This window comes from Xanthobacter flavus, assembly GCF_017875275.1.
Lineage (GTDB): Bacteria > Pseudomonadota > Alphaproteobacteria > Rhizobiales > Xanthobacteraceae > Xanthobacter > Xanthobacter flavus_A.
This window is the reverse complement of the sequence record NZ_JAGGML010000001.1, coordinates 2370027-2426434: the sequence shown is the minus strand read 5'-3', so window position 1 is coordinate 2426434 and position 56408 is coordinate 2370027. Positions and strand designations below refer to the sequence as shown.

General features: G+C 68.2%; 53 protein-coding genes (1 of these 53 only partly in view). 27 read left to right on the top strand and 26 right to left on the bottom strand.

Annotated features, from left to right (window positions below; translation table 11 throughout):
* Positions 1–70 precede the first annotated feature (70 nt).
* From J2126_RS11705 to J2126_RS11695, 3 genes are all read left to right on the top strand, one after another.
* Entirely contained in the window at positions 71–640 is a 570-nt protein-coding gene (locus J2126_RS11705) for an O-acetyl-ADP-ribose deacetylase (RefSeq protein ID WP_245327283.1), read from the top strand.
* Entirely contained in the window at positions 600–1424 is an 825-nt protein-coding gene (locus J2126_RS11700) for an RluA family pseudouridine synthase (protein ID WP_209487053.1), read from the top strand. The genes J2126_RS11705 and J2126_RS11700 overlap by 41 nt, the downstream gene beginning before the upstream one ends.
* Before the next feature lie 91 nt (positions 1425–1515).
* Positions 1516–4137 (top strand): TIGR02302 family protein, encoded by a 2622-nt coding sequence (locus tag J2126_RS11695; protein WP_209487051.1) that lies wholly within the window; start codon positions 1516–1518, stop codon positions 4135–4137.
* A 19-nt stretch (positions 4138–4156) separates the two neighbouring features.
* On the opposite strand, the gene J2126_RS11690 is transcribed toward J2126_RS11695, so the two are convergent.
* Entirely contained in the window at positions 4157–4600 is a 444-nt protein-coding gene (locus tag J2126_RS11690) for an NfeD family protein (RefSeq protein WP_209487049.1), read from the bottom strand.
* Positions 4601–4606: 6 nt separating this feature from the next.
* On the bottom strand, positions 4607–5599 hold the full coding sequence (locus tag J2126_RS11685) for an SPFH domain-containing protein (protein WP_209487047.1): 993 nt from the start codon (positions 5597–5599) through the stop codon (positions 4607–4609).
* A 332-nt stretch (positions 5600–5931) separates the two neighbouring features.
* Here J2126_RS11685 and J2126_RS11680 point away from each other — a divergent pair, with 332 nt between their 5' ends.
* The 7 genes from J2126_RS11680 (at position 5932) to mraY (ending at position 14145) form a co-directional block, all read left to right on the top strand.
* The gene (locus J2126_RS11680; protein ID WP_209487041.1) at positions 5932–6405 is read left to right on the top strand and encodes a division/cell wall cluster transcriptional repressor MraZ; all 474 of its coding nucleotides are present in this window, start codon (positions 5932–5934) and stop codon (positions 6403–6405) included.
* The gene (gene rsmH / locus J2126_RS11675; protein ID WP_209487039.1) at positions 6402–7439 is read left to right on the top strand and encodes a 16S rRNA (cytosine(1402)-N(4))-methyltransferase RsmH; all 1038 of its coding nucleotides are present in this window, start codon (positions 6402–6404) and stop codon (positions 7437–7439) included. Before J2126_RS11680 ends, rsmH begins: the two co-directional genes overlap by 4 nt.
* A gap of 5 nt (positions 7440–7444) precedes the next feature.
* The gene (ftsL, locus tag J2126_RS25615) at positions 7445–8050 is read left to right on the top strand and encodes a cell division protein FtsL (RefSeq protein WP_209487037.1); all 606 of its coding nucleotides are present in this window, start codon (positions 7445–7447) and stop codon (positions 8048–8050) included.
* An 11-nt stretch (positions 8051–8061) separates the two neighbouring features.
* A complete protein-coding gene (locus J2126_RS11665) occupies positions 8062–10008 on the top strand; it encodes a peptidoglycan D,D-transpeptidase FtsI family protein (protein ID WP_245327282.1) in 1947 nt (648 codons plus the stop codon).
* 90 nt (positions 10009–10098) lie between these two features.
* A complete protein-coding gene (locus J2126_RS11660; protein WP_245327281.1) occupies positions 10099–11595 on the top strand; it encodes a UDP-N-acetylmuramoyl-L-alanyl-D-glutamate--2,6-diaminopimelate ligase in 1497 nt (498 codons plus the stop codon).
* Positions 11592–13052 carry a UDP-N-acetylmuramoylalanyl-D-glutamyl-2,6-diaminopimelate--D-alanyl-D-alanine ligase gene (locus tag J2126_RS11655; protein ID WP_209487035.1) on the top strand — a complete coding sequence of 487 codons (1461 nt, stop codon included), beginning with the start codon at positions 11592–11594 and terminating at the stop codon, positions 13050–13052. Before J2126_RS11660 ends, J2126_RS11655 begins: the two co-directional genes overlap by 4 nt.
* A gap of 7 nt (positions 13053–13059) precedes the next feature.
* Positions 13060–14145, top strand: coding sequence for a phospho-N-acetylmuramoyl-pentapeptide-transferase (gene mraY, locus J2126_RS11650; RefSeq protein WP_209487033.1), 1086 nt, complete (start codon positions 13060–13062; stop codon positions 14143–14145).
* Positions 14146–14176: 31 nt separating this feature from the next.
* Here mraY and J2126_RS11645 read toward each other — a convergent pair whose 3' ends face one another.
* The 3 genes from J2126_RS11645 to J2126_RS11635 form a co-directional block, all read right to left on the bottom strand.
* Entirely contained in the window at positions 14177–14986 is an 810-nt protein-coding gene (locus J2126_RS11645) for a hypothetical protein (protein WP_209487031.1), read from the bottom strand.
* Positions 14983–15786, bottom strand: coding sequence for a DUF4261 domain-containing protein (locus J2126_RS11640; protein WP_209487030.1), 804 nt, complete (start codon positions 15784–15786; stop codon positions 14983–14985). The genes J2126_RS11645 and J2126_RS11640 overlap by 4 nt, the downstream gene beginning before the upstream one ends.
* Before the next feature lie 126 nt (positions 15787–15912).
* Positions 15913–16134 (bottom strand): YgaP family membrane protein, encoded by a 222-nt coding sequence (locus J2126_RS11635; protein ID WP_209487028.1) that lies wholly within the window; start codon positions 16132–16134, stop codon positions 15913–15915.
* Between the two features lie 202 nt (positions 16135–16336).
* Here J2126_RS11635 and murD point away from each other — a divergent pair, with 202 nt between their 5' ends.
* The 6 genes from murD to J2126_RS11605 all read left to right on the top strand — a co-directional run bounded on the left by murD (position 16337) and on the right by J2126_RS11605 (position 24785).
* Positions 16337–17908 (top strand): UDP-N-acetylmuramoyl-L-alanine--D-glutamate ligase, encoded by a 1572-nt coding sequence (gene murD, locus J2126_RS11630; RefSeq protein WP_209487026.1) that lies wholly within the window; start codon positions 16337–16339, stop codon positions 17906–17908.
* A gap of 111 nt (positions 17909–18019) precedes the next feature.
* The gene (locus J2126_RS11625; RefSeq protein ID WP_209487024.1) at positions 18020–18913 is read left to right on the top strand and encodes a TIGR01459 family HAD-type hydrolase; all 894 of its coding nucleotides are present in this window, start codon (positions 18020–18022) and stop codon (positions 18911–18913) included.
* Positions 18914–19032: 119 nt separating this feature from the next.
* Positions 19033–19986, top strand: a complete 954-nt coding sequence (locus J2126_RS11620) for a bifunctional riboflavin kinase/FAD synthetase (RefSeq protein ID WP_209487022.1) — start codon at positions 19033–19035, stop codon at positions 19984–19986.
* Between the two features lie 56 nt (positions 19987–20042).
* Positions 20043–21293, top strand: a complete 1251-nt coding sequence (locus tag J2126_RS11615; protein ID WP_209487020.1) for an aminotransferase class I/II-fold pyridoxal phosphate-dependent enzyme — start codon at positions 20043–20045, stop codon at positions 21291–21293.
* Between the two features lie 14 nt (positions 21294–21307).
* On the top strand, positions 21308–23785 hold the full coding sequence (locus J2126_RS11610; protein ID WP_432445316.1) for a DNA translocase FtsK: 2478 nt from the start codon (positions 21308–21310) through the stop codon (positions 23783–23785).
* A gap of 196 nt (positions 23786–23981) precedes the next feature.
* Entirely contained in the window at positions 23982–24785 is an 804-nt protein-coding gene (locus J2126_RS11605) for an outer-membrane lipoprotein carrier protein LolA (protein ID WP_245327280.1), read from the top strand.
* 28 nt (positions 24786–24813) lie between these two features.
* On the opposite strand, the gene recR is transcribed toward J2126_RS11605, so the two are convergent.
* Positions 24814–25419 (bottom strand): recombination mediator RecR, encoded by a 606-nt coding sequence (recR, locus tag J2126_RS11600; RefSeq protein ID WP_209487018.1) that lies wholly within the window; start codon positions 25417–25419, stop codon positions 24814–24816.
* Between the two features lie 693 nt (positions 25420–26112).
* Between recR and J2126_RS11595 the strand changes: the two genes are divergently transcribed.
* Complete coding sequence (locus J2126_RS11595; RefSeq protein WP_209487016.1) at positions 26113–26577, top strand: MucR family transcriptional regulator; 465 nt, start codon at positions 26113–26115, stop codon at positions 26575–26577.
* A gap of 103 nt (positions 26578–26680) precedes the next feature.
* Here J2126_RS11595 and J2126_RS11590 read toward each other — a convergent pair whose 3' ends face one another.
* The 5 genes from J2126_RS11590 to mnmE form a co-directional block, all read right to left on the bottom strand.
* Positions 26681–27574 carry a ParB/RepB/Spo0J family partition protein gene (locus tag J2126_RS11590; RefSeq protein WP_209487006.1) on the bottom strand — a complete coding sequence of 298 codons (894 nt, stop codon included), beginning with the start codon at positions 27572–27574 and terminating at the stop codon, positions 26681–26683.
* Positions 27575–27600: 26 nt separating this feature from the next.
* A complete protein-coding gene (locus J2126_RS11585; protein ID WP_209487004.1) occupies positions 27601–28455 on the bottom strand; it encodes a ParA family protein in 855 nt (284 codons plus the stop codon).
* 103 nt (positions 28456–28558) lie between these two features.
* On the bottom strand, positions 28559–29215 hold the full coding sequence (gene rsmG, locus J2126_RS11580; protein WP_209487002.1) for a 16S rRNA (guanine(527)-N(7))-methyltransferase RsmG: 657 nt from the start codon (positions 29213–29215) through the stop codon (positions 28559–28561).
* Positions 29216–29258: 43 nt separating this feature from the next.
* On the bottom strand, positions 29259–31136 hold the full coding sequence (gene mnmG, locus J2126_RS11575; protein WP_209487000.1) for a tRNA uridine-5-carboxymethylaminomethyl(34) synthesis enzyme MnmG: 1878 nt from the start codon (positions 31134–31136) through the stop codon (positions 29259–29261).
* A gap of 100 nt (positions 31137–31236) precedes the next feature.
* Complete coding sequence (gene mnmE, locus J2126_RS11570) at positions 31237–32547, bottom strand: tRNA uridine-5-carboxymethylaminomethyl(34) synthesis GTPase MnmE (protein WP_209486999.1); 1311 nt, start codon at positions 32545–32547, stop codon at positions 31237–31239.
* A gap of 139 nt (positions 32548–32686) precedes the next feature.
* On the opposite strand from mnmE, the gene J2126_RS11565 reads away from it, so the two are divergent.
* Positions 32687–34699 (top strand): thioredoxin domain-containing protein, encoded by a 2013-nt coding sequence (locus J2126_RS11565; protein ID WP_209486997.1) that lies wholly within the window; start codon positions 32687–32689, stop codon positions 34697–34699.
* 201 nt (positions 34700–34900) lie between these two features.
* Here the strand turns inward: J2126_RS11565 and dnaQ are convergent, their stop codons facing one another.
* From dnaQ to J2126_RS11540, 5 genes are all read right to left on the bottom strand, one after another.
* Positions 34901–35623, bottom strand: coding sequence for a DNA polymerase III subunit epsilon (gene dnaQ, locus J2126_RS11560; protein WP_209486995.1), 723 nt, complete (start codon positions 35621–35623; stop codon positions 34901–34903).
* Positions 35624–35645: 22 nt separating this feature from the next.
* Positions 35646–36245 (bottom strand): dephospho-CoA kinase, encoded by a 600-nt coding sequence (coaE, locus tag J2126_RS11555; protein WP_209486993.1) that lies wholly within the window; start codon positions 36243–36245, stop codon positions 35646–35648.
* A 3-nt stretch (positions 36246–36248) separates the two neighbouring features.
* Complete coding sequence (locus tag J2126_RS11550; protein ID WP_209486992.1) at positions 36249–37097, bottom strand: shikimate dehydrogenase; 849 nt, start codon at positions 37095–37097, stop codon at positions 36249–36251.
* Entirely contained in the window at positions 37094–37693 is a 600-nt protein-coding gene (locus tag J2126_RS11545; RefSeq protein WP_209486990.1) for a Maf family protein, read from the bottom strand. Before J2126_RS11545 ends, J2126_RS11550 begins: the two co-directional genes overlap by 4 nt.
* A gap of 105 nt (positions 37694–37798) precedes the next feature.
* Entirely contained in the window at positions 37799–38653 is an 855-nt protein-coding gene (locus tag J2126_RS11540; protein WP_209486988.1) for a pyruvate, water dikinase regulatory protein, read from the bottom strand.
* A 337-nt stretch (positions 38654–38990) separates the two neighbouring features.
* On the opposite strand from J2126_RS11540, the gene hemE reads away from it, so the two are divergent.
* From hemE to J2126_RS11495, 9 genes are all read left to right on the top strand, one after another.
* Positions 38991–40037, top strand: a complete 1047-nt coding sequence (gene hemE / locus J2126_RS11535; RefSeq protein ID WP_209486986.1) for a uroporphyrinogen decarboxylase — start codon at positions 38991–38993, stop codon at positions 40035–40037.
* 29 nt (positions 40038–40066) lie between these two features.
* On the top strand, positions 40067–40489 hold the full coding sequence (gene hemJ, locus J2126_RS11530) for a protoporphyrinogen oxidase HemJ (protein WP_209490076.1): 423 nt from the start codon (positions 40067–40069) through the stop codon (positions 40487–40489).
* A 291-nt stretch (positions 40490–40780) separates the two neighbouring features.
* Complete coding sequence (rho, locus tag J2126_RS11525; protein ID WP_209486985.1) at positions 40781–42052, top strand: transcription termination factor Rho; 1272 nt, start codon at positions 40781–40783, stop codon at positions 42050–42052.
* 245 nt (positions 42053–42297) lie between these two features.
* Positions 42298–42858 carry a NifU family protein gene (locus J2126_RS11520; protein WP_209486980.1) on the top strand — a complete coding sequence of 187 codons (561 nt, stop codon included), beginning with the start codon at positions 42298–42300 and terminating at the stop codon, positions 42856–42858.
* A gap of 128 nt (positions 42859–42986) precedes the next feature.
* Positions 42987–43670, top strand: coding sequence for a tRNA (adenosine(37)-N6)-threonylcarbamoyltransferase complex dimerization subunit type 1 TsaB (tsaB, locus tag J2126_RS11515; RefSeq protein ID WP_209490074.1), 684 nt, complete (start codon positions 42987–42989; stop codon positions 43668–43670).
* A complete protein-coding gene (locus J2126_RS11510) occupies positions 43667–44143 on the top strand; it encodes a GNAT family N-acetyltransferase (RefSeq protein ID WP_209486978.1) in 477 nt (158 codons plus the stop codon). The genes tsaB and J2126_RS11510 overlap by 4 nt, the downstream gene beginning before the upstream one ends.
* A 153-nt stretch (positions 44144–44296) precedes the next feature.
* Positions 44297–44680, top strand: a complete 384-nt coding sequence (locus J2126_RS11505; protein ID WP_394028491.1) for a Fur family transcriptional regulator — start codon at positions 44297–44299, stop codon at positions 44678–44680.
* Entirely contained in the window at positions 44680–45642 is a 963-nt protein-coding gene (locus tag J2126_RS11500) for a lysophospholipid acyltransferase family protein (RefSeq protein WP_348634397.1), read from the top strand. The genes J2126_RS11505 and J2126_RS11500 overlap by 1 nt, the downstream gene beginning before the upstream one ends.
* Complete coding sequence (locus J2126_RS11495) at positions 45639–46505, top strand: SDR family oxidoreductase (protein WP_209486975.1); 867 nt, start codon at positions 45639–45641, stop codon at positions 46503–46505. Before J2126_RS11500 ends, J2126_RS11495 begins: the two co-directional genes overlap by 4 nt.
* A 6-nt stretch (positions 46506–46511) precedes the next feature.
* On the opposite strand, the gene trmB is transcribed toward J2126_RS11495, so the two are convergent.
* From trmB to J2126_RS11445, 10 genes are all read right to left on the bottom strand, one after another.
* On the bottom strand, positions 46512–47267 hold the full coding sequence (gene trmB / locus J2126_RS11490) for a tRNA (guanine(46)-N(7))-methyltransferase TrmB (protein WP_209486973.1): 756 nt from the start codon (positions 47265–47267) through the stop codon (positions 46512–46514).
* Between the two features lie 98 nt (positions 47268–47365).
* Positions 47366–48559 (bottom strand): methionine adenosyltransferase, encoded by a 1194-nt coding sequence (gene metK, locus J2126_RS11485; protein WP_209486972.1) that lies wholly within the window; start codon positions 48557–48559, stop codon positions 47366–47368.
* A gap of 107 nt (positions 48560–48666) precedes the next feature.
* Positions 48667–49074, bottom strand: coding sequence for a helix-turn-helix domain-containing protein (locus J2126_RS11480; RefSeq protein WP_209486970.1), 408 nt, complete (start codon positions 49072–49074; stop codon positions 48667–48669).
* Between the two features lie 99 nt (positions 49075–49173).
* Positions 49174–50748, bottom strand: coding sequence for an apolipoprotein N-acyltransferase (gene lnt, locus J2126_RS11475; RefSeq protein WP_209486969.1), 1575 nt, complete (start codon positions 50746–50748; stop codon positions 49174–49176).
* Positions 50749–50849: 101 nt separating this feature from the next.
* Positions 50850–51821 (bottom strand): hemolysin family protein, encoded by a 972-nt coding sequence (locus tag J2126_RS11470; protein WP_209486967.1) that lies wholly within the window; start codon positions 51819–51821, stop codon positions 50850–50852.
* A gap of 23 nt (positions 51822–51844) precedes the next feature.
* On the bottom strand, positions 51845–52366 hold the full coding sequence (gene ybeY, locus J2126_RS11465; RefSeq protein WP_209486965.1) for an rRNA maturation RNase YbeY: 522 nt from the start codon (positions 52364–52366) through the stop codon (positions 51845–51847).
* A 3-nt stretch (positions 52367–52369) separates the two neighbouring features.
* Positions 52370–53413, bottom strand: a complete 1044-nt coding sequence (locus tag J2126_RS11460; protein ID WP_209490070.1) for a PhoH family protein — start codon at positions 53411–53413, stop codon at positions 52370–52372.
* A gap of 86 nt (positions 53414–53499) precedes the next feature.
* Positions 53500–54888, bottom strand: coding sequence for a tRNA (N6-isopentenyl adenosine(37)-C2)-methylthiotransferase MiaB (gene miaB / locus J2126_RS11455; RefSeq protein ID WP_209486951.1), 1389 nt, complete (start codon positions 54886–54888; stop codon positions 53500–53502).
* Positions 54889–55025: 137 nt separating this feature from the next.
* Entirely contained in the window at positions 55026–56177 is a 1152-nt protein-coding gene (gene queG, locus J2126_RS11450) for a tRNA epoxyqueuosine(34) reductase QueG (RefSeq protein WP_209490068.1), read from the bottom strand.
* Positions 56174–56408: the 3' portion of a glutathione S-transferase family protein gene (locus tag J2126_RS11445; RefSeq protein WP_209486949.1), read on the bottom strand. Its footprint extends 455 nt past the window's final position; 235 of the gene's 690 nt are visible here — the last part of the coding sequence; its start codon lies beyond the right edge, outside the window; its stop codon occupies positions 56174–56176. Before J2126_RS11445 ends, queG begins: the two co-directional genes overlap by 4 nt.

The window sequence follows — 56408 nt, the reverse complement described above, 5'->3', positions numbered from 1 at the left end:
TCTTGTTTTCCGACCCCTTATGGCTACGCCACCGATTGTGAGGATTGTGAGACGCCAGGGAGCTTCGACCATGAGCCGATCAATGGCCCCCGATGGCGCGACACCCCGCGGCCCCGCGGCCTGCGAGGTGATCGTCGCCGATATCACCCGCCTTGCGACTGACGCCATCGTGAACGCTGCCAACGCCTCCCTGCTCGGCGGCGGCGGCGTGGACGGCGCCATCCATCGGGCAGCCGGGCCGGAGCTCGTCGCCCATTGCCGGACGCTGGGCGGTTGCCTCACCGGTGAGGCACGGCTCACCCCCGGCTTCCGGCTGCTGGCGCGCCATGTGATCCACACCGTCGGTCCGGTCTGGCGGGGCGGCGGCGCGGATGAGGATGCGCTGCTCGCTTCCTGCTACCGGGAAAGCCTCCGGCTGGCGGACGAAGCGGGCCTTGCCTCCCTCGCCTTCCCCGCCATCTCCACGGGCATCTATGGATTCCCGCCGGAGCGCGCCGCCCCACTGGCGGTCGGCGCCGTCCTCGACCATCTTGGTCGCCCCGGCAGCGTGACCCGCGTGGTCTTCTGCTGCTTCTCGCAAGGCTCCGCCGACCTCCATCATGACGCCCTCCGCGCCCACGGCATCCCAGCCCGCTCCTGATACCGGGCGGGATCTCCCCCTCCTCCACCGCGACGGGCTGATGCTCATCATCGACAAGCCCTACGGCCTGCCCGTCCACGCCGGGCCGAAGGGTGGGGAGACGCTGGCCGATCATCTCGACGCTTTGCGCTTCGGCCTGCCCCGCGCACCCGAGCTGGCCCACCGTCTGGACAAGGACACCTCCGGCTGTCTCGTGCTCGGCCGCCACACCAAGGCGCTGGCGCAGCTCGGAAAGCTGTTTGCCAGCGGGGCCGTGGGGAAGACTTATGTCGCCGTCACCCTCGGTGCCCCGGCGGCGGACTCCGGCCGCATCGACCAGCCCCTGGCCAAGCGCTCGCCGCATCGCGGCTGGTGGATGCAGGCGGTGCCCAAGGGCTCGCCCGGTGCACAGGAGGCCATCACGGATTTCCAGGTGCTGCACCGGGCCGGCGATCTTGCCGTGATCGCCCTGTCGCCGGTCACGGGGCGCACCCACCAGCTGCGCGCCCACCTCTCCCATCTCGGAACGCCCATCCTTGGCGATGCGATCTATGGCGGCGCCTCGCGCCTGCCGGGCGGGCCGAAGCTGCACCTGCATTCGCGCCGCGTGGTGGTGCCGCTCAAGGCGGGCGCGCCGCCGGTGGACGTGAGCGCCCCTTTGCCGCCGCATATGTGCGAGACGCTTTCCCTCCTCGGCCTCGATCCGGTTGCCGTGGGCGCCGCCGCCGATCAGGTCGCCTTCGCCAAGGTCGCCGGGCACATCCGGCCCGCGCGGGCCGATCACGAGACAGGTCACGGTGCGTGACCAATTTGTGAAGACGGTTCCGCAAGGGCAATCTGGCTCGGGACTTGCTGCGTGTTAAGCTGCCGGCGACGGGACAGGAAAGGGAGAGGGTGTGAGCGCATCTCGCGACGGAAAGCTCCCGCGCAGGCCCGAGGACCGCACCCCGGAAGACCACGCGCGCGAGCTTCTTGACCGCGCCATCGGCCGCGCTCGCTACGCTCTGTTCTGGGAACGGGCCTGGCCCGCCTTGGCCCGCGCCGGTGTGCCGCTGGCGCTGTTTCTCGCGGTTTCCTTCGCCGGCGTCTGGCTTTCGGCGCCGATCTGGGCGCGCATCGCCGGCGTCCTCCTGTTCGCGCTCGCCATCCTGTTCGCCGCCCGCCCGCTGCTGGCCCTGCGCTGGCCCAGCCGGGAGGAGGCGGTGGCCCGCCTGGACGCCAGGAGCGCCCTCGCCCACCGCCCCGCCACCGCCATTTCCGACAGCCTCGCCACCCGCCCGGACGATCCGGTCGGCGCGGCGCTGTGGCGCGCGCACCTCTCCCGCGCGCTCGCCGCCGCGCGGACGCTGAAGGCCGGCACGCCCGCCCCCGGGCTCGCCCGTCTCGATCCTCGCGCCTTCCGCGCGCTGGCGGTTCTGGCGCTGGCGGCCACGGTCTTCATGGCACCGGGGCAGCATCTGTCGCGCATCGGCGCGGCCTTCGACTGGAAGACCATCGTCCCGCCCCCGCCCTACCGGCTGGATGCCTGGATCGATCCGCCCGCTTATACCGGCCGCCCGCCCGTGGTGCTGCCGGGCCTGCGCTCGGACGACCCCACCTCTCTGAACGCCGCCGCCCTCCAGGTGCCGGCAGGCAGCACGCTGGTGGTGCGCGGCTCCGGCATCGACACGGCCGCCCTCAAGCTCGATGGCGGCATAACCGAGATGAAGCCCGAGGGCGATGCACCTGCGCCGGCCGGCGAGAAGCGCTACGTGATCCGCGAGGATTCCGATGTCAGCTTCCTCGGTCCCGACCAGCGCCGCCTCTCCTGGCACTTCAAGGTGCTGGCCGACCAGAAGCCAACCATCAGCTTCGCCAAGGATCCGCAGCCCGGCCAGCGCAACACTCTGGTGCTCGCCTACCGGATGGAGGATGATTACGGGGTGAAGGAAGCCGAGGCGCTGTTCGCGCCTTTGCCGCCCGAGCCCCCCCTCTTCCCGCGACCCGGTTCGTCACCGCGCAAGATGGCGCAGCCGCTGGTGCCTCCGCCCGAGTTCAAGCTGACCCTGCCGGCCGGCGGGCGCACCGGCGCGGCGCAGACCTCCAAGGATCTCGTGGCGCATCCCTGGGCCGGTGCCCGCGTGGAGGTTCATCTCAAGGCACGCGACGACGCCGGCAACGAGGGCGTGAGCGAGACGAAGACCGTCCGCCTGCCCGCCCGCGCCTTCTCGAAGCCCGTCGCCAAGGCGCTGATCGACGAACGCCGCCGCCTTGCCTTCGACGCCAGCAACCGGCGCCGGCTGGTCACGGTGCTGGAAGGCCTCACCATCGCGCCAGCGCAGTTCACCCCCGGTGCCGGCGAATATCTCGGCCTGCGCACGGCGCTCGCCCGGGCGAAGAACGCCCGCAACGACGACGATCTGCGATCGCTGGTGGACTATCTCTGGGAAGTCGCGGTCCTGATCGAGGACGGCACCCTCTCGGATGCCGAGCGCGAGCTGCGCGCCGCCCAGGAGGCGCTGCGCGAGGCGCTGGAGCGCGGCGCCAGCGACGAGGAGATCAAGCGCCTCACGCAGGATCTGCGCGCGGCCATGGAAAAGATGATGCGCCAGCTGGCCGAGGAGGCGCGCCGCGACAGCGGCACGGACGCCCGCCCGCTCGACCCCAACGCCCGCATCGTTCGCCCGCAGGACCTGCAGAAGATGCTGGACCGCATCGAGAATCTCGCCCGCTCCGGCAACAAGGACGCGGCCCGCGAACTGCTCGACCAGCTCCAGGCCATGATGGAGAACATGCGCCCCGGCAGCCGGCAGGCCGGCCGCCAGCAGCAGGGCCAGCAGCAGCAGAGCGAAATCGGCAAGATGATCCAGGAGCAGCAGCGCCTGCGCGACCGCACCTGGCGTCAGAACCGGGAAGGCCAGCAGGGGCAGCAAGGTCAACAGGGACAGGGCCAGCAGCCGGGCGAGAACGGCTTCTCGGAGTTGCAGCAGGGCCAGCAGGAGCTGCGCAAGCGCCTCGGCCGCATGCTCGACCAGATGCGCCGGATGCAAGAGGGCCAGGGGCAAGGCCAACAGGGACAAGGCCAGCAGGGTCAGGGGCAGCAAGGCCAGAACGGCGAAGGCGGTGAAGGCGACGCCATGGGCCGGGCCGGCGAGGCCATGGGCCGGGCGGAGCAGGCCATGCGCGAGGCGGAGGAAGCCCTCGGGCGCGGCGAGGGCCAGGGCGCGCTTGATGCCGAGGGCCGCGCCCTCCAGTCGCTCCGGCAGGGCGCGCAGGCCATGGCCGAGGCGCAGCGCGGCCAGCAGGAGGGTCAGGGTCCCGGAGGTCCCGGCGAGGAGAGCGCCCAGCGCACCGACCCCCTCGGCCGCCCGCTGCGCAGCCAGGACTATGGCGACGATTTCACCGTGAAGGTGCCGGACGAGGTGGACGCCCAGCGCGCCCGTCGCGTGCTGGAAGAGCTGCGCCGCCGGCTGGAACAGCCGGAGCGCCCGCAGATCGAGCTCGACTATCTCGAACGTCTGCTGCGCGGGCTGAACTGAGGCGAACGGTGGGGAGGCGTCAGCCCTCCACCGGCTCCACCTTCAGCGTCGCGCCGTCGGCGCCGGTCACGCGCACGTCTCGCCCTGCGGCGACATCGGGGCCTTCCACGCGCCACACCGTGTCGCCGATGCGCACCCGCCCGGTGCCACCCATGATGGGAGCATCGAGCGTGAACACCCGGCCGACGAATTCCTCTGCCCGCCGGTTGAGAAAGGGTCGGTCGGAGGCCTTGCCCGGCGCCGGGCTGATGCGCCGGCCGATGAGGACGGCGACCACCGCCAGCGCGGCGAACACCAGCACTTCCAATTGCCACGCGAGCGCAATCCCAAAGGCAATCGCGCCGGTGACCAGCGCAGCGAGCCCGAGCCACAGCAGGAACGCCCCCGGCGCCGCGATCTCCGCAACCAGCAGCACGCCGCCGAGGACGAACCAGGCCCAGGGGCCGAGTTGGGTGAGGAGCATCACGGCTCAGTCCTCCCGGGGCGGCAGGGTCGCGGGGCCGGTGGGCCGGCGGCCAGACGGACGCGGAGCGGATACGCCCTCCGCCCCGAAAGCGCCCTTGGCGATCTCGCCGATGCCGGCGAGGGAGGAGAGCAGCGCCGTGCCCTCATAGGGCATGAGCACCACCTTCTGGTTGGGCGCCGCGCCCATGGTCTCGAACGCCTTCACGTATTTCTCGGCGATGTAATAGTTGAGCGCGGCCGGATCGCCGCTCGCCACCGCGACGGACAGCATCTCCGTGGCCTTGGCATCGGCCTGCGCGAGCCGCTCGCGGGCTTCGGCGTCCCGGAACGCGGCCTCGCGGCGGCCCTCGGCCTGCAGGATCTGGCCCTGCTTCTGGCCCTCCGCCTTGAGAATCTCCGACTGGCGCTGGCCCTCGGCCTCGAGGATCACGGCGCGCTTCTCGCGTTCCGCCTTCATCTGGCGGCCCATGGCGTTCACGAGGTCGGCGGGCGGCACGATGTCCTTGATCTCGATGCGGGTCATCTTGATGCCCCACGGCGAGGCCGCTGCATCCACCACCGTCAGCAGGCGCACGTTGATCTCGTCGCGGTGGGACAAAAGCTGGTCGAGGTCCATGGAGCCCATGACCGTGCGGATGTTGGTCATGGTCAGCGCGAGGATGGCGGTGTCGAGCCGCGCGACCTCATAGGAGGCGCGGGCGGCGTCGAAGACCTGGAAGAACACCACGCCGTCCACCGTCACGGTGGCATTGTCCTTGGTGATGACCTCCTGGCTCGGAACGTCGATCACCTGCTCCATCACATTCACGCGGTTGCCGATGCGATCGATGAACGGAACGATGAGGTTGAGGCCGGGCATCAGCGTCTTGGTGTACCGGCGGAAGCGCTCCACCGTGTACTGGTAGCCCTGCGGCACCGTCTTCACGCCGGAGAAGACCACCGCCACGGCCAGCACCAGCAGCACCAGCACGAACAGGTTGGGACCGATCTCGATCATGGGGCGCCCCTTCGGCCGGCCCCCTGCGGCCGGTGGCGCATATGGCCATGGGCAAGGGGGCAGGGGCAAGGCGCGCGCAGGAGGGGCGGAACGCGACGGAACGGAAGGGGAAGACGGGACTCACTCCGATTCGCGCACGATTCGTTCGCGCGATGTTCCCCTTGAGCCGGGCGACCGTCCCGTTTCGGGACGGCTCTGCCCATGCCGTTTCGTTGACGGCCCATGCCAGCCCATGATAACCCATAAGCACCCATGAACAGGATGGACGGCCGTCGCCGTCATGCGGGCGGCCTTGAGCGGCGCCCGCCGCAACACGAGGGCACCCGGGCGCCATGGACCGCTTCGTGTCCACCTACACGATGCGCCTTGACGCCAAGGGCCGGGTCTCCATCCCCGCGCCCTACCGGACGGTACTGATGAAGGACGGCGCGGACGGCCTCTATTGCCATCCGAGCCTCGCGGAACCGGCGCTGGATGCCGGCGGCAACCGTCTGGTCGGCGAGATCGACGCGCTGATCGGCAGCTACCCGCCCTATTCCGAGGCGCGCGAGGAGCTGGCTGCCGCCCTCTATGGCACCAGCGAGACGCTGCGCATCGACCCGGAGGGCCGGGTGGTGCTGACGGAGACATTGAAGGCCCATGCGGCGATCACCGACCAGGTGGCGTTCGTCGGGCTAGGACACAAGTTCCGGATCTGGGAACCGGAGCGGCTGAAGGCACATCTCGCGGAGGCCACCCGACGGGTGCGCGAGCTGCGCCAGGCCATCGGCTCCCGAGCGGAGAACCCGAGGGGCGAACGGACATGACGACGGGCCACGGGGTCGGCCCCGCCGACGCCGCTGGCGGACCGGCCCGTCATCTGCCGGTAATGCTCCGCGAGGTTCTCGCGCACCTCGCGCCGAAGGACGCCGGCCATTATGTGGACGGCACCTTCGGCGCGGGAGGTTATACCTCCGCCATCCTCGCCGCGGCCGACTGCCAGGTGCTCGCCATCGACCGCGACCCCACGGCCATCGCCGCCGGGCAGACGCTGGTGGAAGCCTCCGGCAAGCGCCTCCTCCTCGTGCAGGACCGCTTCTCCCGGCTCGACGAGATCGCCGCCGAGCAGGATTTCGCCCCGCTCGACGGCGTGGTGCTGGACATCGGCGTCTCCTCCATGCAGCTCGACGAGGCGGAGCGCGGCTTCTCCTTCCGCCGCGACGGGCCTCTGGACATGCGCATGGGCGCGGACGGGCTCTCGGCCGCCGACCTCTGCGCCACGCTCGATGAAGTGCGCCTCGCCCATATCATCTGGACCTTCGGCGAAGAGCGGCATTCACGCGCCATCGCCAAGGCCATCGTGAAGGCGCGGGAGGAAGCGCCCATCACCCGCACGTCTCAGTTGGCGGAAATCGTGTCCCGCGTGGTGTGGGCGAAGCCCGGCGAGATGCATCCGGCCACCCGCACCTTCCAGGCCCTGCGGATCGCCGTGAACGAGGAATTGTCGGAGCTTGTGGAGGCGCTGGCCGCCGCCGAGCGGGCGCTCAGGCCGGGCGGGCGGCTGGTGGTCGTCACCTTCCATTCGCTGGAGGACAGGATCGTTAAGACTTTTCTGTCACACCGGTCAAAGGCACCGTCCGCCTCGCGCCACCAGCCGCAAGCGGAAGGGCCGGAGCCCTCCTTCCGCCTCGTGGCGAAGGGAGCGGTAGAGCCCGGTCCCGACGAAGTGGCAGGCAACCCGCGCTCCAGGTCCGCGAAACTTCGCGCGGCCGAGCGCACGGACGCCCCGGCGCATCCGGGCGGTGACCTGATGGGGCTGCTTCCGCCTCCATCACCGCAACGCCCAGGGCGGAGACGCTAGTCGAGATGTTTCGGGTCGCCAATGTCGTGATGGTCGTCGCGCTTCTGGTGACCGCCGCGGTGGTCTACCAGCTCAAGGTCTCGTCCACCGCCGAGGCCGAGCGGCTCGCCACCCTGCGCACCCAGATCCGCAAGGAGCGCGATTCGATCGCGCTGCTGCGCGCGGAATGGGCCCGCCGCACGTCGCCCATCTATATCCAGGGCCTCGCCGAGCGGCATCTCGACATGAAGCGGCTCGATGTCGATTCGATTTCCAGCCTCGACGATCTGCCCGCCAAGCCCGCCTCCGGCGGCGACGGCATCGGCGGCATGATCGAGGCACTGGTGGACGCACCTCTCGTCACGTCCTCGGCCAGCTCCAAGCCGCCAGCCTCCACCACCGCGCCCACCAGCTCCGGCGGCGCCACCGTTCCTGCGACATCGGCGCTGCGCCCGGCGAACGCGCCGGTGGCGAAGCCGGTACCGAGCGCGTCGGCGACGCCCCGGCCCCCAGCCGCGCCGCGGCCCCTGCCCCCCATGCAGCCGGCGCCGGTCGCCGCCGCACCGGCCCCGCCCCCGGAGCCGACCAATCCCCTCGAAAAGCTCTCCGGATTCCTGGCCGGTTTCCGCTGACGAGGTCCGAAATGGCTGATCTGTCTTCCATCTCCGCCCGCCTCGCCCGCATGTGGGCCGGCATCGTCGCCGCCGTCGGCCCCGCGCTGCGGGACGCCGATGCCTCCTGCGCGGTCCTGCTCGATCGCCTTGGTGCCGGCAGCAAGGCCGCCGGTCGCGCCACCGCGCGCGGCTCCGCGCGGGCCGCCGTCGCAAGCTGGAACGTGGTATGGCCGTTCGCGGTGCATCTCGGACACCTCGCCTGGCGCGGTGTCCGCCATGTGGTGCGGGGGCTGTTCGGGCTCGACCGGGGCGATCCAGATACCGTGGCGCGCGGACGCATCAAGCTGGTGATGTTCGCGTTCTGCTGCCTGTTCGTGGCCATCGCGGTTCAGCTCTCCCACCTCGCCATGACCGCGGACGGCGGCGGCGGGCGCGGGCGCGGCTCGGATGCGGTGGCCTCCGCCCGCCCGGACATCATCGACCGCAACGGCGATATCGTCGCCATCGACGTGAAGTCCCCGTCCCTGTTCGCCGAGCCGCGCCGCCTCATCGACCCCGACGAGGCGCTGGAAGGCCTGCTCAAGGTGCTGCCCGACCTCGATGTCGAGGAGGCGCGCAAGCGCCTGAATTCCGGCAAGGGCTTCGCCTGGCTGAAGCGCGAGATCACGCCGGCGCAGATGCGCGCCATCCACCGGCTCGGGATTCCCGGCATCGGCTTCCTCAAGGAAAACCGCCGCATCTATCCCGACGGTCCCATCATTTCCCACGTGATGGGCGGCGTGAACGTGGACAACCAGGGCATTTCCGGCATCGAGAAGTGGATCGACAGCCGGGGCCTCGCCGAGCTGCATCTCGCCGGCTTCGCCACCGACCGGCAGCAGGAGCCGGTCCAGCTCTCCATGGACGTGCGCGTGCAGCACGCCGTGCGCGACGAACTGGTGAAGGCCAAGACCAAGTTCCAGGCGCTGCACGCCATGGGGATGGTCACCGATGTGAATACCGGCGAGATCATCTCGATGGTGTCGATCCCGGACTTCGACCCCAACATGTCCGGCAACCCCAAGGACGACGCCTATCTCAACCGCCTCACCACCGGCGTCTATGAGATGGGCTCGACCTTCAAGGCGCTGTCGTTCGCCATGGCGCTGGATTCGGGCAAGATCGGCCTGAATTCGAGCTTCGATGCCCGCGGCGCGCTGCATTTCGGCAAGTTCGCCATCCACGACTACCACGCCGAGAACCGCGTGCTCACCGTGCCGGAAATCTTCCTCGTCTCGTCCAACGTGGGTACGGCGAAGATGGTGCTCTCCCTGGGCGTGGAGGCGCACAAGGCGTTCCTGAAGAAGATGGGCCAGCTCGACCGGCTCAAGACCGAGCTGCCGGAAAGCTCCGAGCCCATCGTGCCGAAGCGCTGGGGCGAGCTGAACTCGGCCACCATCGCCTTCGGCCACGGCCTCTCCGTCGCCCCGCTGCAGGCGGTGATGGCGGTGAATTCCATGGTCAACGGCGGCTTCCTCATTCCGCCCACCTTCATCAAGCGCACGCCGGAAGAAGCGCAGAAGGTGGCGGTGCGCGTGCTCAAGCCCGAGACCTCGGACAAGATGCGCTACGTCATGCGCCTCAATGCCGAGAAGGGCTCAGCCAAGAAGGCCGAGGTGCCCGGCTTCCTCGTCGGCGGCAAGACCGGCACCGCCGAGAAGGTGGTGAACGGGCGCTACGCCAAGAACAAGCTGCTCACGTCCTTCACCGCGGTCTTCCCCATGGACAAGCCGCGCTACCTCGTTCTGGTGATGCTGGACGAGCCCAAGGCGACGCCCGAGACCTACGGCTACGCCACCTCGGGATGGAACGCCGCGCCCACGGCGGGCAAGATCGTCGAGCGCATCGCGCCCATGCTCAACATCGCGCCGCGCCAGAACCTGCCTGACGCGGAGCAGCTGCTGCGCATGCCGCTCAAGGTCGCCGACCGCAATTAACGTCACCGGTGCGGGATCACGTTACCGCCACCGCAGCGGCAGCCCGCGCGGGGTGACAACCGGGGCGGGCGAATGCCAGAAAGGGGTCCGATGACCATGCATTCCCTCGGACAGCTCCTTCCCCTCGGACAGATTCTGGACGGCCACGCCCGCATCCTGACGCCGGACGGCGCGCAGGAGCCCATCACCGGCCTGTCCTCCGACAGCCGGCGCATCACGCCCGGCGATCTGTTCGTCGCCATCCCCGGCACCCATGCGGACGGCACGCGCTTCATCGCGGACGCCATCGCGCGCGGCGCCGCCGCCGTCCTGATGGAGCCGACCGCCCCCGCCCCGAGATTGCCGCCGCAGGTCGCCCTCGCCTTCACGCTGGATGCCCGGCGCTCGCTGTCGCTGGCCGCCGCACGCGTCTATCCGCGCCAGCCGCAGACCATCGCCGCCGTCACCGGCACCGCCGGCAAGACCTCCGTCGCCTTCTTCCTGCGGCAGATCTGGGAGCGGCTCGGCCATCGCGCGGCGTATCTCGGCACCATCGGCCTGGTGAAGCCGGACGGCGCCACCTATGGCAGCCTCACCACGCCCGACCCGGTGGAGCTGCACGCCACCCTCGACGCGCTCGCGGGCGAGGGCGTCACCCACATGGCGCTCGAAGCCTCCTCCCACGGCCTGGACCAGAAACGGCTCGACGGGGTTCGGCTCGCCGCTGGCGGCTTCACCAATCTCGGCCGCGACCATCTCGACTATCACCCGACGATGGACGCCTATTTCCGCGCCAAGCTCCGCCTCTTCACCGAGGTGATGCCGCAGGACGCCGCCGCTGTCGCCGTCACCTCCGCCCCCTTCGCCGCCACCGCGCTCGCGTGGGCTGAGACCCGCGGGCTCAGGCTCCTGCCCATCGGCGAGGGCCGGTCGGACGGCATCGACATCGCCGCCGCGACGGGTTCGCCCGCCGGACAGAAAGTGATGTTCGCGGACGGCTCCAGCGCAGTGGTGCCGCTGGTGGGGCGCTTCCAGCTGGACAATGCGCTGCTCGCGGCCGGCCTCGCCATCGCCTGCGGGGCGGACCGGGCGGAGGCCTTCGCCGCCCTCGCCCACCTCACGGGCGTTCCCGGCCGGCTGGAGCGTATCGGCGATGACTCGCGCCGGCCGGTGTTCGTGGACTATGCCCACAAGCCGGAAGCGCTCGCGACCGTTCTCGACACGCTGCGCGCCGCCATCCCCGGCCGGCTGGTGGTGGTGGTCGGCTGCGGGGGCGACCGCGACCGGGGCAAGCGTCCGATCATGGGCGCCATCGCCGCGATGAAGGCGGACGTGGTGATCGTCACCGACGACAACCCGCGCAGCGAAGAGCCGGCGGCGATTCGCGCGGAGGTATTGGAAGGCGCGCGCGGCGCCGGCCGGGGCGACGTGCGGGAGATCGGCGACCGGGCGGAGGCCATCCGGGCCGGCGTCGCGCTGCTGGAAGCCGGGGATGCACTGCTCGTTGCCGGCAAGGGTCACGAAACCGGCCAAATCATCGGCGACCGGACATATCCATTCTCGGACGCGGCGGAAGTCCTCGCCGCCCTCAAGGAGGTCGCGGCATGAGTGCGGACGCGGGTACGGCAGAACAGAAGGGCCGCATCCTCCACAGCGTCGCCGAGATGGTGGCGGCCATGGGGGCGGAGGTGCGCGGCGCGCCGCGCGATGCCACCGGCATCTCCATCGACAGCCGGTCGCTCGCCCGCGGCGACGTCTTCTTCGCCATCGCCGGTGAGAACAGCGACGGCCATGCCTATGTGATCAAGGCGCTGGAGGCCGGCGCCTCCGCCTGCGTGGTGGCGCGCGACAAGGCGGATCAGTTCCCGTCCGACGCCCCCCTCCTCGTGGTGGACGACGTGCTCGCCGCCTTGACCGACCTTGCCCGCGCCAGCCGCGCGCGTTCCAACGCCGGTATCGTTGCCGTGACGGGATCGGTGGGCAAGACCACCACCAAGGAGGCGCTGCGCATCGCCCTCGGCGCCGACGGCGAGACCCACGCCTCCGCCGCCTCCTACAACAATCACTGGGGCGTGCCCCTCTCCCTCGCCCGGCTGCCGCGCGAGGCGCGCTACGGCGTGTTCGAGATCGGCATGAACCATCCCGGCGAGATCACGCCACTGGTGCAGCTGGTGCGCCCGCAGGTGGCCATCATCACCACGGTGGAGGCGGTGCATATCGCGCACTTCTCCGGCATCGAGGAGATCGCCGACGCCAAGGCGGAGATCTTCCAGGGCGTGGAGCCGGGCGGTGCGGTGGTGCTGAATCTCGACAACCCGCTGTTTCCCCGCCTCAAGGCGGCCGCCGAGGCGCAGGGCATCGCCCGCATCGTCACCTTCGGCGAGACGGCCGGCGCCGACGTGCGGCTGAAGGAGGCGGCGCTGCAATCCTATTGCTCGGTGGGCGTCGCCGACGTGATGGGCACGCCGGTGACCTTCAAGGTCGGTATGCCCGGGCGCCATATCGTGCAGAACATGCTGGCGGTGCTCGCTGCGGCGAAGCTGGTGGGCGCCGACCTCGCTCTGGCCGGCCTCGCCCTCTCCCGCATGAAGGCGCCGGCCGGACGCGGCGTCGCGCTGCGCCTTCAGGTAAAGGGCGGGCAGGCGACGCTGCTGGATGAAAGCTACAACGCCAATCCCGCCTCCATGCGCGCCGCCCTCGACGTGCTCAGCCGCACCCCCGTCGGCCCGCGCGGCCGCCGCATCGCGGTGCTGGGCGACATGCTGGAGCTCGGCGACGACGGCGACGCCCACCATGCCGAATTGGCCGAGGCCGTGCGCGCGGCGAAGATCGATCAGGTCTTCTGCTGCGGGCCGCACATGCACGCGCTCTGGCAGGCCCTCCCCTCGGAGCGGCGGGGCGGCTACGCGATCCACGCCTCCCACCTCGAGCCCATGGTGGCCTCCGCCATCCGGGCCGGTGACACGTTGATGGTCAAGGGTTCCAACGGCAGCCGCATGGGACCGCTGGTCAAGAGCCTCGCCGAGCGCTTCCGCGCCGGGGAGGATGCGCTGCTCGAAGGATAGAATTCAGATGCTCCAGTGGCTTGCCGATCTCCACCAGTCCTTCACGGCCTTCAACGTCTTCCGCTACATCACCTTCCGCACCGGCGGCGCGGTGATGACGGCGCTGCTGTTCGTGTTCCTGTTCGGCCCGGCGATGATCTCCATGCTGCGGCTGAAGCAGGGCAAGGGCCAGCCCATCCGCACCGACGGGCCGCAGTCGCATCTGCTCACCAAGAAGGGCACGCCCACCATGGGCGGGCTGATGATCCTCGCCGGCATCGCGGTGGCGACGCTGCTGTGGGCGAACCTCTTCAATATCTACATCTGGGCCGTGCTGCTGGTGATGCTCGGCTTCGGCATGATCGGCTTCTATGACGACTACCTGAAGGTGACGAAGCAGACCCACAACGGCCTCTCCGGCAAGACGCGCCTCGCAATCGAGGCGGTGATCTCCGGCGTCGCCGTGGTCATCATCATGACCATGGGCAAGTCGGGCCTCTCCACCTCGGTAGCCTTCCCCTTCTTCAAGGACCTGCTGCTCAACCTCGGCGTCTTCTTCGCCATCTTCGGCATGTTCGTCATCGTCGCGGCCGGCAATGCGGTGAACCTCACCGATGGTCTCGACGGCCTCGCCATCGTTCCGGTGATGATCGCGGCCGGCACCTTCGGCCTCATCGCCTATCTCTCCGGCAACGTGCGCTTCGCCGACTATCTGCAGATCCATTACGTCGCCGGCGTCGGCGAGCTGGCGGTGGTCTGCGGCGCGGTGATGGGGGCCGGCCTCGGCTTCCTGTGGTTCAACGCCCCACCCGCCCAGGTCTTCATGGGCGACACCGGCTCGCTGGCGTTGGGTGGGCTCCTCGGCACGGTCGCGGTGGCCACCAAGCATGAGATCGTCCTCGCCGTGGTGGGCGGCCTGTTCGTGCTGGAGGCCGTCTCGGTGATCGTGCAGGTGGCCTCGTTCAAGCTCACCGGAAAGCGCGTGTTCAAGATGGCGCCCATCCACCACCATTTCGAGCAGCTCGGCTGGACCGAGCCGCAGGTGGTGATCCGCTTCTGGATCGTCGCCGTGGTGCTCGCGCTGGCGGGATTGGCGACGCTGAAGCTGCGGTGAGGGGCGGTATCGACGAACAAAAAGCCGCCGGTCAGTGTACCCCCGGCAGCGGACGGCCACCCGGGAAACGCGAGATCTCCAAGAAGCAGACCGTTTCGCCCTCTTCCCGACATGACGGGCGGTGGCTCATTTTTATCGAGGCCTGCAACACGTCGAGATTGACTTCTTGTGTCGCTCCGTCGGGCAAGACGTTCCCAGTTGCAAGCATGCGCGCAATGAGGATTGCCGCGGTTCCAACATCCATCCGGATTGTATCGCCGTCGGTGTGAAATTCGACGTCCATTAATCCAATAGTCGCCAGCCCGTAGGTCCGAACCATAAGCTGTCCACCTGGGCTGGAATAGGCAAATCTAGTCCACGCATAGATCGGAAAGGTCCCATTCTTGTAAAGTAGATCATAAACCTCCTCAAACATCGCCATGTTGACCACCGTATAGGGTAGCCAAGCAATTGCGTGCGTTGGAATTTTGCGCGTGAGAGCGTGTAGGACTTCCGTAAAAGCGAGGAGATTTGAGAGCTTGTCTTTTCCCAAATCGCGGCGGACAAGGACGCACGCCGTGTGATGGGGATAGGGAGCACCCTTGACGTGCCAGAGTACGTTGGTGTTGACAGACCAACGCAGCATTTCTTCGTCCATTGGCTCAGCGTCGAATCGGGCGCGATGCTCGACATCGTTGACGGTAAAGACAGCCTTTTTATCGTCACCGGACCCATACACCATTGCAAGGCTCGGATCGCCCGAGCGGATCACCTCCCGCGCCACATCTAAATGCTCAGCATCAATGAGTAGAAGGGCACGCAGCCCCCAACCTTCCGGCATCTTCGTTGCTGAGGAGGTCATGGGCGATCCATTACTCCGTCGACGCCATTGAAATCGAACAGATAGACAGTCCCACACCCCTCTCGGAAGGAAGGCGCGTGATGGACACGTATGGCCCTGTCATAGGTATTCATGTCTTCGGCAAAATCGATTGTGTCACCGTCAGACAGTACGGGGCCATTATCTAATACATATCCGATAAAATACTGAACTACATCAAGCGTAGGATCGGGCGCGAGCGGTGATGGATTGCACTCCACTTCCATGAAACCGAAATCTCGCATCCCGATGGTCGACGCAACAGTCCCGCGCTGGTCCCAGCTCAACTGGATCTTGATCCATGCGGGGATCGGAAGCCGGCCATTATGATGGAAGCGATCAACGAGGAACTTGTACCATTCGGGGCTGGTGAGAGCGGGCCCTCGCAGAATTCCACTGACCGGCAGATGCTCCATGAGACAGCGGATCAGGACCGACTGCGTGAGGAGGTCTTCCACGAGGCGATCCGGACGAAGAAAAGCCGCCACGGTCAGGAAGGTCTTATGCGAAGCGAGAGCCGTGACGGCCTCGGGCCAGAACACGGTGGTCGACGCAATTCCGTGATAAACGTGTCGCGCAATCGGACCGGCGGCCACGCTTAAGATGAAAGTGCAGCCGCGCCAGCTGATGACGGCAGAGCCATCCTGGCTGGAATCCACTTTGATCGGCTCGACCTTCGCGATGTCGGCGACGAGCGCTTCAAAGTCCGGATTGCAGGCCTCGTTCAGAAAAACGTTCACCGGATTGAAGTGACTACGGGGAATGAATGTGTCCTGTGCCATCGGTCGCCGCGCCTTCGGATTGAGACGCGGCGATCCATACACCACCCGCGGAAGTTGTTCACTTCGCCCCATACTTCGAATAGGCAGGACCAGACGAAGTGCCGCAGATTCCCTAGCGTAACAAACTCACCCCCGCCCACACGTATTGATGCCCAGCAGCGGATAGGCCGGGCAGAAGCGGAAGGCGGCGGTGAGCAGCATCACCACGCCCACGGCGCCGATCAGCCAGGTCCAGTTGCCGAGCCCGCCCAGCGCCGGCACGGAGGGGGCCACGAACGGCACCAGGATCAGCACGATCCCGGCGACGAAACGCAGCACGCGATCAAATCCACCCACGTTTGCGACCATCTCGTTCTCCCAAGGTTGGCGCGGCAGTCCCGCGTATCCGTCTCCTACATTCAATAGTATGAATGTCATCCACGGCAAGCAGGGGATTTCCCTTAGGGCGCGCCCCGCCGGCCGTCTGCCTACGAAAGGGGTTCGCACTTTTCCGCATCATGCTCTAGACGAAAGCCCGGAGTGCATTGCCACAACGGACGATTTTACCGCCATGATCCCCGTCACCGTCTTCAAGGATGCCACCATCGCCCTTTTCGGGCTGGGTGGCTCGGGCCTTGCCACAGCAGAGGCGCTCAAGGCCGGCGGCGCCACCGTCGTCGCCTATGACGATTCAGAAGCCTCGCGCCGCAAGGCCGGCGAGGCCGGCATCCTCGTTCAGGACCTCCACGACATCGACTGGACCATCGTCCAGGCCCTCGTGCTGGCGCCCGGCGTGCCGCTGACCCACCCCGAGCCGCACTGGTCGGTGAAGCTCGCGCAGGCGGCGGGCGTCGAGATCATCGGCGACATCGAGCTGTTCTGCCGCGAGCGACAGGCCATCGCGCGCCGTTCGCCGTTCGTCGCCATCACCGGCACCAACGGGAAGTCGACGACCACGGCGCTCATCACCCACATCCTGCGCGTCGCCGGTCGCGACGTGCAGATGGGCGGCAATATCGGCACCGCCATCCTCTCCCTCGCCCCGCCGAAGCCCGGCCGCGTGCATGTGGTGGAGTGCTCCTCCTACCAGATCGACCTTGCCCCCGGCCTCGACCCCTCCGTGGGCGTGATGCTCAACATCACCCCGGACCATCTCGACCGCCACGGCACCATCGAGAACTACGCGGCGGTGAAGGAACGCCTCGTCACCGGCGTCGAGCAGACCGGCACCGCCGTGGTCGGCGTGGACGACGATTTCTCCGCCGCCATGGCCGACCGCACGGAGCGCGCCGGCAAGCACGTGGTGCGCATCTCGGTCAGGCGTCCCCTGCCTGACGGCATCTGGCGCGAGGGCGAGACGCTGGTGGTGTCCGAAGGCGGGGCCGAGGTCTTCCGCCTGCCCCTCGGCGGCATCGGCTCCCTGCGGGGAACCCACAATGCCCAGAACGCCGCCGCCGCCTATGCCACCTGCCGGGCGCTCGGCGTCGCGCCGGAGGTGATCGCTGTGGCGATGAAGCGCTTTCCCGGCCTCGCCCACCGCATGGAAGAGGTGGGCAACAAGGGCAAGGTGCTGTTCGTCAATGATTCCAAGGCGACCAATGCGGACGCCGCCGAGCGGGCGCTGACCAGCTTCACCGACATCTTCTGGATTGCCGGCGGCAAGCCCAAGGCCGGCGGCATCGAACCGCTCGCGCCGTTCTTCGATCGTGTCGCCAAGGCCTATCTCATCGGTGAGGCGGCGCAGGACTTCGCCGCGACGCTGGGGGACGCGGTGCCCCACGAGATCGTCGGCACCCTCGACAAGGCGGTGGAAGCCGCCGCGCGGGATGCCGAGGCCTCCGGCCGCGCGGAAGCGGTGGTGCTGCTCTCCCCCGCCTGCGCCAGCTTCGACCAGTATCCCAATTTCGAGGTGCGGGGCGACGCCTTCCGCACGCTGGTGCAGGCGCTGCCCGGCATCGAGGCCCGGACCCGCTCCACCACGCCGGTGGCGCAGAAGGAGCCGCCAAAGGGCGGCGGCCATCCGCACGGAAATCCCCATGGGGGAGGCGGCGGGCATCCCCATGGCATGGGGGGTCATGGTGGGCAGCACGGCGGGCATCCGGGCGGCCATCCTGGTGGTCACCCCGGCAAAGGGCATCCCTGATCCGGCCCGCGCTTCACCGCCGACCTGCGCAGAGCGCGGACCCGCCGGGCGCCCCGGCCTTGTGATTCAAGGCCTTCCATGGCACCTGTGCGCCGCACAATGGAGAGACCGATGGCCGAGACCGGCACCCGCCACCCCCTGCACGCCCCGCCGCTGGTGGAGGGCCTCTCCGCATTCTCCGGCGACTACGACCTGATCCTCTGCGATGTCTGGGGCGTGCTGCACAATGGCGTCGCGGCCTTTCCCGCCGCCTGCGAGGCGCTGACGAAGGCGCGGGCCGGCGGCGCGACCGTGGTGCTGGTCTCCAACGCGCCGCGGCCCAACCGCTTCATCATGGGCATGCTCGACGGCCTCGGCGTGCCGCGCACCGCCTATGACGCCATCGTCACCTCCGGCGACGTGACGCGCGACATGCTTGAGGCGCGCCCCGGCGCCCGCGTCTATCACCTCGGCCCGGCACGGGACGTGGGCACGTTCGACGGGCTGGACCTCACCCTCGCCTCGCTTGAGGACGCGGACCTCGTGGTCTGCACCGGCCTCCTCGACGACGACGTGGAGACGCCGGAGGATTATGCCGATGCCCTCGCCGCCATGAAGGCGCGGGAGCTGCCGTTCATCTGCGCCAATCCCGATCTCGTGGTGGAGCGCGGCGACAAGCTCATCTTCTGTGCCGGCGCCATTGCCCAGGCCTATGAGCAGATCGGCGGCAAGGCCTATTGGTGCGGCAAGCCCTACCGGCCCATCTACGACACCGCCTTCGCGCGCGCCGAGGTGATCCGCGGCGAGGCGGTGGAGCGCAACCGCGTGCTCGGCATCGGCGACGCGCTGCGCACAGACATCGCCGGCGCGAACGACGCCGGCTTCGACAGCCTCTTCATCTCCGGCGGCATCCATGCGCAGGAGCTGAAATCCATCGACGGCGCCATTCCAGACACCGAATCCCTCGCCGATCTCTTCACCGGCCACGCCCATCCGCGCGGCGTCATGCCCCGCCTCGCGTGGTAGCAGTGCGTTTCTTGAACCGGCATGCGGTTTGACCGATCCCGAAGGCCGAATATCCTGTCCCGGTGCCGCCGAGGTTCCGGGCATTCCGCAGAACACCAAGGCAAGGCTTGCGCCCGCCGATGACCGTGTCTCTTCCCCCTGATTTCGTGCTGGTGCGTGGCGGCGAACCCCTGCCGCCGGCGCTGGCGCGCCCCGTCATCGCCATCGGCAATTTCGATGGCGTGCATCGTGGACATCAGGCGGTATTCGCGGCAGCGCGAACCATGGCGGCCGAGGCGGGCGGGCCGGCGCTGGCGCTGACCTTCGAGCCACACCCGCGCACCTTCTTCAATCCTGCCGCCGCCCCCTTCCGCCTGACTCCGGCGGCGGAAAAACTGCGCTACATCGCCGACAGCGGCCTCGACGGGGCGATCGTGCTCGATTTCGACGCTGCCCTCGCCGCCATGGAGGCGGAGGACTTCGTCCGCGCGGTGCTGGTGGGCCGCTACGGCGTCGCCGGGATCGCCGTGGGTTTCGATTTCCATTTCGGCCGTCATCGCGCCGGCTCGCCCGCCTTCCTAAAGGAGGCCGGCGAACGACACGGCTTTGCGGTGACCGTGGTCGAGCCCATGCGCGACGAGAACGACGCGATTTCTTCCACCGCCGTGCGCAAGGCGCTGGCGGCGGGGCAGGTGGGCCACGCTGCCCACATGCTGGGGCGGCCCTTCGCGGTGACGGCCGAGGTGATCCACGGCGACAAGCGCGGCCGCACCATCGGCTTTCCCACCGCCAACCTCGCCTTGCCGCAGGATCTGGAACTGGCGTTCGGCATCTACGCCGTGCGCGCCGTCACGCCGGCCGGCCGGTTCGACGGCGTGGCGAACTACGGGCGGCGCCCCACCTTCGACAACGGCCGGGCGCTTCTGGAAGTCCACCTGTTCGATTATTCCGGCGACCTCTACGGCCAGTCGCTGGAGGTGGAATTCCACGCCTATATCCGGCCGGAGCTGAAGTTCGACGGCATCGACGCGCTTGTCGCGCAGATCAAGGCCGATGCACGGCAGGCGCGCGAGGTGTTGGGGCATAAAGTCTGACGGATCGCCGGGTTAAGTTAGCCACACCTTAACCGGCTGGTCCCATTCTGGAGCGGATGACGAAGTCCGCCAGAAAAGACCGCAAAGCCGTGCCACCCGCCCCCGCCGCTCCCCCGGAAGACCGCCGCTCGCCCTTCATCCGGCTTGCCGACCTCCTCGCGGGGATCGAGCCGGGGCGCCAGCCGCTGAGCGCCGCCGTGGGCGAGCCGCAGCACGCCATGCCGGATTTCGTCGGTCCGGTCCTCAACAGCAATCTCGCCGGCTTCGGCCGCTATCCGCGTGCCGAGGGCACGCCGACCTTCCGCGCCGCGGCCGCCAGCTGGCTGGCGCAGCGCTACAGGCTGGCGAAGCCGCTCGATGCCGACCGCGAAGTGCTGGCGCTGAATGGCTCGCGCGAGGGCCTGTTCTCCGCCGCCATCGTCGCCCAGCGCCTGGCCGATCCCGCGAAGGGCGCCAATGGCAAGCCGGCCATGCTGCTGCCCAATCCCTTCTATGCCGCCTATGCCGCGGGCGCGGAAGCCGCCGGCTGCGAGGCCGTGGTGATGCCGACCACCAAGGACAGCGGCTGGCTTCCGGACCTCGACGCCCTCGATCCGGACCTGCTGAAGCGGACGGTCGCCCTCTACATCGCCTCCCCCGCCAATCCGCAGGGCGCCATCGCCTCGGCCGAGTATCTCGGCAAGGCGCTGGAGCTGGCGCGGCGCAACGGGGCGTTTCTGTTCTCTGACGAGTGCTATTCGGAAATCTACCTCGGCGCGGAAAAGCCGGCCGGCATCCTTGAAGTGGCCGGCACAGATCTCTCCCGCGTCGTGGCCTTCAACTCCCTGTCTAAGCGCTCCTCCCTGCCCGGCCTGCGCTGCGGCTTCTGCGCCGGGGACCCCGCCTTCCTGAAGGACTTTCTCGCCTTCCGCTGGGTCGCAGCGCCGCAGGTGCCGGAGCCGTTGCAGGCGGTGGCCGTGGCCGCGCTGGAGGACGAGGCCCACGTCGCCCGCTCCCGCGAACTCTATGCCGCGAAGTTCGACCTCGCCGACCGCATGCTCGCCGGCCGCTTCGGCTATGAGCGGCCCGGCGGCGGCTTCTTCCTGTGGCTCGACGTGTCCCACCTCGCCGATGACCGCCTCACGGGCGGCGAGGCGGCGGCGGTGAAGCTGTGGCGCGAGCAGGGCCTGCGCACGGTGCCCGGCGGCTATCTCGCCCGTCGCGACCTCACCGGCGCCAACCCCTCCGCCGGGTTCCTGCGCGTCGCGCTGGTCCAGGATCTGCCCACCTGCGAGGAGGTGCTGAAGCGCCTCGTCGCAGCCCTCTGAAGGGAGCCGCGCCGATGCCCATGGCCCGCCGACGCCCGAAGGCAGCCACCGCCGATGCCGTCATCAACAGCCGGATGGATGCGCCTCACCACCATGCGCACCGGCTCGAACTGATCCCGGAGAGCATCCGGCTGGTGGTGCGCCGGCGCGGGCGGGAGATCGTCGGCACCGGCCTCATCCTCGCGACGCTGACCTCCTTCGTGGCGCTCGGCACCTGGTCCGCGACCGACCCGAGCCTCTCCAACGCCACCCATGCCCCGGTGACGAACCTGCTGGGCCGGCCCGGCGCGATCATCGCCGATCTGCTGGTCCAGCTGTTCGGGCTCGCGGCGCTGGCCGTGCTGCTGCCGCCGCTCTATGCCGGCTGGCGGCTCGTGACCCACCGACCCTTCGCTCGCGAGCGGCTGCGCATCACCTGCTGGCTCATCGGCGTGCTGGGCACCACCGCTTTCCTCGGCGCCATCCCCCAGCCCGAGCATTGGCCGGGCCTCACCGGCCTCGGCGGCGCTTTGGGCGATCTCTTTCCACGCGCCTTCGGCGTGATGCGGGGCGGCGCGCTCGCCGGCCTCGATTCCATGCTCATCGGGGCCGCCGGCCTCGCGATCGGGGCCGCCGGCCTGTTCTTCGCCCTGAGCGGCGGCCGGCGCACGCCGCTGAAGCTCGCTCCCGCCTCCGAGCTGCCGGGCGAGGTGGGCGACGAGGACGAGGAGGACGACGGCACCGCCGTTTCCCTCGGCGCCCTCACCCATACCTTCCTGTCGTGGAAGGCGCGCCTCTCCGGCGCCGGCCTCGCCCGCCGGCCCCTGCCCGCCGCCACCTCGGCCGCGCCCGCCGAAAGGCCGGGCCAGCGGCAGGAGCCGCGCCTGGAGGGTGCCATCGCGCCCGCGCCCCACGATCTCCCCGATGCCCCGCTGGAGGCCCCGCCCGAAGGCGCCGCCGCCCGCCGCCGGGCCGCCCGTCGTGGCGGCCGCCGCGCCGGCTACCAGCATCCCTCCCTCGATCTGCTGACGCCCGCGCCCCCCGCCAAGGCCCCCGCCATGAGCCCGGAGGCCCTCTCCGGGACCGCGCGCGAGCTGGAGGCGACGTTGCAGGACTTCGGCGTGCGCGGCGAGATCGGCCAGGTGCGCCCCGGCCCGGTGGTGACGCTCTATGAGCTGGAGCCCGCGCCCGGCATCAAGTCGTCCCGCGTCATCGGCCTCGCCGACGATATCGCACGCTCCATGAGCGCCGTGTCCGCCCGCGTCGCGGTGGTGCCGGGCCGCAATGCCATCGGCATCGAGCTGCCCAACCAGAAGCGCGACAAGGTGCTGCTGCGCGAGCTGATCGCCACCAAGGATTTCGGCGATACCGGGCACAAGCTCGCCATCGCGCTGGGCAAGACCATCGGCGGCGATCCGGTGATCGTCGACCTCGCCCGCATGCCGCACCTGCTGGTGGCCGGCACCACCGGCTCGGGCAAGTCGGTGGCCATCAATACCATGATCCTGAGCCTGCTTTACCGGCTGAAGCCGGAACAGTGCCGGCTCATCATGGTCGATCCCAAGATGCTGGAGCTGTCCGTCTATGACGGCATCCCCCATCTTCTTGCCCCCGTCGTCACCGATCCGAAGAAGGCGGTGGTGGCGCTGAAGTGGGCGGTGAAGGAGATGGAGGACCGCTACAAGAAGATGTCGAAGCTGGGCGTGCGCAACATCGACGGCTTCAACGCCCGGGTGAAGGACGCCAGCGAGAAGGGCGAATCCATCGCCCGCACGGTGCAGACCGGCTTCGACCACGAGACCGGAGAAGCCATCTACGAGAGCGAGGAGATGAACCTCGAGCCCCTGCCCTACATCGTCGTCATCGTCGACGAGATGGCCGACCTGATGCTGGTCGCCGGCAAGGACATCGAGGGCGCCATCCAGCGCCTTGCCCAGATGGCCCGCGCGGCGGGCATCCATCTGGTGATGGCCACGCAGCGCCCGTCCGTGGACGTCATCACCGGCACCATCAAGGCGAACTTCCCCACCCGCATCTCCTTCCAGGTGACCTCGAAGATCGACAGCCGCACCATCCTCGGCGAGATGGGCGCCGAGCAGCTGCTGGGCCAGGGCGACATGCTCTACATGGCCGGCGGCGGCCGCATCAGCCGCGTGCACGGCCCCTTCGTCTCCGACGAGGAGGTGGAGAGCGTGGTGAAGCACCTCAAGGCCCAGGGCGCGCCCTCCTACGTGGAGGCGGTGACCGCCGAGGATGCGGAGGATGAGGACGGCGACGGCGCCGTGTTCGACAAGGGCGGTATGGGCGACGAGGGCATGGACCTCTATTCCCAGGCGGTGGCGGTGGTGATGCGCGACCGCAAATGCTCCACCTCCTATATCCAGCGCCGGCTTCAGATCGGCTACAATCGCGCGGCTTCGCTGGTCGAGCGCATGGAGAAGGAGGGCCTTGTCGGCTCGCCCAATCACGCCGGCAAGCGGGAGATCCTGCTGCCCGAGCAGGCAGCCGAGTAGGCGCGTTGCGTCACATTCCCGCGTGAGCGGTTCCCGGTTCCGGTTGCAGCTTCGGCCGAACCGGAACACAAGCGGCGCTGGGCGGTTTTCCCGGGCGTCGGCAAGGCCACAGGTTCGCCATAGCCCGGCCGCAAGTTGCGTATTAGACCCCTGTCCATCCGATCAGCCCGCGCGGGGCGGGATCGGAGCGTCGGAAATGACCTTCCTGCCCGCGACACGCCCTGCGCCAGAGATGCCCATGATGCTCATCCGCTCCGCCGCCACCCGCTTCACCCCCCGCGAGGCCCGCGTCCCGTCGGCGAAGACGCGCCGCGCGGGCGCCGCCGGCCTGCTGCTGGCGCTGGGGCTGGTCGCGGCTGTTCCTGCCGTCGCCCAGACGGTGCAGCCCCCCGGCGACCTCATGCGGCCCCAGGGCCAGGCGAAGGGTGCGGCTCCCGTTGCCGTGGCGCAGCCGGCCGATGGCCGCGCGCCGAAGGCGACCGTGGAGCGCATCACCAGCTACTTCAATTCGGTGCAGTCCATGACCGGCACCTTCACCCAGATCGACCCGGACGGCTCCAAGCGCACCGGCGACTTCTACATGCAGAAGCCCGGACGCGTGCGTTTCGAATACGATGCGCCGAGCCCGGTGGAGCTGATCTCCAACGGCCAGTCGGTGGCCGTGCGCGACCGCAATCTCAACACCCAGGACATCACGCCCCTGTCGCAGACGCCGCTGCGCTTCCTGCTGGCGGAGCGCATCGACCTCGGCACCGAGCCGCATGTGACCGGCATCTTTCAGGACGACCGCTTCGTGACTGTGGTGATGCAGGAAACCGTGCCCATGTTCGGCACCTATCGTCTGCTGATCCTGTTCGACGCCAAGACCTCGGCGCTGAAGCAGTGGGTCGTGACCGATCCGCAGGGCTACGACACGCAGGTCTCGCTGTCGAACGTGCAGGTGAACAAGCGCCCCGACCCCAAGCTCTTCGTCATCAATTTCGAGCGGATGCTGCAGTGAAAGCTGGGGAAGACTGACACTCCGCCGATCACATCTGCGTGCGTGCGCGGATGGCGGCGGAGAGGGTGCCTTCGTCCAGATAATCGAGCTCGCCCCCCACGGGAACGCCCTGCGCGAGGCGGGTGATACGGGCGCCGGTGTCGCGCAGGACATCGGTGAGGTAATGGGCCGTCGTCTGCCCGTCCACCGTGGCGCCGAGCGCCAGGATGACTTCCGAGACCTCCTGTGCGTGCACGCGGGTGACGAGGCTGGCGATATTCAGGTCGTCCGGCCCCACGCCGTCCAGCGGCGAGAGAACGCCCCCCAGCACATGATAACGGGCATTGAGAACGCCAGCGCGTTCCAGGGCCCAGAGATCGCCCACGTCCGCCACCACCACCAGCGTGCGCCCGTCGCGCGTGGGGTCGGTGCAGACCGTGCAGGGATCCGTCACGTCCACGTTGCCGCACGTCCGGCAGGTGACGATCTTGCCGATGGCATCGCCCAGCGCCGTCGCCAGCGGCGCCATGAGCGCCTCGCGCTTCTTGATGAGGTGCAGGGCCACGCGGCGCGCCGAACGCGGCCCAAGGCCGGGCAGGCGGGCCAGAAGCTGGATCAGACGCTCGATCTCGGGTCCGGCGACGGTGCGTGGCATGGCATCCTCGTCCCCGCCGGGCGGGCGACATTGCACGGCCGATGCCGCTTCGGGAACCGCATCGACCCTTGAACGGTGGCCGCCCCGGCCAGGGGCGGAACGACCCCACCTAACCCGGTTCGGCGCGCCACACCAGTGGCCGGGCCCGGAAGTCTCGGCTACGCCAGCGGCAAGCTCAGGCGCGTGATGCGTTCCGTCAAATCAGGACGGCGGCGGGGCGCCGACGTGACGGAAGCCTCGACCGTCTGCCGCATCTGGAAGTTGTACAAATCGGGGCATGTACTTGTTGTCGCCGGCACAGAAAAACAGCGCGCGAAGGCGTCGGGCTAGTATCTCCCCGGCTATGGACGCACTGGCTTCGCGGACCATGCACCGGGAACACTTCCCATGGCCGATGTTTTCATCTGTCGAGGCTGCGATTCGCTGATCTGGCATGGATCATTTCGTTCGACGGAGCCGGGCAGGACCCCTCATCGACCGCCGCAAACTGGCTCTATTGCTCACTTTCCAAGAGTTTTTGGCTGCCGATTGTATTTATAGGACGAGGTGCTATAGATAAACCGCGTAACTTAATCAGCCGATGCGGCGTCTGCCTCGGCGGAGCATGTGGCCGAAGCCATACCGAGCCCGGTCGCATTCCAACCGCTCCCCGCATTGCCAGCTCGCTTTAGCGAAGAACAGAAAGGGACTCCCGTGAGCGACTCCGCGTCCAATACTCCGTCGCCGACCTTCATCGACTTCACCGCGGACATCGTCGCCGCGTATGTGAGCAACAACAGCGTCGCGGCCGCCGAGCTTCCCGGTCTCATCGAGTCCGTCTACCGCGCCCTCGGCCAGCTCGGCACCCCCGCCGCGCCGCAGGTGGAGGAGCAGAAGCCGGCCGTCCCGCTCAAGAAGTCGGTGACGCCCGAATACATCATCTGCCTGGAAGACGGGAAGAAGTTCAAGTCTCTGAAGCGGCACCTGCGCACCAGCTACGGCATGACCCCCGAGGCTTACCGCGAGAAGTGGGGCCTGCCCAAGGATTATCCCATGGTTGCCCCGGCCTATGCTGCGGCCCGCTCGGAACTCGCCAAGAACATGGGCCTCGGCCAGACCCGCAAGAAGGCACCCGTCGCCCCCGCGAAGAAGACGACCCGCCGCAAGGCCGCCGCCTGATTTCAAGATAAGGCCGCGCCTGCGCAAGAAGACGCGGGCCTCATCTGGAACGCAAAAAGGCCGGGCGCACGCCCGGCCTTTTCTTTGTCAGCTGCGTTGAACTTCAATCCAGGCCGAGACGGCGGCAGATCTCGTCGAGCTGGTCGAGGCTGGCATAGCGGATGCGCAGCTCGCCGGCCTCGCCCTTGCCGTCAAGGCTGACGGACAGACCGAGCGCATCGGTAAGCCGTTTCTCCAGCGCCCGCGTATCCGCGCTCTTCCGTTCGGAGGCTGGCGCAGGGGCGCCACGGCCCTTCTCCGGCGCCATCGGCGGCTTGGACCTGGAGAGCGCCTCCACATCCCGCACCGTGAGCCCCTTGGAGATCACTTCGCGGGCCACCTTCTCCGGGTCGGCCACGGAGAGGAGGGCGCGTGCGTGGCCGGCGCTGAGCCGCCCCTCCGCCAGGTGCCCCTTCACCGAATCGGGCAGTTTCAGCAGGCGCAGCGTGTTGGCGATGTGGCTGCGGCTTTTGCCGATGACCTTGGAAAGCTCGTTCTGGTTGTATTCGAACTCATCCATCAGGGCTTCATAGCCCTGCGCCTCTTCGACGGCGTTGAGGTCGGCGCGCTGGACGTTCTCGATGATGGCGATTTCCAGCGCCTCGCGATCGGTGAGCTCCAGCACCACCACGGGAACCTCGTGCAGGCTCGCCCGCTGGGCCGCGCGCCAGCGGCGTTCGCCGGCCACGATCTCGAAGCTGTCCGATCCCTTCAGGGGCCGCACCACGATGGGCTGGATGATGCCCTTCTCGCGGATGGAGGCGGTGAGGTCTTCCAGCCCCTCCTCCAGGAAGGCGCGGCGCGGATTGCGCGGGTTGGCCTTCACCTGCTCGATGGGCACGCGGCGCGGCCCCCCGCGCGGGCCGGAGCTGCGGGCCGGAGCGGCCTGCGGCTCCCCCATCTCGCCGATCAACGCGGCAAGCCCCCGCCCGAGCCGGGAGCGCTGTTCGTCCGCCATCTTGGTCTTGTCCCTCTGGTCTTCCGTCAGGCTGCAGCCGCCGCGCGCGCCGCCCGCTCGCGCTGGATCACTTCCGAGGCGAGCCGCAAATAGGCCTGAGATCCCAGGCACTTGAGATCATAGAGCAAAACCGGCTTGCCATAGGACGGTGCCTCGGACACGCGGACATTGCGGGGAATGATGGTCTCATAGACCTTGTCGCCCATGAATTGCCGCACGTCCTGCACCACCTGTTCCGACAGATTGTTGCGGCCGTCATACATGGTCAGCACGATGCCGTGGATGGTGAGGCTGGGGTTGAGCCCCACCCGCACCTGCTCCACCGTCTTCATCAGCTGGGAGAGGCCCTCCAGCGCGAAGAATTCGCATTGCAGCGGCACGACGATCGCGTCCGCCGCCGCCATGGCGTTCACGGTGAGCAGCGAGAGCGACGGGGGGCAATCCACCAGGACATAGGTGAAGCGCGGCGCCTGTGGATCGGACGCGAGCGCCTTGAGCGCGTCCCGCAGGCGAAAGGCACGGTCGCGCTCCGCGGCGATCTCCAGCTCAAGGCCGGAAAGGTCGAGGGTGGAGGGAGCCACATACAGTTGCGGCACGCCCGTGGGCATCACCGTCTCCTGCATGGAGGCTTCGCCCACCAGCACGTCATAGGTGGAGAGGTTGCGCGAGCGGCGGTCGATGCCAAGACCGGTGGAGGCATTGCCCTGCGGGTCGAGGTCCACCACGAGCACGGTCTCGCCGATGGCCGCGAGGGCGGTGCCGAGGTTGATCGCCGTCGTGGTCTTGCCGACGCCGCCCTTCTGGTTGGCCAGCGCCAGCACGCGCGGGGCGCCCGCCGGCTTGGAAAGATCGGCTTTCGCGGAATGGTCAGCCTGGCTCATGGCCCATGGTCCCCTAGGATCTGATCCCGCGAGCGCGGGCCAGCGGTGTCGAACGTCCACTGAGCGGCGCCGGCCCTATGGGCGCGCCTTCCCGGTGGGGCGGCTACTTGCTGTTGCGCCGGGCGCTTCGGACGAGAAGAACCCGCGCCTCTCGGTCGCTGACGCTGGCGCGAAGATCGCAATCGAGTGTCCAGCCTTTACGGGCCTCGGTCAATTCGCGTTCAGCGTCGCGCCCCTTGGGAAATACCCCGAGGGCGCCGGCGGTGAGGAAAGGCTCAGCCAGCTCCAGAAGCTTGGGCAGGGGCGCCAGCGCACGGGCGGACACCACCTCGGTGCCCGGCGCAAGCATTTGAGCCACCTGCTCGATTCGGTGGGCATGAACCGTCACCGGCAGTTCCGCCACCCGCGCCACCTCGCGCAGGAAGGCCGACTTGCGCGTGTCGCTCTCCACCAGATGAACATCGGCCCCCGGCCGCTCCGAGAGCGCGGCCGCCACCACGAGCCCGGGAAATCCGCCGCCCGAACCGAGGTCCACCCACCGTATCGAATCGGCTGCAACATGGTTAATCAATTGCAGCGAATCGGCGATGTGGCGGCTCCACACCTCGGACAACGTCGCCGGGGCAACGAGATTGATGGTCTTCTGCCATTTGCGCAGCAGCTCCACGATGAGGCCGAGACGGCGGAATGTTTCACGTGAAACCGCCGCCTCGACAGCCGCGCGCGCGGCATCGTCTGCGACTGCCCCGGTCGGCTTCATGCACGTGCCTCCATCCCCATGATCCACAGCACGCGCGAGACGTTCATGCGCAGCGTCCGCCCGCCCGACGCGCGTGGGTGGCAATGAGGGCGAGGGCTGCCGGGGTCATCCCCTCCATCCGCCCGGCCTGACCGACAGTCCTTGGCCGCACGCGCTCCAGCTTCTGCTTCAGCTCGTTGGAGAGGCCAGGCAGGTCGACATAGGACAGCTCCTCCGGAAGAGCGAGCGCCTCGTCCTTGCGCAAGGTCTGGATGTCGGCCGCCTGCCGCTCCAGATAGACCGCGTACTTCGCATCGATCTCCACCTGTTCGGCGATGGCCTGGGGCAGAGCCTTCAGCTCGGGCCAGATTATCGCCAGACGGGCCATGTCGATGTCGGGATAGGCGAGAAGGTCGAAGGCCGACCGGCGCTGGCCGTCTCGGTTCAGGGCCAACCCATGCCGCGCACCCTCCGACGGAGTCAGGGCGAGGCTGCGGGTGAGCGCACGCGCCGCCTCCAGCGCCTGGGTGCGCCCGTCGAAATGCGTCAGCCGTTCGCCCCCGACCAGCCCCAGTGCGGCGCCACGGGCGGTCAGGCGCTGGTCGGCATTGTCAGCCCGCAGCGTGAGCCGATACTCGGCGCGCGAGGTGAACATCCGATACGGCTCGCTGACGCCGCGCGTGACGAGATCATCCACCATCACGCCCAGATAGGCCTCGGCGCGGTCGAAGACGGTGCCATCCGCCCCGCCAGCCCGACGCGCCGCGTTCAAGCCGGCGAGAAGCCCTTGCGCGGCCGCCTCCTCGTAGCCCGTTGTCCCGTTGATCTGCCCGGCGAGGAACAGCCCGGCGACGCGCTTCGTCTCGAGCGTCGGGCCAAGCTCGCGCGGGTCGACATGATCGTATTCGATGGCATAGCCCGGCCGCATCACCTCGACCCGCTCCAGGCCGGGGATGGTGCGCAGGAAGGCGATCTGCACATCGGCGGGCAGGGAGGTGGACAGGCCGTTCGGATAAACCGTGGGATCGTCCAGCCCCTCCGGCTCCAGGAAGATCTGGTGGCCGTCGCGATCGCCGAAGCGGACGATCTTGTCTTCGATGGAGGGGCAGTAGCGCGGCCCGGTGCTGCCGATGCGGCCGGAATACATGGCCGAGCGGGAGAGGTTCTCCCGGATCAGCGCATGCGTTGCGTCCGTCGTGCGGGTGATGCCGCACTCGACCTGAGGATTGGGCAGGCGGGTGGTCAGCGCCGAAAAAGGCTCGGGCGGATCATCGCCCGCCTGCATCTCCAGGCTGGCCCAATCGATGGTGCGGCCATCAAGCCGGGCCGGCGTGCCGGTCTTAAGCCGGCCGAGGGCGAGGCCGAGGCGCGCGAGGGCAGGGGAGAGGCCAAGCGCCGGCTTCTCGCCCATGCGGCCGGCGGGAGTGCTCTCCTCGCCGAGATGGATCAGCCCATTGAGGAAAGTGCCCGTGGTGAGCACCACCGCGCCGCATGTGAGCGCCCGGCCATCGGCGAGGCGAAGTCCGGCCACGCGGCCTTCCTTGACCAGAAGGTCGTCCGCCTCACCTTCGATCACCACGAGCCCCGGCTGCTCGGTGAGCGCCTGCTGCATGGCCCGCGCATAGAGCTTGCGATCGGCCTGGGCGCGCGGCCCGCGCACGGCCGGACCCTTGCGGCGGTTGAGAACGCGAAACTGGATACCGCCCTGATCCGCCACGCGGCCCATCAACCCATCCAGCGCATCGATCTCGCGGACCAGATGGCCCTTGCCGAGCCCTCCGATGGCGGGATTACACGACATGGCGCCGATGGTGGCGAAGGCATGGGTGACCAGCGCCGTGCGCGCGCCGACCCGCGCCGCGGCAGCGGCGGCTTCGCATCCGGCGTGTCCGCCACCAACGACAATGACATCGAAGGCGAGCGGCGGGGGCGTTTCGGTCATGGCGGTCCGCGAGAGAAGAGACGTGCCCTCTGGAAACGCCGGTTCTGGGGCGGCGTCAAGGCGGGGGTGAATGTTTCACGTGAAACACCCTCGGGCGGCGCTATTTCCCGATGCAGAAGGTGCTGAAGAGGGCGTCCAGCACGTGCTCCACATCCACCCGGCCGATGGTCTCGTCCAGCGCCCGGACCGCGAGCCGCACATCTTCTGCCCGCAATTCCTCGTGGCCCCCGAAGTCACCCGTCGCACGCGCCAGATGGTGCGCGGCCCGCTCCAGAGCGAGCCGCTGGCGCTCCCGCGTCACCAGCGCCGGTTCGCGTCCGCACAAGGCCTCGGCGCGTGCCGCGAGAGCTTCCACGATGTCTTCGAGGCCGCGATCGGTGGCGACCGACAGGCCGATGAAGCCTTCCGGCACCGGCCCGCCCCGGTCGATCTTCGTCCGCACCCGGATGGCGAAGGCAAAGGCGGCGGGCGGGTTTTCTCCCGTTTCGCTCAGCCACAGCACGGCGTCGGCGGCCTCGGCCCGGGCGAGCGCGCGGCGCACGCCTTCGGCCTCCACGGCGTCCGCCGTCTCGCGCAGGCCGGCGGTGTCGAGGAGGGTCACAGCCTGTCCGGCGAGTTCCAGATGCACCTCCAGCACATCACGCGTCGTTCCAGGAATGGGGGAAACGATGGCCGCCTCCCGCCCTGCGAGGCGATTCAGCAGGGTCGATTTCCCCGCATTGGGCGGCCCCGCGATGGCGACGACGAGGCCATCCCGCACCCGCTCCCCGCGCTCGGCATCGGCCAGTGCGGCGCCAAGTTCGTTTCCCATGGCGCGGAGGATATCCAGCGCGGGCCGGGCCACGTCCTCCGCGACGTCCGCCTCGTCGGAAAAATCGATGCCCGCTTCCAGCAGGGCGAGGGCGGAGACGAGCTTACCCCGCCAGGCCGCCACGCGGCCGGAAAGCACGCCGGAGGCCAGCGCCAGGGCCTGCCGGCGCTGGGCCTCCGTCTCGGCGGCGATGAGGTCGGCGAGCCCCTCCACCTCGGCGAGGTCGAGCTTTCCATTCTGGTGAGAGCGCCGTGTGAACTCGCCCGCACCGGCCGGACGCAGGCCGGGAAGCATGCCGAGGGCGCGCAGCACCGCCGCCACCACGGCCCGCCCGCCGTGAAGATGAAGCTCCACCACATCTTCCCCCGTCGCGCTGGCGGGGCCGGGGAAGAAGAGCACCAGACCGCGATCGAGCGGCTCACCGCTCGCGGGATGATGGAGGGCGCAATAGCGAGCCACGCGGGGCGGGGGCAGGGTACTGGACAGGGCCAGCGCGGCCGCCGCAGCCTCAGGCCCGGAGACGCGCACGACGGCGACGCCGGCGGGCAGGCGCCCGGAGGACAAAGCGAAGATGGTGTCACTCGTGGCGTCACCGGGCATGGCCTGATCCTCCGGGCGGATGGCTGCGGATTTGCACGGTGCAGCCAAAGCCGCCATGCGTCGTGTGTTTCATTGCCCGAACCATTATCCCGCCATCCCGTTGCCTTCAAAGCCGGTCCGAAGCCGAAGGATTCCCGACATGAGCCTCAATCGCCTCTCCCGCGAGACGAGCCCCTACCTGCTCCAGCATCGTGACAATCCGGTGCATTGGTGGGCGTGGGGGGACGAGGCGTTTGCAGAGGCGCGCGCCACGGGCAAGCCCATCCTCCTGTCGGTCGGCTATGCCGCCTGCCACTGGTGCCATGTGATGGCCCACGAGAGCTTCGAGAATGCCGAAACAGCGGCGGTGATGAATGCGCTGTTCGTGAATATCAAGGTGGATCGGGAGGAGCGGCCGGACGTGGACCAGATCTACATGTCCGCGCTCCAGCAACTGGGGCAGAGCGGCGGCTGGCCGCTCACCATGTTTCTCGATCCGTCCGGCCGGCCGTTCTGGGGCGGCACCTATTTTCCGCCCAAGGCGAGCTATGGACGGCCCGGCTTTGTCGACGTCCTCCGGCAGGTCTCGGCCGTCTTCACCGAGAGCCCGGAGAAGGTGGAGAAGAACGCCCAGGCCATCCTCACGCGCCTGAAGACGGCGGCCGCTCCGACGGAGGGTGCCGCCATCGGCATCGACGATCTGAACGATGCCGCCCGGCGCCTCGTGCCGCTGATCGATCCCGTGCACGGCGGCCTGAAGGGCGCGCCGAAGTTTCCGCAATCGGGGCTGCTCGAACTTCTCTGGAGGGCCGGCACCCGCAATCGCGACGACGCCATGAAGGCGCTCGTCGCCCTTACCCTCAACCGCATGTGCGAGGGCGGCATCTATGATCATCTGGGCGGCGGTTTCGCGCGCTATTCCGTCGACGAGATCTGGTTCGTCCCGCACTTCGAAAAGATGCTCTACGATAACGCGCTGCTGCTGGAGCTGCTGGCGCTCGCCCATGCCGACACCGGCGACGCGCTCTTTCTCCAGCGCGCCCGCGAGACGGTCGGCTGGCTCAAGCGGGAGATGCTCGCCCGCTCCGGCGCCTTCACCGCCAGCCTCGATGCCGATTCCGAAGGGCATGAGGGGCGCTTCTACGTCTGGTCGCTGGCGGAGATCGAGGAGGTGCTGGGGGCAGAGGACGCTGCCTTCTTCGCGCGCATCTACGACGTGACCAAGGCCGGCAACTGGGAGGCGGGCAACATCCTCAACCGGACCGATGCCGGGGTCGTCTCCGCCGCGGACGAGGCGCGGCTGCTCCCCCTGCGTGAAAAGCTGCTTGCGCGCCGCGCGCAGCGGGTGCGGCCGGGGCGGGACGACAAGGTTCTGGCGGACTGGAATGGCCTCATGATCGCCGCGCTCGCCCGCGCCGGCGCCTTCCTGGGCGAGGACGAGTGGGTCGATACCGCACGCACAGCCTTCGGCGCTGTGACGGCGCATATGGTGGAGGGTGGGCGGCTCGCCCATTCGTGGTGCGGCGACAAGATGGTGGTGCCTGGCCTTGCCTCCGACCTCGCGGCCATGGCGCGGGCGGGCATCGCGCTGGCCGAGGCCACCGGCGACAAGGCACCTTTCCGGCTGGCTGGCGTGTTCCTCGACACGCTGGAAAAGCACCATCTCGATCCGGCGACCGGCACCTATTTCCTCACCGCCGATGACGGAGACAGCCTCATCGTCCGGCCCTCGGCGACCCATGACGAGGCCGTGCCGAACTACAATGCCGTGGCCGCCGACGCTCTCATCCGCCTCGCGGCGCTCACCGGCGACGACAGCCTGCGCACGCGCGCCGACCGTATCCTCGCCGGCCTCTCGGGCGCTGCGGCGCGCAATGTGCTCGCCCATGGCGCGACCCTGAACGCCATCGCAACGCGGCTGGGCCTCGCCGAGATCGTCACCACCGGCGCGAAAGGGGAGGCCTTGGCGAAGGCTGCGCTCAAGGTGCCGTTCCCGCTTCGGGTGGTGGTCCGCGCCGAAGGCGTCACGGCGGTCGCCGGCAGCGTCATGGCGGCCCGGATCGCGTCGGCGCCGGACGGTGGAGCGGCCTTCGTGTGCGTCGGAGAGCGCTGTTCGCTTCCCGTGACCGAGCCGGACGGGCTGGCGGCGGCAGTGTCGGTGATTTTGGCCTGAAACGGCTCTCGTGAGCACGCGGAGTGAGATGGTACCCTTTCAAATCACTTCAGAGGGCGACTGGCGGCCAATCAAAATCGGATGACCAATGAGCCGGACCCGACATCATTTCGCCGTCAGCGGCCTTCCTAATCGATCAACTTTTAATTGAATTTCAGTTGTACTCATAATCGTGGGATGCAGCGCCGACCGGTCGACAAATCAGCTTGCCGTTTTCTCAGCCGCGGGCACCTCGGCGTACTTCAGCCAGATCGCCTTCTCGCCGAGCGCCGCGACGAAGGCGGCATGGGCTTCTGATTCGGCGGCACTGATGCGCGGGGGCAGGGGAACGGGACGCGGATGCGCCGCGCGGGCCTCCACCACAAGGCGGGGCGCTTCCGTCGTCTCCTCCACCAGGCCGATCAGGCTCGCCTGCCGCCCGCCGAGCAGCTCGCTGTAGACCTCGGCCAGCAGCTCCGCATCGAGGAGCGCCCCATGCTTCACACGGCGGGACGAATCGATGCCGTAGCGGTTCATCAGGTCATCAAGGCGATTGCCGCCGCCGGGGTGCTTGCGGCGGGCGAGCGCCAGCGTATCGATGACCCGGTCGCGGGCGATGGTTGGGCGGCCGAGGCGCTCCAGCTCGGCGTTCAGGAAGCCGATGTCGAACGCCGCGTTATGGATGACCAAAGTATCGTTCTGGATGAACTCCAGGAATTCATCGGCAACCTGCGAGAAGATCGGCTTGTCGGATAGAAATTCCGACGACAGGCCGTGCACGTTGAAAGCCTCCTGCGGCATGTCCCGCTGGGGGTTGATATAGACGTGGAAGACGTTGCCGGTGAGGATGCGGTTGACCATCTCGACGCAGCCGATCTCCACCAGCCGGTCGCCGCCATAGGCCTCAAGGCCCGTGGTCTCGGTGTCGAGAACGATCTCGCGCATGACTTCCTCTCAGCCCTTCCCCTCAACCCTTCCGCCGACCCGGCCCGGACAGCGCGCGCACGATGCCCTCCACCTGATGCGAGGCGGCGGCGAAGCCGCGACCGGTATCGATGACGAAATGGGCGCGGCGGCGCTTCTCCTCGTCCGGCATCTGCTTTGCGAGAATGGTCGCGAATTTCTCGTCCGTCATGCCCTCGCGGGCGAGCACCCGCTCGCGTTGCACAGCTTTCGGCGCGCTGACCACAGCCACGGCATCGACGCGCCCGTCGCCGCCCGTCTCGAAGAGGAGAGGGATATCCAGCACCACGAGGCGCGCCCCGCTCGCCCGGGCCTGTGACAGAAACTCCGTCTCGGCCGCGCGGACCAGGGGGTGGACGATCGCCTCCAGCCGCTTCATGGCCGCGGCATCGCCGAGCACGCGGACGCCCAGCGCCGCACGGTCGATGGCGCCGTCTCGGGTCACGCCCGGAAATTCGGCTTCCACCGGCCCCACCGCCGCGCCCCGGTAGAGCGCGTGGACGGCGGCGTCGGCATCATGCACCGGCACACCCAGCGCGCGAAACATGCGTGCGGTGGCCGACTTGCCCATGCCGATGGAGCCGGTAAGGCCGAGAACCCACATTCCTCAGGCCTCCAGCTGCCCCTTGGCGCGCAGGTCTTCCACCAGAACGGCGCGCAACTCCGGCGTCACCTCCGGCGTCACGCCGAACCAGCGCCGGAAGCCGGGCACGCCCTGGTGCAGCAGCATGCCGAGCCCGTCCACGGTGCGGAAGCCGGCCGCAGAGGCCGCCTTCAGGAGCGGCGTCATCAGCGGCACGTAGACGATGTCGCTCACCACCGCCTCGCCTCGGAGCTTCTTGAGATCGAGCGTGAGCGGCTCCGAGCCCTTCATCCCCAGCGAGGTGCAGTTCACGAGGATATCCGCCTCGCCCATCACCTCGGCGATCCGGTCGAAGGCAAGGGGACGCACGGTCGGGCCGAACAGCGCCGCCACCGTTTCCGCCCGCTCCAGCGTGCGGTTGGCGAGCACAACCCGGTCGAAGCCCCGCCCGACCAGCGCATGGACTACGGCGCGAGACGCACCGCCGGCGCCGATCACGAGGGCACAATTGCGCGCGCCGTCCCAGCCCGGAGCGGACGCGTCGAGATTGGCGATGAAACCATAGCCGTCGGTGCTGGCGCCATGCAGCTTGCCGCCCTCCAGCCAGAGGGTGTTGGCCGCACCCAGCGCCGCCGCGCTCTCGTCCGCCTCGTCGAGCACGGAAAAGGCGATCTCCTTGTTGGGCAGTGTGACGTTGCAGCCGGCATAGCCGCGCGCGGCGAGGTTCCGGTAGAAGTCCGCCGCTGTCTCGGGAGGCACCTCCTCGCGCTCATAGGCGCCGTCGATGCCATAGGCCTTGAGCCAGTAGCCATGCAGCAGCGGCGAGCGGGAATAGGTGACGGGCTGGCCGGTGACACAGGCCCGGATCGTCATGGCAGCAGCCCCTGCTCACGGAAGAAGGGCAGAAGCTGCAGCAGGGGCAAGCCCAGGATGGTGAAGTGATCCCCGTCGACACGGGTGAACAGATGCACGCCCACCGACTCCAGCTGATACGCGCCAACCGAGGTCAGCACGCGCGGACCTGCAGCGGCGAGATAGGCGGAGAGGGTCTCATCGGTCATGGGGCGCATGGTCAGGAAGGCGCTCACCACGGTATCGAACAACACCTCGCCGTCGAACGCCACCGCGACCGCCGAATGCAGCGCGTGGGTCTGGCCGGCGAGTTCCAGGAGCTGCTTGCGCGCGGCCTCCACCGACACCGGCTTGTGGTAGATCTTCGGCCCCAGCGCCAGGGTCTGGTCGGCGCCCAGCACCAGGCGTCCCGGCGCCGCCTTTGAGCCGGACAGCGCCTTGGCCCGCGCGAGGAGAAGGGCGATCCCGGCCGGATCGGTGTCACCGGCAGCGTCCTGAAGGGCGCGCTCGTCCACGTCGGCAGCCACGGTTTCCACGGGCACGCCCGCATGCACGAGAAGGGTCAACCGGGTCGCGCTCTTGGACGCGAGCACGAGCGGCTGTTCGCCACGCCACACGATCGTCTCTCCTCTGTTGCGCTGCCGTCAGAAAATGACGCACTGCGCTGATCTCACGCCTGCGCCCGCGATGCAAACCTTGAGGCCGCCCGATAAGGTGCCGCCTCAGGTTTCGGCGATGGAACGGCGCCTGTGGTCGCTGTAGAGGCTGAGAATGTTGGCCGCCGTCTCCTCGATGGACCGCCGGGTCACGTCGATCAGCGGCCAGCCGTTGCGCGCGCACAGGCGGCGGGAGAAGGCGAGTTCCTCGGAGACGGCCTCGCGGTCCGTGTAGGTGGATGAACCCGTCTCGACGGCATTGAGCCCGAGGAGCCGGTTCTGACGGATCTCGACGATGCGCTCGGGGCTGGCGACGAGGCCCACCACCAGCGGTTTTTTCAGCTTCTCGATGTTCGGCGGCAGCGGCACGTTGGGCACGAGCGGGATGTTCGCCGCCTTGATCCCGCGATTGGCGAGATAGATGGAGGTGGGTGTCTTGGACGTGCGCGAGACGCCGAGCAGCACCACGTCCGCATGCTCGAGGTCGTCGGTGAGATGCCCGTCATCGTGCATGACGGTGAAGTTGAGGGCGTCGATGCGCTTGAAATAGCTCGCATCCAGCGCGTGCTGCCCGCCCACCCGCGGCGTCGGCTCGCCGCCGAGATAGGACTGGAACAGGCGCACCACGGGCGCCATCACCGAGAGATGCGGCAGGCCCAGTTCCTCGCAGCGCTGCCGCAGCCGGGCGCGGATGTCCTTGTCCACGAGGGTGAAGAGGACGATGCCCGGATTGGACTCCACCTCGCTCAGCACCCGTTCCAGCTGCTTCATGGAACGAACCAGCGGATAGACGTGTTCGATGGGCAGCACGTTCGCATATTGCGCGCTGGCCGCCCGGCCCACGTTGATGAGGGTTTCGCCCGTGGCGTCCGACACGAGGTGGAGGTGGAAATAGGCCTCGCCCGGCTTCGACTGAGTCACTTTGTCCACCGCTCCTGTGGAAGGCTGTTGAGGAAGGCACGCGCTTTGGCCCCGTGCAAGGGCGGCCTCTGGATAAGTGCGAAATCCATCCACACGATCACCCTGCGGGAGAGATTCCCGTCCCGCCCTGTGCGTCGATGTGGACGGGCTTTCGCAGGGGGTGCGTTAATCCTTTGTTAACCTGCCTTTCGCCGGCTTCGCATCCGCGGCAAGTCGCGTGTCGGCTATGGGTTCCGCTGTGGATCGGTTGTCGGCGAGCCGGCAACTGGTTAATCAACCGTTAAGACAACAAAGACTCTCTCTTTTAAAAATATCTCTCTTTGATTGAAGGGACGGGATGGACCGCTCTCCTGCCACGCGATCGCGCTTTCTCTCGGTTCTCGACGGCACGATCCAGGACCCGCCTCCGCTCTGGATGATGCGCCAGGCCGGCCGCTATCTGCCGGAGTACCGCGCCGTGCGGGCTGAGGCCGGCGACTTCCTGACCCTGTGCTACACCCCTCGCCTTGCCGCCGAGGTGACGCTCCAGCCCATCCGCCGCTATGGCTTCGATGCGGCCATCATCTTCTCGGACATCCTCGTCATCCCCCACGCGCTCGGGACCGGCTTGCGGTTCGAGGTCGGCGAGGGTCCGCGCCTGACGCCGGTGGCGGACCGGGCTGCGCTCTCGGCGCTTTCGCAAACGCTCGATCCCGCCAAGGTGGGCCCGGTCTATGAGGCCATCGCCGACGTGCGGGCGCAGCTCTCCCCGGAGACGGCGCTCATCGGCTTCTGCGGCGCGCCGTGGACGGTGGCGACCTACATGGTGGCGGGCCAGGGCACGGACGATCAGGCCCCCGCGCGGCTCCTCGCCTTGCGCGAGCCGGAGCTGTTCCAGGAACTGATCGACCGTCTGGTGGATGCCTCCATCACCCATCTGTCCGGACAGGTCGAAGCCGGCGCCGACGCGGTGCAGATCTTCGACACCTGGGCCGGCGTGCTTGATCCTGCCTCGTTCGAGCGCTGGTGCGCCGAGCCCCTGCGCCGCATCGTCGCGGGGCTGAGGGAGCGTCATCCCTATGTGCGGATCATCGCCTTCCCCAAGGGGGCGACGCTGGAGGCGCTGGAACAGATCGCCGATGTCGGGATCGACGGCATCGGTCTCGACTGGTCCGCCGATCGCCGCGCGGCGCGGCAAAGGCTGTCCGACGACGTGGCCCTGCAAGGCAATCTCGATCCGCTGCGGCTGATCGCCGGCGGTGCCGCGCTGGAGGAAGAGGTGGAGCGCATCCGCGCCGATTTCGACGGGGTGCGCCACATCTTCAACCTCGGCCATGGCATCCGTCCCGAGACGCCGCTGGAGCATGTGGAAAAGTTCGTCGAGCTGGTGCGCCGCGCCGGCTGAACGAAACAGATAAGGCTTTGGTTTCAATGCTGTATGAGTGGATCAAGGCGCTGCATATCATCGCCGTCATCGCCTGGATGGCGGGGATGCTCTATCTGCCGCGCCTGATGGTCTACCACTGCGCGGCCGAGGTCGGATCGGTGCAGTCGGAGACCTTCAAGGTCATGGAGCGCCGGCTGCTCAAGGCCATCATCAACCCGGCGATGATCGTCACCTGGCTCGCCGGTCTGTGGCTGGTCTATGAGGGCGGCTGGTACAGGGCCGGCTGGTTTCACGCCAAGTTCGCGCTGGTCCTGGCCATGTCCGCGATGCACGGTTTCCTGGTGCGCTGGGTGCGCGACTTCGCCGAAGACCGCAACGTCCGGCCGGCGCGCTTCTACCGGATCGCCAATGAGGTGCCGACGGTGCTGATGATCGGCATCGTCATCCTGGTTGTGGTCAAACCGTTTTGATACGACCCTCGCCTTAAGGGGGACTTGCGCGGCCTTCACGGCGCGCCTATCTTGCGCGTGCTTTCCCAAACGCAGGCGAACGCGCTTCCTTTCGGTCCGGCATCCGCTCTTGGCGTCGTCTTGAAGACGCTGTCCTGGTGGAGCCGTCTTGGTCCGTCCGGCGCGTCAGGCGGCGAGCTGCGTGCCCCGGCTTCCCCTGAAGACCTGCGATCCCGTCCTTCCCTCCACCAGCCGACCCCGATCCTGACCGATCGGCTCCCGGCCCCCCAATACCCATCGAGGCTTTCCCTTATGCGGGAAGTGAAACTTCAAGACCTCAAGTCCAAGACCCCCGTCGAGCTCCTCGCCTTCGCCGAGGAGAATGAGGTGGAAAACGCCAGCACGCTCCGCAAGCAGGAGCTGATGTTCGCCATCCTCAAGCAGCTGGCTGCCACCGAGACGGAGATCATTGGCGAGGGCGTCGTCGAGGTGCTGCAGGATGGCTTCGCCTTCCTGCGCTCCCCCGAGGCCAATTATCTGCCTGGCCCCGACGACATCTATGTCTCCCCCTCCCAGATCCGCCGCTTCGGCCTGCGCACCGGCGACACCGTGGAGGGGCAGATCCGCTCTCCCAAGGAGGGCGAACGCTATTTCGCGCTGCTCAAGGTCAACACGATCAATTTCGAGGACCCTGAGAAGTCGCGGCACAAGATCAATTTCGACAATCTCACGCCGCTCTATCCCGACGAGCGGCTCAAGCTCGAACACGATGAGCCCGCGGGCAGCAAGAAAGACTTCTCGCCGCGCATCATCGACATCGTGGCGCCCATCGGCAAAGGCCAGCGCGGCCTCATCGTCGCGCCGCCCCGCACCGGCAAGACGGTGCTGCTGCAGAACATCGCCAAGTCCATCACCGCCAACCATCCGGAATGCTTCCTGATCGTGCTGCTCATCGACGAGCGGCCCGAGGAAGTCACCGACATGCAGCGCTCGGTGAAGGGCGAGGTGGTCTCCTCCACCTTCGACGAGCCGGCCGTGCGCCATGTGCAGGTGGCCGAGATGGTGATCGAGAAGGCCAAGCGCCTTGTCGAGCATGGCCGCGACGTGGTGATTCTCCTCGATTCCATCACCCGCCTCGGCCGCGCCTACAACACCGTGGTGCCGTCCTCCGGCAAGGTGCTGACCGGCGGCGTGGACGCCAACGCCCTCCAGCGGCCGAAACGCTTCTTCGGCGCGGCGCGAAACATCGAGGAAGGCGGCTCCCTCACCATCATCGCGACCGCCCTCATCGAGACCGGCTCGCGCATGGATGAGGTGATCTTCGAGGAGTTCAAGGGTACCGGCAATTCGGAAGTCATTCTCGACCGCAAGGTCTCCGACAAGCGCGTGTTCCCGGCCATCGACATCACCCGGTCCGGCACCCGCAAGGAAGAGCTTCTGGTCCCCGCCGACACGCTCAAGAAGATGTACGTCCTGCGCCGCATCCTCAACCCGATGGGCACGGTCGACGCCATCGAGTTCCTGCTCGACAAGCTGCGGCAGACGAAGAAAAATCAGGACTTCTTCGATTCCATGAATACCTGAGGGCGCTTCCGCGCCCTCACTCTACGGGCCGGGCCTGTCCCGGCCCGGTTGGTCAGGAACGAACAGGCAACGATACCCTGCGCGTGATTCGCGCCCCCTTCGTTCCGCTCCCGTTCGGCGACGCTCAGGCAGGGCGTGTCAATTCGGGACGATCCCGGATCGCTCCCTTCCCGTTTGGCGGCGTCCTCCCTATCTTGGAAGAAACCGGCGGGTTTTCCCCGCGCCGTTTCTTTTGAGGATTGGCCATGTTCATCCAGACGGAAACCACGCCGAACCCGGCGACCCTGAAGTTCCTGCCCGGCCGTTCGGTGCTCGGCGAGGGTGTTCTCGACCTGCGCTCGGCCGAGGACGCCGATCTCTCCCCGCTCGCCCAGCGGCTCTTCGATGTGCGCGGCGTATCGGCGGTGATGCTGGGCTCGGACTTCGTGACCGTGACCAAGGCCGACAGCGAATGGCCGCAGCTCAAGCCCGCCATCCTCGGCGCCATCATGGAGCACTTCATGTCCGGCGCCCCGGTGCTGTCGGAGGGGGTGAAGCCGGAGGTGGGCGACGGCGAGGAGTTCTTCGACGCGAAGGATGGCGAGATCGTCGCCACCATCAAGGAACTGCTGGAGACGCGGGTGCGCCCGGCGGTCGCCAATGACGGCGGCGACATCACCTTCCGGGGCTTCGAGGATGGCGTGGTATTCCTCAACATGAAGGGCTCCTGCTCGGGCTGCCCCTCCTCCACCGCCACGCTCAAGAACGGCATCGAGAACCTGCTGAAGCATTTCGTGCCGGAAGTTGCGGAAGTCCGCGCGGTCTGAACCCCGCGAGGCGGATCAGTGGTATTTGGGAACGGTAGCGTTAACCTTTCCCGAAAGTGAGCGTGCCGGGCCGCTTCCCCCCGCCACGGTTTCGGTTGATCGTGGCGGCGATCGGGGTGCCCGCGTTCATGTATGTCCTCGCCATAGACACGGCGCTTGCCGCCTGCTCCGCCGCGGTGCTCGACACCGAGACGGACAGCATCGTCTCGGGCGATTCGCTGCTCATGGAGCGGGGACATGCGGAAACGCTCATCCCGCTCGTCGAGCAGGTGATGAGCGCCGCCGGCATCGATTTCGAGCATCTCGCCCGCATCGCGGTGACGGTAGGTCCCGGCAGCTTCACCGGGCTGCGGGTGGGCCTGTCGGCCGCCCGTGGCTTCGGCCTCACCGCCAATCGGCCGGTGCTGGGCGTGACGACGCTGGCCGCGCTCGCAGCGCCTTATCTTGCCCATGACGATGCGGTGCCCGTGGTCTCGGCCATCGATGCCCGCCATGGCCATGTCTTCCTCCAGATGTTCGGCGTCGGCGGGCGTACGCTGATCGCCCCGCGCATCACCAGCGTGCGGGAGGCAGCGCGGTCCGTGGCCATCGGCGCGGTGCGCATCGTCGGCTCGGGTGCGAATCTCGTGGCCGATGCCTGGCCGCCGGCCGAAAAGCTGCCGGAGCTGGTCGACGACACGCCGGCGCCCGACGTGGCGTGGGTCGCCCGGCTGGGCTCGGTGGCCGATCCCGAAGCGGCCGAGCCGCGCCCGCTCTACCTGCGGCCACCGGATGCCAAACCGCAGGACAAGGCCCGCATCGCCCGCCGATGAAGCGCCTGCTCGACCGTCTGTTTCCGCCCCGCCCGCCGCTGCTGCGGGTCGCCACGGCGACGGACATTCCCCAGCTCACCGCAATCCACGCCCGCGCCTTCGCCCGGGGCTGGGATGCCGACGAGTTCGAGCGGCTCCTCGCCGACCGCGCGGTGCGCGCCCATGTGGCGACGCTCGGCCCCCGCAAGCCGCCGGTGGGCTTTATCCTCTCCCATGCCGTGCCGCCCGAATCGGAAATCCTCACCGTTGCCGTGGTCACCGACCGCCGCCGCCGCGGGATCGGACGGGCGCTGGTGTCCTTCCATCTCGCGCGCCTCGCCGTGGAAGGCATCTCGACCTCCTTCCTGGAGGTGGAGGCGGGCAACGCCGCCGCCCGCACGCTCTACGCCCGCCTTGGCTATGCAGAGGTCGGCCGCCGGCGCGGTTATTATGCAGGCGGGGCCGACGCGCTGTTGCTGCGTCGCGACTTCTGAGTTGCGGCAACCGAGCATCGGCGAGCCTTTGTCCGCCCCCTTGCGGCGCTGAAGCGGCGGCGCGATAAGGCAGGGGAAAGTTCCCGGGTCGTCGCGGAGGTCCGCTTGAGCGGAAAGATCAGCCTCATTGAGGAAGCCTGCCTCGCCAAGGGCATGCGGATGACCGAGCAGCGCCGGGTCATCGCCCGCGTGCTGTCGGGCGCGCAGGATCATCCCGACGTGGAGGAATTGCACCGCCGCGCGGTGGCCATCGACGACAACATCTCCATCTCCACGGTCTATCGCACCGTGAAGATGCTGGAGGATGCCGGCATCATCGAACGGCACGACTTCGGCGACGGCCGCGCCCGCTACGAACAGATGCCCGACGAGCACCATGACCATCTGATCGATCTCAGGTCCGGCCAGGTCATCGAGTTCCGCTCCGAACAGATCGAGGCGTTGCAGGAGCAGATCGCCCGCGAGCTGGGCTTCAAGCTGCGGGGCCACCGCCTCGAGCTTTACGCGGTGCCCCTCGACGAGGACGAGAAGCCGTGATGTCCCCCGGCGGGCCGCCCGCGGCGCCCGCTCCCAGCGACGGTCAGTCCCATCCGCCGGCGGGACTCGCGCCCCTCGGTCCGGAACAGCCCGGCGTCTCGCGCCTGATGGACCGCCTCCGGCTCGCCGGTGTGCTGTCGGTCGTCGGCGCGGTGACGCTGGCGGGCATTCCCGCGCAATGGATCTCGCTCAAGCTCGGCCTCGATGCCCGCCGCCACATCCCGCGGCTCTATCACCGCATCCTGCTGCGGATGATCGGCGTGCGCGTGCATGTGCGCGGGACGCCGGCCGCCGACCGGCCGCTACTGATCCTCGCCAACCACGCCTCCTGGCTCGACATTCCGGTGGTCGGCTCCCTGACGCCCCTGTTCTTCGTGGCGAAGAGCGAAGTGGCGGGCTGGCCTCTCATCGGCCTTCTCGCGAAATTCCAGCGGACCGTCTTCGTTGATCGCCAGCGCCGCCACGCCACCGGAGCGGTGAACCGGGAGATCGCCGGCCGCCTCGCCGACGGTGACCCCGTGGTGCTGTTCGCGGAGGGGACGTCGAGCGACGGCAACCGCGTGCTGCCGTTCCGCACGGCTCTGGTGGGTGCCGCGCGCGAGGCCTTCGCCGCCGGGACGGAGGTGGTGGTGCAGCCCCTCGCCGTCTCCTATGTGCGCCTTCAGGGCCTGCCGATGGGCCGCAGCCACAGGCCAGTGGCGGCCTGGTTCGGCGACATGGAGCTTGCCCCTCATCTCATGGACGTTCTGCGCCACGGTGCCATCGACGTGGAGGTGAGCTTCGGCGCTCCGGTGCGGCTCGATGCCGCCCATGACCGCAAGAGCGTCACGCGCGAGAGCGAGGCGACGGTACGCCGGCTGTGCGCCAGCGCCCTCGCCGGGCGGGCGGACGATCAGGCAACGCCGCAGCCAGTGCAGCAGCTCTTGCCCGATACGCCCACCTCCGGCATCAACGGGTCATGATCTCGCTTGCCGCCATCGGCTTCGGCTATTGCGCCCGGCACCTCTTGGCCGAGGATCGGGCCGCCTTCGGCCGCGTCATCGGAACCGCGCGGGATGCGGCGCGCCTGTCCGCCTTTCCGCGGGATGTGGAGGCGTTCGCCTTCGACGGGAAGACGCTCGGCCCGGAGCTGGCCGCCGCGCTGAGCGATGCACGAATCCTGCTCGCGTCCGCTCCTCCGGACGAAACCGGCGACCCGATCCTGTGCTGCGGTGCGGAAATTCTTGCCGCCGGCCGGCTGAAGCAGGTGATCTATCTCACCACGCTCGGGGTGTACGGCAACCACGATGGCGCCTGGGTCGATGAGACCACGCCGCCACGCGCCGGCAGCGCGCGCCTCGAACGCCGGCTGAGGGCGGAAGCCGACTGGCAGGCTTTCGGCCTGCGGCACGGCATCCGCGTGGCGGTGCTGCGTCTGGCCGGCATCTATGGTCCGGGCCGCAATGCGCTGGTCCAGCTGCGGGCCGGTGAGGCGCGGCGCATCGACAAGCCCGGGCAGGTGTTCAACCGCATCCATGTGGACGACATCGTCTGCGCCATCCGCGCGGCCATCGCCCACCGCTATGACGGGGTCATCAACGTCACTGACGACCTGCCGGCCCCGCCCGGCGATCCCATCGTCTACGCCGCGAGCCTGTTGGGCATGGAGCCGCCGCCGGCCATTCCGTTTGATCAGGCAGCGCGGGAGATGAGCCCCATGGCGCTCTCCTTCTGGGCCGGCAACAAGCGCGTCGGCAACGCCCGGCTCAAGGAAGAACTCGGCGTCATCCTGCGCCATCCGACCTATCGCGAAGGCCTGTCCGCGCTCTATGCCGCAGGTGAGTGAGGGTTTCTAGCGCCGCACGAAGGTGAGGTAAGTCGGCACGCGGCCGTGCGCCACGGCCTTCGCCTCGTAACGCGTACCCGGCCAGAACGGATAAGGCGTGCGCCAGTCGTCGGCGCGCTCCGCCTGCCATGTGAATGCGCCGTGCGCGCGGGTATGGGCGAGCGTCCAGCCGACATAATGGGGAACGTCGGAAGCGAAGCGGAACACGCCGCCGGGGCGGATGACCCGGGCGAACCGGTCGAGATTGTCCGGGCGCACGAAGCGCCGCTTCCAATGCCGCTTCTTCGGCCAGGGATCGGGATAGAAGAGGTCCACCCCATCGAGGCTTCCCGTGGGCAGCCGGTCGAGCAGCAGTGCCGCGTCGAGGTCGAAGACCCGCACGTTTGCGAGGCTCCGGGCATCGAGATCCACCAGCATCCGCGCAAGGCCGTTGAGGAACGGCTCGACGCCGATGAAGCCCATGTCCGGCCGCCGCGCCGCGTGGTCGATCAGGTGCTCGCCGCAGCCGCAGCCGATCTCCAGCCAGTACCCTTGCCTTGGCGCGGTGAAGAGGTCGGCCGGTGCGACGGCCGCATCCAGGTCGAGCCTGTAGCGCGGCAGAAGATGCGCGAGCGCATCCTGTTGCAGGCCGCGCAGCGTCTTGCCGATGCGCCGGCCGTAGAAGGCGCCGCGCGCCTCCGCAGCCTCGGCTCCGGCGAGGAGGTCCGTGGGTCCGCCTCGATCGTCGGGGTCTGCGCGGTGCTGGGTCGGGTCTGGGCTCATGGGCGTCATGCTGAAAAAGGCACCGGCCGGACTGCGGGGCAATCCGGCCGGCGGGTCAACTCAGGTGCCATCAAGATCGACGTGGCAGCCCTTGAGGCTCAGGCCACGGCCGACTTGAGCGCGTCGACGAGATCTGTCTTCTCCCAGGAGAAGCCGCCGTCCGCTTCCGGCGCGCGGCCGAAATGGCCGTAGGCGGCGGTGCGGGCGTAGATCGGCTTGGTGAGGCCGAGATGCTCGCGAATGCCGCGGGGGCGCAGGTTCATCACCTCGCGCAGCACCTTCTCAAGCTTCGCCTCGTCCACCTTGCCGGTGCCGTGGAGGTCTACATAGACCGCCAGCGGGTCGGACACGCCGATGGCATAGGCGAGCTGGATGGTGGCGCGGTCGGCGAGGTCGGCAGCGACCACGTTCTTGGCGAGGTAGCGCGCGGCATAGGCGGCCGAACGGTCCACCTTGGTCGGGTCCTTGCCGGAGAAGGCGCCACCGCCGTGCGGTGCGGCACCGCCGTAGGTGTCCACGATGATCTTGCGGCCGGTGAGGCCGCAGTCGCCGTCGGGACCGCCGATGACGAACTTGCCGGTGGGGTTGACGTGCCAGACGGTGGCGTCCGTCACCCAGCCGTCCGGCAGGGTCTTCTTGATGTAGGGCTCGACGATGGACTTCACGTCGTGGGACGTGAGGTGCTCGTCCATGTGCTGGGTGGACAGCACGATCTGCGTCACGCCGACCGGCTTGCCGTTCTCGTACTGCACGGTGACCTGGCTCTTGGCGTCGGGGCCAAGCGCATGGGTTTCGCCGGAGTGACGGGCGTCCGCCAGCACCTTCAGGATCTTGTGGGCATAAAAGATGGGAGCCGGCATCAGCTCCGGGGTCTCGCGCACGGCATAGCCGAACATGATGCCCTGGTCGCCGGCGCCCTCATCCTTGTTGCCGGCGATGTCCACGCCCTGCGCGATGTCCGCAGACTGGGCATGCAGCAGAACGTCGATGTCGGCGTTTTCCCAATGGAAGCCGTCCTGCTCGTAGCCGATGTCCTTGATGGCAAGGCGCGCGGCGTGGGAGAGGAGATCCTTGGTGATGGACGACGGGCCGCGGGTCTCGCCGGCGATCACCACCTTGTTGGTGGTGGCCAGCGTCTCGCAGGCAACGCGAATCTGGCTCGGGTCCCAGCCTTCCGTTTCCGCAGTGCGGAAGAAGGTGTCGACCACCTCGTCGGAAATCCGGTCACAGACCTTGTCCGGATGTCCCTCGGAAACCGATTCGCTCGTGAAAAGATACGATTGACGCGCCATAAGACGGCCCCTGTTTCGCCCGCGCCACGGTGCGGCAACCCTTTTTCGCAACGCAGCGGCGGGCGGTCAAGGTCGTCAGCGCGAAATCGTTCGCCAAAACGAACGCTTCACGCCTCCGTTTCGCCGGCGATGGCGATCACCAGATCGACGATGCGGCGCCGCACGCGGGCGTCGGAGATCCGCATGAAGTTCCGGGTGAGCGTCAGTCCGTCGGACGTGGCGAGGAAGTCGGAGACATAGGCGGGGGACTGTTCTTCCGAGAAACCCTCACCTTCCGGGCCGACGGTGGGAGCGCCTTCGAAGAAGAAGGCGACGGGAACGCCGAGGACAATGGAAATCTGCTGGAGGCGGCTCGCGCCGATGCGATTCGTGCCCTTCTCGTACTTCTGGATCTGCTGGAAGGTGATGCCCAGATGCTCGCCCAGCTTTTCCTGGCTCATTCCCACCATCATCCGCCTCATGCGGACACGCGAGCCAACGTGCTTATCAATAGGGTTCGGCGCCTTCTTGACCATGGTCTCTCCGGCTATGTCGGAAAAGATTACTCGATACTTCGCATCGCGAAGGCTGCCCTGATTGCCGGCGAACATAGGCATACAATCGGTATGCGTCGATCAACCTTTGCGTGTAATGCAACCGCAAAGCGGTATGGCCGCTAAAATGAGGGCCGCGGCCAGAAGAGCAAAAAGAATTATACCGCCAAGCTTGGCAGCGAGAGAAACCGTTTCCAGCGCCTTTGGCAGGGGACCGTCCACCAAGCCCTCCCGGCCGAGACCAAGTGATGCGACAATACGCCCCACGGGATCAATGATGGCTGAGATGCCCGTGTTCGCCGCCCGCACCAGCGGCAGTCCCTCCTCGACCGCGCGCATGCGGGCCTGAGCGAAATGCTGGTACGGGCCAGGCGTCAGGCCGAACCACGCATCATTGGTCAGGTTGAGCATCCAGTCCGGCCGCGGACCCCGCGGAACTACCTTTCCGGGAAAGATAATTTCGTAACAGACAAGCGGCGCGGCGAGGGGTAGTCCCGGTATCCTGAGGGGGACCAGCTCCGGACCGGAGGAGAAACCGCCGCGCACACGCGTAAGTTGCTCCAACCCCAGCGCCTCAAGCTCAGCCTGAAACGGCAGATACTCCCCGAACGGCACGAGATGCACCTTGTCGGTGTTCTCCAGCACCCGCCCCCTGTGGTCCATCACCCTGATGGAATTGAAGAAAGGCGATCGCTGGCCGGGCGGCGGCAGGTCGTAGCGCACCGCCCCCGTCACCAGCGTCACGTTGGGCGGCAAAACGGCGGCAATGGCCTCGGCAGCCCAAGGTTCGCGCTCATAGATGAAAGGAAACGAAGATTCCGGCCAGATCAGCGCGGTCACGTCGGCGAGCCCGGCAGGATAGGTGTCGCTCTTCCTGGCGCTGAGCGCGAGATAGTCTTTCACAATCTGTTCGCGCCGGTCGTAGGCGAATTTCTTGTCCTGCGAGAGGTTCGGCTGCATCACCCGCAGCGCCACCCCGGGAACGGTCTCAACCGGCGTCGTCGCGAGCCGCCAGCTGCCCCACGTCGCCGTGCCCGCGAGGAGCAGCCCCGCCGCCGCGACCACAGCCAGCCCGCGCCGCCCCGGCACCAGCAGCAGCGCCGGCGTCGACAGCAGCAGCACGCAGAAAAAGGTGAGGCCCCACACCCCCACCACCGAAGCCGCCTGCATCAGCAGCAGGTCGTCGGAGAAGGCATAGCCGTAGGTGTTCCAGGGAAAGCCGGTGAGGACATGCCCGCGCAGCCATTCCGCCAGCGTCAGGCCGAACGTGAGCGCGAACAGCCGCAGGCCGCTTTTCGACCACAAGAGGCGCGCCACCGCCGTTCCGAACGCCGTGAACAGGGCCAGGCCCGCCGGCATCGCCACCACCGCGAACGGCAGCAGCCAGCCGAACACATCCGCCTCCACCAGGAAGGCGGCGCCGATCCACCAGAGCGAGGCGAGAAAATAGCCAAAGCCAAACCACCAACCGACGCCGGCGGCCGATAAGAGCCTGGTCCTCAGATCCCCCCGGCAGCCGTCCAGCAGCAGCACGAGGACCGGGAAGCTGAGCGCCAGCACCGGCCACAGATCGAACGGCGGCATGGCGAGAGCGCCGGCCGCGCCTGCCGTCCACGCGACACCGCGCCGCCGCCAGCCGGTGAGGAAGCGCAGCATCAGGATGCGCGAACGCCATGTCGGCACGGTCAGGGGCGCGCCGCGGCGGGGGGCGCCCTTTGGGAGGGAAGCCACCTTGGGGGGAAAAGCCACGCGGCGGATCAGGCGTCGGAGGACCCGGCATGCCCGGCGGCGGAGCCGTCGAGATCCCGGGGCGGGATGATGCGCAGCTTCTTCAGCCGGCGCGGATCGGCCTCCACCACGTCCACATCGAAGCCGCCCGGCAGCGAAATCACCTCGCCGGTCTTCGGCACCCGGGAAGCGATGCGCACCACCAGGCCGCCAACGCTGTCCACCTCCTCCATCGCCTCTTCCGAGGCGAAGGCGGTGCCGAGCACTTCCACCGCCGCCTCAAGCGGCGTCCGGGCGTCGGCGAGATAGCTGCCGTCGGGCTGGCGGGTCAGGAGCGTTTCGGCCGCTTCGTCGTGCTCGTCCTCGATCTCGCCGACGATCTCCTCCACCACGTCCTCGATGGAGACGAGGCCGTCCGTGCCACCATATTCGTCGATGACGAGGGCGAGATGGGTGCGGGCCGCCTGCATGGAAACCAGCAGGTCCACCGCCGGCATGGACGGCGGCACGTAGAGGATGCGGCGGATGAGACCGGCGGTCTCCAGAGTCGCGTCGAGATTGACCTTGCCGAGGTCGATCTTGCCGCTCTCGGAGGCGAGGTCGCCGGCGAGAAAGGCGATGAGGTCGCGGATGTGGACCATGCCCACCGGATCATCGAGCGTGTCGTCATAGACGACGAGCCGGGAATGTCCGACGGTGACGAACAGCTTCAGCAGTTCGCCCAGGGCCGCGTCCTTGCGCACGGCGACGATCTCGGCGCGGGGCACCATGATGTCGCCGATGCCCACCTCCCGCAGGTGCAGGATGTTGCGCAGCATCTTGCGCTCTGATGGGGTGAACTCTCCTTCCTCCTCGGGTGTTTCCGCCGCGGCGAGCACCTCCACGAGGTCGGTGCGCAGGGAGCCGTGCGGGCGGAACGCGCCGAGGAGGGCACGCAATCGATCGAGAAAACTTTGCGGCTCGGCGGAGCTGGTCTCGGTCGGCTGGTCGATGTTGGACATGTCTTTATCTAGCCGCTGTCGCTTCAGTCCTGCGGCAGGCCATAGGGATCAGCGATCCCCAGGCCCGCGAGGATGTTGCGCTCGAGCGCCTCCATTTCCTCTGCTTCGGTGTCTTCGAGATGGTCGTAGCCCATGAGGTGCAGCGTTCCGTGCACCACCAGATGGGCGAGATGATCGGCCGTCGCCTTGCCCTCCGCTTCGGCCTCGCGGCTGAGCGTCTCCAGCGCGACGATGATGTCGCCGAGAGGCTGGGGGGCGTCGATGTCGTCCGGCAGGTCCGGCTGGGGAAAGGACAGGACGTTGGTGGCCTTGTCCATGTCCCGCCAGTCGCGGTTCAGCACGCGGATGCGCGCGTCGTCGGTGAGGGTGATGGCCACCTCGCAGGGCTCCGGCACGTCCTCCGCACAGGCGGTCAGCGCGGCCCGGCAGGCGCGGATGGACACGGCCTCGGCGTCCGGTATGAGGGACCAGCCCTCGGCCTCCACGGCGACATCGATGTCCGCGTCGATCTCGGGGGTCGGCGCGACGGGGGCGGGTGCGGCCATCACTCAGTTCCCGGCCTTGCCGGCGAGGCGGGCGGAGGCGGCCTCGATCTTGGCGGCGTCGAGCCGCTCGTAGGCGGAGACGATGCGCTGCACCAGCTCGTGGCGCACCACGTCCTCCGCCTTGAAGTGGCAGATCCCAACCCCCTCGACGCCTTCCAGCAGCCGCACGGCTTCTGCAAGGCCGGAGACCTGTCCGCCGGGCAGGTCGGTCTGGCTCGGATCGCCGGTGACGATCATGTGCGAATTCTCGCCCAGGCGGGTCAGGAACATCTTCATCTGCATGGAGGTGGCGTTCTGCGCCTCGTCCAGGATCACCGCCGCGTTGGAAAGGGTGCGGCCACGCATGAAGGCGAGCGGCGCGATCTCGATCTCGCCGGACTGCAGCGCCCGCTCCACGAAGGGGCGGTCCATCAGGTCATACAGCGCGTCGTAGATGGGTCGCAGGTACGGATCCACCTTCTCCTTCATGTCGCCGGGCAGGAAGCCGAGGCGCTCGCCGGCCTCCACGGCGGGACGGGAGAGGATGATCTTGTCCACCATCCGCCGCTCCAGCAGATGGACGGCGTAGGCCACCGCGATCCAGGTCTTGCCGGTGCCGGCGGGGCCGTTGCCGAACACCAGGGTGTGCCGCTTCAGGGCGCGGATATAGGCATCCTGCGCGGCAGTGCGGGCGCGCACCGGGCGGCGGCGCAGATGAATCTCGTCGAACGACTGGCGCTGCTCGGCCGGGTCGAAATCGAAGAGGGAGCCCTGCGAGGTCACCTCGCGGATGGCTCCTTCCACGTCGCCCTGGCTGATGTCGCGGCCCTTCCGAAGCGCCTCATACAAGTGCTCCAGCACGGCGCGGGCCTGCTCGCAGGCATCGCGCTCGCCTTCCAGCGTCACGTGGTTGCCGCGCGAATCCGCCTTCACCCCCAGCTTGCGCTCGATGAGGGCGAGGTTGCGGCCATAATGGCCGAACAGCTGGGTGGCGAGCCGGTTGTCGTCGAAAGCCAGCACCACGTGGGCGGCCGGAGGCTCGTCCGGATTGGCCCAGGGGGCCGTCACCGCCGCGCGGGCGGGTCCGTTGGAGGCCTGCGGCGCGGACGCCGCCAGGGGACGATCACGGTTGTCGCTGCCGGATCTGCGCAAGCTCAGGCCTCCATGGCCGCAAGCGGCCGGGAAAGGACGGGGGAAGGGGGCGTCTCGGCCGTAACGCCGGCAAGGCTGTTCGGGCCGACATCGGTGATGGTGACGGTGAGAAGCTCGCCGATGCCGACGGGCGGATCATTCACCACCACGCTCTGGAGATAGGGTGAGCGGCCGACGAGCTGGCCCGGCTGCCGGCCGGGCTTCTCCAGCAGGATATCGAAGGTGCGGCCCCGGCAGGCGGCGTCGAAGGCCGCCTTGGAGGCTTCCAGCAGCTTCTGCAGCTCGGCGAGGCGTTCGGTCTTCACCTCTTCCGATACCTGCGCCTCATGATCGGCGGCGGGGGTGCCGGGACGGGCGCTGTATTTGAAGGAGTAGGCGCTGGCGAAGCCGACCTCGCGCACGAGATCGAGCGTGTCCTCGAAGTCGCGGTCGGTCTCGCCCGGGAAGCCGACGATGAAGTCGGACGACAAAGCGAGGTCCGGCCGCACGCTGCGCATCTTCTCGATCAGGGAGAGGAACAGGTCGCGGCCATGCTTGCGGTTCATGGCGGCGAGGATGCGGTCGGAGCCGGACTGCACCGGCAGGTGCAGATAGGGCATCAGCTGAGGCAGGTCGCGGTGGGCGGCGATGAGGTCGTCGCCCATGTCGCGCGGATGGGAGGTGGTGTAGCGCAGCCGCGCCAGCCCCTCCATCTGCGCCAGCCGCTCCATGAGCCGGGCAAGGGTCCAGACCTTGCCGTCCGGCCCCTCGCCGTGGAAGGCGTTGACGTTCTGGCCGATGAGGGTGATCTCGCGCACGCCCTGGTCGAGAAGGCGGGCGGCCTCGTCGAGGATCTTGGTCACCGGGCGGGAGACCTCGGCGCCGCGCGTATAGGGCACCACGCAGAAGGTGCAGAACTTGTCGCAGCCTTCCTGCACCGTCACGAACGCTGTCGGGCCGCGCTTGCGGGTGGCGGCGCGGGTGGGCGCGGGCAGGTGGTCGAACTTGTCTTCGGCGGGAAATTCGGTGTCCACCACCCGCTTGCCGGCCTTGGCCTCGGCCAGAAGCTCGGGCAGGCGGTGGTAGCTCTGGGGGCCGACCACCACGTCCACCACCGGCGCGCGGCGCATGATCTCGGCGCCCTCGGCCTGTGCGACGCAGCCGGCGACGGCGATCATGGTGTCGGAGCCAGCTTCCTGCTTCTGCTTCCTGAGGCGCCCGAGCTCGGAATAGACCTTCTCGGCGGCCTTCTCGCGGATATGGCAGGTGTTGAGGATCACAAGGTCGGCCTCAGCCGGATCCTGCGTCTCCACATATCCCTCGCGCGCCAGCGTATCCGCCATACGATGGGAATCGTAGACGTTCATCTGGCAGCCGAAGGACTTCACATAAAGCTTGCGGGGCTCGTGCATGTCGCCTGTTCTGTCGCCGTCGATCTTCGCGTGTGGGCGCGACGCGATCGTGACGCCAGCTCTTGTCGCCCCCTTGATGGTTCCGTGAGCTTTCGATCCTACCGGCAAACCCGCCGGATGGAAATGGGCGGCGGGTCTCAGGCGTGCGATGCGGCTGTTCTCCACTCTGCCGATACCGCTATATCCGCCTCCGCCGAAAGGTGCGCGGCCGCCAGCCGCGCTAAAGTCGCCGGGTCCGCCAGCCGCCCCAGCGCCCACACCGCAGCACCCCTGACCAGAGCGGACTCATCCGCCAGCCGCGCTTCCACCTGCGGCAAGAGCCGCGCATCTCCCGAATTGCCGATGGCGATCAGCACGTTGCGGATGAAGCGGTCGCGCCCGATCCGTTTGACCGGGCTTTTTGGGAAGCGGGCGCGGAAGGCGGCATCGTCCAGCGCCACCAACTCGGCCAGCGGCGGGGCGTCGTTCTCTGCGCGGGCGGCGAGCTTCGCCTCCTGGCCCATTTGCGCGAACTTGTTCCAGGGGCAGGCGGCGAGGCAGTCGTCACAGCCATAGATGCGGTTGCCCATGAGCGGGCGCAGCTCGGCCGGGATCGGTCCCTTGTGCTCGATGGTGAGGTAGGAAATGCAGCGCCGCGCATCGATGACGTAAGGCGAGGGGAACGCGGCGGTCGGGCAGGCGTCGAGACAGGCGCGGCAGGAGCCGCAATGGTCCTGTTCCGGCGCGTCCGGCCTAAGCTCCAATGTCGTCGCGATGGCACCGAGGAGCAGCCAGGAGCCGAAGTCCCGCGAGACGAGATTGGTGTGCCGCCCCTGCCAGCCGAGGCCTGCCGCGGCGGCGAGCGGCTTTTCCATCAGCGGAGCGGTATCCACGAACACCTTCACGTCGGCGGTGACGCCGCGCCGGCCGGCCTCCGCCAGCAGCGCGCGGGCAACGCGCTTGAGCTTCGGCTTGATGATGTCGTGATAATCCTCGGCGCGAGCATAGACCGAGATGGCGCCAGCGTCGGTTTGGCCCAGCACGGTACGGGGATCTTCGGCGGGTCCGTAATTGAGGCCGAGCATGATGACGCTGCGCATGTCCGGCCACAGCGTCAGCGGATCGGCGCGGCGGCCCAGCGTCTCGGCCATCCAGCCCATGTCGCCATGGGCGCCGTCCGCGACCCAGGCGCGGAGCCGTTCCCCGGCCGGCCCGCCCGCCTGCGGGCTCGCGATGCCGACGGCATCGAAGCCCTCGTCACCGGCGAGGTGGCGGACGATCTCCTCCAGCCCGCCGGTGCCCGGCGTCAGAAATCGAGGTCCGCGTAGGTCTTGGAGGGGGGCATGCCCGGGATGCTCTCGGTGAGCAGGGCGCGGAAGGTCGGGCGCGACTTGATCCGCGCATACCAGTCCCTCGCGTGCTCGTCCTCGTCCCACGGTACGTCGCCCAGATAGTCGGCCACCGAGAGATGCGCGGCGGCGGCAAGGTCGGCCTGGCTCAGTCTCTCGCCAGCGAGCCATTTGCGGCCCTTGGCCAGCCAG

Coding starts and splice junctions, on each gene's coding strand:
- J2126_RS11705 (WP_245327283.1), top strand. CDS start 71: ATGAGCCGATCAATGGCCCCCGATGGCGCGACACCCCGCGGCCCCGCG.
- J2126_RS11700 (WP_209487053.1), top strand. CDS start 600: ATGACGCCCTCCGCGCCCACGGCATCCCAGCCCGCTCCTGATACCGGG.
- J2126_RS11690 (WP_209487049.1), bottom strand. CDS start 4,600: ATGCTCCTCACCCAACTCGGCCCCTGGGCCTGGTTCGTCCTCGGCGGC.
- J2126_RS11685 (WP_209487047.1), bottom strand. CDS start 5,599: ATGATCGAGATCGGTCCCAACCTGTTCGTGCTGGTGCTGCTGGTGCTG.
- J2126_RS11680 (WP_209487041.1), top strand. CDS start 5,932: ATGGACCGCTTCGTGTCCACCTACACGATGCGCCTTGACGCCAAGGGC.
- rsmH (WP_209487039.1), top strand. CDS start 6,402: ATGACGACGGGCCACGGGGTCGGCCCCGCCGACGCCGCTGGCGGACCG.
- ftsL (WP_209487037.1), top strand. CDS start 7,445: ATGTTTCGGGTCGCCAATGTCGTGATGGTCGTCGCGCTTCTGGTGACC.
- J2126_RS11665 (WP_245327282.1), top strand. CDS start 8,062: ATGGCTGATCTGTCTTCCATCTCCGCCCGCCTCGCCCGCATGTGGGCC.
- J2126_RS11660 (WP_245327281.1), top strand. CDS start 10,099: ATGACCATGCATTCCCTCGGACAGCTCCTTCCCCTCGGACAGATTCTG.
- J2126_RS11655 (WP_209487035.1), top strand. CDS start 11,592: ATGAGTGCGGACGCGGGTACGGCAGAACAGAAGGGCCGCATCCTCCAC.
- mraY (WP_209487033.1), top strand. CDS start 13,060: ATGCTCCAGTGGCTTGCCGATCTCCACCAGTCCTTCACGGCCTTCAAC.
- J2126_RS11645 (WP_209487031.1), bottom strand. CDS start 14,986: ATGACCTCCTCAGCAACGAAGATGCCGGAAGGTTGGGGGCTGCGTGCC.
- J2126_RS11640 (WP_209487030.1), bottom strand. CDS start 15,786: ATGGCACAGGACACATTCATTCCCCGTAGTCACTTCAATCCGGTGAAC.
- J2126_RS11635 (WP_209487028.1), bottom strand. CDS start 16,134: ATGGTCGCAAACGTGGGTGGATTTGATCGCGTGCTGCGTTTCGTCGCC.
- murD (WP_209487026.1), top strand. CDS start 16,337: ATGATCCCCGTCACCGTCTTCAAGGATGCCACCATCGCCCTTTTCGGG.
- J2126_RS11625 (WP_209487024.1), top strand. CDS start 18,020: ATGGCCGAGACCGGCACCCGCCACCCCCTGCACGCCCCGCCGCTGGTG.
- J2126_RS11620 (WP_209487022.1), top strand. CDS start 19,033: ATGACCGTGTCTCTTCCCCCTGATTTCGTGCTGGTGCGTGGCGGCGAA.
- J2126_RS11615 (WP_209487020.1), top strand. CDS start 20,043: ATGACGAAGTCCGCCAGAAAAGACCGCAAAGCCGTGCCACCCGCCCCC.
- J2126_RS11610 (WP_432445316.1), top strand. CDS start 21,308: ATGCCCATGGCCCGCCGACGCCCGAAGGCAGCCACCGCCGATGCCGTC.
- J2126_RS11605 (WP_245327280.1), top strand. CDS start 23,982: ATGACCTTCCTGCCCGCGACACGCCCTGCGCCAGAGATGCCCATGATG.
- recR (WP_209487018.1), bottom strand. CDS start 25,419: ATGCCACGCACCGTCGCCGGACCCGAGATCGAGCGTCTGATCCAGCTT.
- J2126_RS11590 (WP_209487006.1), bottom strand. CDS start 27,574: ATGGCGGACGAACAGCGCTCCCGGCTCGGGCGGGGGCTTGCCGCGTTG.
- J2126_RS11585 (WP_209487004.1), bottom strand. CDS start 28,455: ATGAGCCAGGCTGACCATTCCGCGAAAGCCGATCTTTCCAAGCCGGCG.
- rsmG (WP_209487002.1), bottom strand. CDS start 29,215: ATGAAGCCGACCGGGGCAGTCGCAGACGATGCCGCGCGCGCGGCTGTC.
- mnmG (WP_209487000.1), bottom strand. CDS start 31,136: ATGACCGAAACGCCCCCGCCGCTCGCCTTCGATGTCATTGTCGTTGGT.
- mnmE (WP_209486999.1), bottom strand. CDS start 32,547: ATGCCCGGTGACGCCACGAGTGACACCATCTTCGCTTTGTCCTCCGGG.
- J2126_RS11565 (WP_209486997.1), top strand. CDS start 32,687: ATGAGCCTCAATCGCCTCTCCCGCGAGACGAGCCCCTACCTGCTCCAG.
- dnaQ (WP_209486995.1), bottom strand. CDS start 35,623: ATGCGCGAGATCGTTCTCGACACCGAGACCACGGGCCTTGAGGCCTAT.
- coaE (WP_209486993.1), bottom strand. CDS start 36,245: ATGTGGGTTCTCGGCCTTACCGGCTCCATCGGCATGGGCAAGTCGGCC.
- J2126_RS11550 (WP_209486992.1), bottom strand. CDS start 37,097: ATGACGATCCGGGCCTGTGTCACCGGCCAGCCCGTCACCTATTCCCGC.
- hemE (WP_209486986.1), top strand. CDS start 38,991: ATGGACCGCTCTCCTGCCACGCGATCGCGCTTTCTCTCGGTTCTCGAC.
- rho (WP_209486985.1), top strand. CDS start 40,781: ATGCGGGAAGTGAAACTTCAAGACCTCAAGTCCAAGACCCCCGTCGAG.
- J2126_RS11520 (WP_209486980.1), top strand. CDS start 42,298: ATGTTCATCCAGACGGAAACCACGCCGAACCCGGCGACCCTGAAGTTC.
- tsaB (WP_209490074.1), top strand. CDS start 42,987: ATGTATGTCCTCGCCATAGACACGGCGCTTGCCGCCTGCTCCGCCGCG.
- J2126_RS11510 (WP_209486978.1), top strand. CDS start 43,667: ATGAAGCGCCTGCTCGACCGTCTGTTTCCGCCCCGCCCGCCGCTGCTG.
- J2126_RS11505 (WP_394028491.1), top strand. CDS start 44,297: ATGCGGATGACCGAGCAGCGCCGGGTCATCGCCCGCGTGCTGTCGGGC.
- J2126_RS11500 (WP_348634397.1), top strand. CDS start 44,680: ATGTCCCCCGGCGGGCCGCCCGCGGCGCCCGCTCCCAGCGACGGTCAG.
- J2126_RS11495 (WP_209486975.1), top strand. CDS start 45,639: ATGATCTCGCTTGCCGCCATCGGCTTCGGCTATTGCGCCCGGCACCTC.
- trmB (WP_209486973.1), bottom strand. CDS start 47,267: ATGAGCCCAGACCCGACCCAGCACCGCGCAGACCCCGACGATCGAGGC.
- metK (WP_209486972.1), bottom strand. CDS start 48,559: ATGGCGCGTCAATCGTATCTTTTCACGAGCGAATCGGTTTCCGAGGGA.
- J2126_RS11480 (WP_209486970.1), bottom strand. CDS start 49,074: ATGGTCAAGAAGGCGCCGAACCCTATTGATAAGCACGTTGGCTCGCGT.
- lnt (WP_209486969.1), bottom strand. CDS start 50,748: ATGCTGCGCTTCCTCACCGGCTGGCGGCGGCGCGGTGTCGCGTGGACG.
- J2126_RS11470 (WP_209486967.1), bottom strand. CDS start 51,821: ATGTCCAACATCGACCAGCCGACCGAGACCAGCTCCGCCGAGCCGCAA.
- ybeY (WP_209486965.1), bottom strand. CDS start 52,366: ATGGCCGCACCCGCCCCCGTCGCGCCGACCCCCGAGATCGACGCGGAC.
- miaB (WP_209486951.1), bottom strand. CDS start 54,888: ATGCACGAGCCCCGCAAGCTTTATGTGAAGTCCTTCGGCTGCCAGATG.